The organism is Fredinandcohnia quinoae (genome assembly GCF_022427965.1).
Classification (GTDB): Bacteria; Bacillota; Bacilli; order Bacillales; family Bacillaceae_L; genus Ferdinandcohnia; species Ferdinandcohnia quinoae.
Genome location: NZ_JAKTTI010000006.1, coordinates 57,672 through 115,342, shown reverse-complemented (window position 1 = coordinate 115,342; position 57,671 = coordinate 57,672). Strand labels below are relative to the sequence as shown.

The 57,671-nt window shown below is 35.5% G+C and carries 62 protein-coding genes and 1 other annotated feature (2 of these 63 cut by a window edge); of the genes, 53 read left to right on the top strand and 9 right to left on the bottom strand.

Going from position 1 to position 57,671, the window contains the following annotated elements; genetic code table 11:
* The 5 genes from dnaJ to deoC form a co-directional block, all read left to right on the top strand.
* Positions 1 to 845, top strand: the 3' portion of a protein-coding gene (gene dnaJ / locus MJG50_RS06595) for a molecular chaperone DnaJ (RefSeq protein WP_240253861.1). The gene continues 286 nt to the left of window position 1, outside the view; only the last 845 of its 1,131 coding nucleotides appear in the window; the start codon falls outside the window, past its left edge; the stop codon is at positions 843 to 845.
* Between the two features lie 28 nt (positions 846 to 873).
* Positions 874 to 1,812 carry a 50S ribosomal protein L11 methyltransferase gene (gene prmA, locus MJG50_RS06590; protein ID WP_240253859.1) on the top strand — a complete coding sequence of 313 codons (939 nt, stop codon included), beginning with the start codon at positions 874 to 876 and terminating at the stop codon, positions 1,810 to 1,812.
* A 35-nt stretch (positions 1,813 to 1,847) separates the two neighbouring features.
* On the top strand, positions 1,848 to 2,594 hold the full coding sequence (locus MJG50_RS06585; protein WP_240253850.1) for a 16S rRNA (uracil(1498)-N(3))-methyltransferase: 747 nt from the start codon (positions 1,848 to 1,850) through the stop codon (positions 2,592 to 2,594).
* A gap of 5 nt (positions 2,595 to 2,599) precedes the next feature.
* A complete protein-coding gene (gene mtaB, locus MJG50_RS06580; RefSeq protein WP_240253849.1) occupies positions 2,600 to 3,955 on the top strand; it encodes a tRNA (N(6)-L-threonylcarbamoyladenosine(37)-C(2))-methylthiotransferase MtaB in 1,356 nt (451 codons plus the stop codon).
* A gap of 163 nt (positions 3,956 to 4,118) precedes the next feature.
* Positions 4,119 to 4,787, top strand: coding sequence for a deoxyribose-phosphate aldolase (gene deoC / locus MJG50_RS06575; protein WP_240253846.1), 669 nt, complete (start codon positions 4,119 to 4,121; stop codon positions 4,785 to 4,787).
* 37 nt (positions 4,788 to 4,824) lie between these two features.
* Here the strand turns inward: deoC and MJG50_RS06570 are convergent, their stop codons facing one another.
* Positions 4,825 to 5,751: a Na/Pi symporter gene (locus MJG50_RS06570; protein WP_240253845.1), complete on the bottom strand. Its 927-nt coding sequence runs from the start codon at positions 5,749 to 5,751 to the stop codon at positions 4,825 to 4,827.
* A gap of 228 nt (positions 5,752 to 5,979) precedes the next feature.
* Between MJG50_RS06570 and rpsU the strand changes: the two genes are divergently transcribed.
* From rpsU to MJG50_RS06440, 26 genes are all read left to right on the top strand, one after another.
* Entirely contained in the window at positions 5,980 to 6,153 is a 174-nt protein-coding gene (gene rpsU, locus MJG50_RS06565) for a 30S ribosomal protein S21 (protein ID WP_015595024.1), read from the top strand.
* Between the two features lie 16 nt (positions 6,154 to 6,169).
* Positions 6,170 to 6,616, top strand: a complete 447-nt coding sequence (locus tag MJG50_RS06560; RefSeq protein ID WP_240253844.1) for a GatB/YqeY domain-containing protein — start codon at positions 6,170 to 6,172, stop codon at positions 6,614 to 6,616.
* A 104-nt stretch (positions 6,617 to 6,720) separates the two neighbouring features.
* On the top strand, positions 6,721 to 8,055 hold the full coding sequence (locus MJG50_RS06555; protein WP_240253839.1) for an NfeD family protein: 1,335 nt from the start codon (positions 6,721 to 6,723) through the stop codon (positions 8,053 to 8,055).
* A gap of 19 nt (positions 8,056 to 8,074) precedes the next feature.
* On the top strand, positions 8,075 to 9,064 hold the full coding sequence (floA, locus tag MJG50_RS06550) for a flotillin-like protein FloA (RefSeq protein WP_240253835.1): 990 nt from the start codon (positions 8,075 to 8,077) through the stop codon (positions 9,062 to 9,064).
* A 35-nt stretch (positions 9,065 to 9,099) separates the two neighbouring features.
* The gene (locus MJG50_RS06545) at positions 9,100 to 9,567 is read left to right on the top strand and encodes a YqfB family membrane protein (RefSeq protein WP_240253830.1); all 468 of its coding nucleotides are present in this window, start codon (positions 9,100 to 9,102) and stop codon (positions 9,565 to 9,567) included.
* 93 nt (positions 9,568 to 9,660) lie between these two features.
* The gene (gene yqfC / locus MJG50_RS06540) at positions 9,661 to 9,945 is read left to right on the top strand and encodes a sporulation protein YqfC (RefSeq protein WP_240253828.1); all 285 of its coding nucleotides are present in this window, start codon (positions 9,661 to 9,663) and stop codon (positions 9,943 to 9,945) included.
* A gap of 18 nt (positions 9,946 to 9,963) precedes the next feature.
* Positions 9,964 to 11,151, top strand: a complete 1,188-nt coding sequence (gene yqfD / locus MJG50_RS06535) for a sporulation protein YqfD (protein ID WP_240253826.1) — start codon at positions 9,964 to 9,966, stop codon at positions 11,149 to 11,151.
* A 2-nt stretch (positions 11,152 to 11,153) separates the two neighbouring features.
* Positions 11,154 to 12,116, top strand: a complete 963-nt coding sequence (locus tag MJG50_RS06530) for a PhoH family protein (RefSeq protein WP_240253825.1) — start codon at positions 11,154 to 11,156, stop codon at positions 12,114 to 12,116.
* A gap of 109 nt (positions 12,117 to 12,225) precedes the next feature.
* A complete protein-coding gene (locus MJG50_RS06525) occupies positions 12,226 to 14,421 on the top strand; it encodes an HD family phosphohydrolase (protein WP_240253823.1) in 2,196 nt (731 codons plus the stop codon).
* A complete protein-coding gene (gene ybeY, locus MJG50_RS06520; RefSeq protein ID WP_240253821.1) occupies positions 14,418 to 14,888 on the top strand; it encodes an rRNA maturation RNase YbeY in 471 nt (156 codons plus the stop codon). Before MJG50_RS06525 ends, ybeY begins: the two co-directional genes overlap by 4 nt.
* Positions 14,872 to 15,255 carry a diacylglycerol kinase family protein gene (locus tag MJG50_RS06515; protein WP_240253819.1) on the top strand — a complete coding sequence of 128 codons (384 nt, stop codon included), beginning with the start codon at positions 14,872 to 14,874 and terminating at the stop codon, positions 15,253 to 15,255. The genes ybeY and MJG50_RS06515 overlap by 17 nt, the downstream gene beginning before the upstream one ends.
* A gap of 84 nt (positions 15,256 to 15,339) precedes the next feature.
* Positions 15,340 to 15,741, top strand: a complete 402-nt coding sequence (locus tag MJG50_RS06510) for a cytidine deaminase (RefSeq protein WP_240253817.1) — start codon at positions 15,340 to 15,342, stop codon at positions 15,739 to 15,741.
* Complete coding sequence (era, locus tag MJG50_RS06505; protein ID WP_240253816.1) at positions 15,731 to 16,639, top strand: GTPase Era; 909 nt, start codon at positions 15,731 to 15,733, stop codon at positions 16,637 to 16,639. Before MJG50_RS06510 ends, era begins: the two co-directional genes overlap by 11 nt.
* Positions 16,640 to 16,970: 331 nt before the next feature.
* Complete coding sequence (locus MJG50_RS06500) at positions 16,971 to 17,114, top strand: YqzL family protein (RefSeq protein ID WP_240253815.1); 144 nt, start codon at positions 16,971 to 16,973, stop codon at positions 17,112 to 17,114.
* Between the two features lie 76 nt (positions 17,115 to 17,190).
* The gene (gene recO, locus MJG50_RS06495; protein WP_240253814.1) at positions 17,191 to 17,943 is read left to right on the top strand and encodes a DNA repair protein RecO; all 753 of its coding nucleotides are present in this window, start codon (positions 17,191 to 17,193) and stop codon (positions 17,941 to 17,943) included.
* A 51-nt stretch (positions 17,944 to 17,994) separates the two neighbouring features.
* Positions 17,995 to 18,173, top strand: a binding site (T-box leader).
* A 224-nt stretch (positions 18,174 to 18,397) separates the two neighbouring features.
* Positions 18,398 to 19,288 (top strand): glycine--tRNA ligase subunit alpha, encoded by an 891-nt coding sequence (glyQ, locus tag MJG50_RS06490; protein WP_240253813.1) that lies wholly within the window; start codon positions 18,398 to 18,400, stop codon positions 19,286 to 19,288.
* On the top strand, positions 19,281 to 21,359 hold the full coding sequence (gene glyS, locus MJG50_RS06485) for a glycine--tRNA ligase subunit beta (RefSeq protein ID WP_240253812.1): 2,079 nt from the start codon (positions 19,281 to 19,283) through the stop codon (positions 21,357 to 21,359). Before glyQ ends, glyS begins: the two co-directional genes overlap by 8 nt.
* Positions 21,360 to 21,514: 155 nt before the next feature.
* A complete protein-coding gene (gene ccpN, locus MJG50_RS06480) occupies positions 21,515 to 22,153 on the top strand; it encodes a transcriptional regulator CcpN (RefSeq protein ID WP_240253919.1) in 639 nt (212 codons plus the stop codon).
* A 24-nt stretch (positions 22,154 to 22,177) separates the two neighbouring features.
* Entirely contained in the window at positions 22,178 to 22,990 is an 813-nt protein-coding gene (locus MJG50_RS06475; protein ID WP_240253811.1) for a pyruvate, water dikinase regulatory protein, read from the top strand.
* Positions 22,991 to 23,474: 484 nt separating this feature from the next.
* The gene (gene dnaG, locus MJG50_RS06470; RefSeq protein WP_240253810.1) at positions 23,475 to 25,277 is read left to right on the top strand and encodes a DNA primase; all 1,803 of its coding nucleotides are present in this window, start codon (positions 23,475 to 23,477) and stop codon (positions 25,275 to 25,277) included.
* A gap of 56 nt (positions 25,278 to 25,333) precedes the next feature.
* A complete protein-coding gene (gene rpoD / locus MJG50_RS06465) occupies positions 25,334 to 26,461 on the top strand; it encodes an RNA polymerase sigma factor RpoD (RefSeq protein WP_240253809.1) in 1,128 nt (375 codons plus the stop codon).
* A 117-nt stretch (positions 26,462 to 26,578) separates the two neighbouring features.
* Positions 26,579 to 27,109: a hypothetical protein gene (locus MJG50_RS06460; protein WP_240253807.1), complete on the top strand. Its 531-nt coding sequence runs from the start codon at positions 26,579 to 26,581 to the stop codon at positions 27,107 to 27,109.
* A gap of 80 nt (positions 27,110 to 27,189) precedes the next feature.
* Positions 27,190 to 28,329 (top strand): acyl-CoA dehydrogenase family protein, encoded by a 1,140-nt coding sequence (locus MJG50_RS06455; RefSeq protein ID WP_240253806.1) that lies wholly within the window; start codon positions 27,190 to 27,192, stop codon positions 28,327 to 28,329.
* A gap of 237 nt (positions 28,330 to 28,566) precedes the next feature.
* A complete protein-coding gene (cccA, locus tag MJG50_RS06450) occupies positions 28,567 to 28,920 on the top strand; it encodes a cytochrome c550 (protein WP_240253805.1) in 354 nt (117 codons plus the stop codon).
* Between the two features lie 129 nt (positions 28,921 to 29,049).
* Positions 29,050 to 29,745, top strand: coding sequence for a tRNA (adenine(22)-N(1))-methyltransferase (locus MJG50_RS06445; RefSeq protein ID WP_240253804.1), 696 nt, complete (start codon positions 29,050 to 29,052; stop codon positions 29,743 to 29,745).
* Positions 29,745 to 30,560: a Nif3-like dinuclear metal center hexameric protein gene (locus MJG50_RS06440; RefSeq protein WP_240253803.1), complete on the top strand. Its 816-nt coding sequence runs from the start codon at positions 29,745 to 29,747 to the stop codon at positions 30,558 to 30,560. Before MJG50_RS06445 ends, MJG50_RS06440 begins: the two co-directional genes overlap by 1 nt.
* A gap of 31 nt (positions 30,561 to 30,591) precedes the next feature.
* On the opposite strand, the gene MJG50_RS06435 is transcribed toward MJG50_RS06440, so the two are convergent.
* The gene (locus tag MJG50_RS06435; RefSeq protein ID WP_240253797.1) at positions 30,592 to 31,530 is read right to left on the bottom strand and encodes a 4-hydroxy-3-methylbut-2-enyl diphosphate reductase; all 939 of its coding nucleotides are present in this window, start codon (positions 31,528 to 31,530) and stop codon (positions 30,592 to 30,594) included.
* A gap of 100 nt (positions 31,531 to 31,630) precedes the next feature.
* On the bottom strand, positions 31,631 to 32,212 hold the full coding sequence (gene vrrA, locus MJG50_RS06430; RefSeq protein WP_240253796.1) for a VrrA/YqfQ family protein: 582 nt from the start codon (positions 32,210 to 32,212) through the stop codon (positions 31,631 to 31,633).
* 227 nt (positions 32,213 to 32,439) lie between these two features.
* Between vrrA and MJG50_RS06425 the strand changes: the two genes are divergently transcribed.
* Entirely contained in the window at positions 32,440 to 33,753 is a 1,314-nt protein-coding gene (locus MJG50_RS06425; protein ID WP_240253794.1) for a DEAD/DEAH box helicase, read from the top strand.
* A gap of 62 nt (positions 33,754 to 33,815) precedes the next feature.
* Positions 33,816 to 34,712, top strand: coding sequence for a deoxyribonuclease IV (locus MJG50_RS06420; protein WP_240253793.1), 897 nt, complete (start codon positions 33,816 to 33,818; stop codon positions 34,710 to 34,712).
* Positions 34,713 to 34,735: 23 nt separating this feature from the next.
* Here the strand turns inward: MJG50_RS06420 and MJG50_RS06415 are convergent, their stop codons facing one another.
* Entirely contained in the window at positions 34,736 to 34,993 is a 258-nt protein-coding gene (locus MJG50_RS06415; protein ID WP_240253792.1) for a DUF2624 domain-containing protein, read from the bottom strand.
* 102 nt (positions 34,994 to 35,095) lie between these two features.
* Here MJG50_RS06415 and MJG50_RS06410 point away from each other — a divergent pair, with 102 nt between their 5' ends.
* From MJG50_RS06410 to MJG50_RS06390, 5 genes are all read left to right on the top strand, one after another.
* The gene (locus MJG50_RS06410) at positions 35,096 to 35,968 is read left to right on the top strand and encodes a YitT family protein (RefSeq protein WP_240253791.1); all 873 of its coding nucleotides are present in this window, start codon (positions 35,096 to 35,098) and stop codon (positions 35,966 to 35,968) included.
* Between the two features lie 172 nt (positions 35,969 to 36,140).
* The gene (locus MJG50_RS06405) at positions 36,141 to 36,914 is read left to right on the top strand and encodes a metal ABC transporter ATP-binding protein (RefSeq protein WP_240253790.1); all 774 of its coding nucleotides are present in this window, start codon (positions 36,141 to 36,143) and stop codon (positions 36,912 to 36,914) included.
* Between the two features lie 4 nt (positions 36,915 to 36,918).
* A complete protein-coding gene (locus MJG50_RS06400) occupies positions 36,919 to 37,761 on the top strand; it encodes a metal ABC transporter permease (protein ID WP_240253787.1) in 843 nt (280 codons plus the stop codon).
* Positions 37,758 to 38,171 (top strand): zinc uptake transcriptional repressor Zur, encoded by a 414-nt coding sequence (gene zur, locus MJG50_RS06395; RefSeq protein WP_240253786.1) that lies wholly within the window; start codon positions 37,758 to 37,760, stop codon positions 38,169 to 38,171. The genes MJG50_RS06400 and zur overlap by 4 nt, the downstream gene beginning before the upstream one ends.
* A gap of 80 nt (positions 38,172 to 38,251) precedes the next feature.
* Positions 38,252 to 38,638, top strand: a complete 387-nt coding sequence (locus MJG50_RS06390; RefSeq protein ID WP_240253785.1) for a DUF4190 domain-containing protein — start codon at positions 38,252 to 38,254, stop codon at positions 38,636 to 38,638.
* Positions 38,639 to 38,827: 189 nt separating this feature from the next.
* Here MJG50_RS06390 and ispG read toward each other — a convergent pair whose 3' ends face one another.
* From ispG to MJG50_RS06375, 3 genes are all read right to left on the bottom strand, one after another.
* On the bottom strand, positions 38,828 to 39,928 hold the full coding sequence (ispG, locus tag MJG50_RS06385; RefSeq protein WP_431307262.1) for a flavodoxin-dependent (E)-4-hydroxy-3-methylbut-2-enyl-diphosphate synthase: 1,101 nt from the start codon (positions 39,926 to 39,928) through the stop codon (positions 38,828 to 38,830).
* 140 nt (positions 39,929 to 40,068) lie between these two features.
* A complete protein-coding gene (locus tag MJG50_RS06380) occupies positions 40,069 to 40,392 on the bottom strand; it encodes a hypothetical protein (protein WP_240253784.1) in 324 nt (107 codons plus the stop codon).
* 127 nt (positions 40,393 to 40,519) lie between these two features.
* Positions 40,520 to 41,293: a DUF1189 domain-containing protein gene (locus tag MJG50_RS06375; RefSeq protein ID WP_240253780.1), complete on the bottom strand. Its 774-nt coding sequence runs from the start codon at positions 41,291 to 41,293 to the stop codon at positions 40,520 to 40,522.
* A 133-nt stretch (positions 41,294 to 41,426) separates the two neighbouring features.
* Between MJG50_RS06375 and MJG50_RS06370 the strand changes: the two genes are divergently transcribed.
* The 10 genes from MJG50_RS06370 (at position 41,427) to phoU (ending at position 52,733) form a co-directional block, all read left to right on the top strand.
* Positions 41,427 to 43,058, top strand: coding sequence for a Na/Pi cotransporter family protein (locus MJG50_RS06370; RefSeq protein WP_240253778.1), 1,632 nt, complete (start codon positions 41,427 to 41,429; stop codon positions 43,056 to 43,058).
* A gap of 155 nt (positions 43,059 to 43,213) precedes the next feature.
* Entirely contained in the window at positions 43,214 to 43,822 is a 609-nt protein-coding gene (gene sodA, locus MJG50_RS06365; RefSeq protein WP_240253775.1) for a superoxide dismutase, read from the top strand.
* A gap of 130 nt (positions 43,823 to 43,952) precedes the next feature.
* Entirely contained in the window at positions 43,953 to 45,239 is a 1,287-nt protein-coding gene (locus tag MJG50_RS06360) for an MFS transporter (protein ID WP_240253774.1), read from the top strand.
* A 119-nt stretch (positions 45,240 to 45,358) separates the two neighbouring features.
* The gene (locus MJG50_RS06355; RefSeq protein ID WP_240253773.1) at positions 45,359 to 47,479 is read left to right on the top strand and encodes a peptidoglycan D,D-transpeptidase FtsI family protein; all 2,121 of its coding nucleotides are present in this window, start codon (positions 45,359 to 45,361) and stop codon (positions 47,477 to 47,479) included.
* 150 nt (positions 47,480 to 47,629) lie between these two features.
* Positions 47,630 to 48,559 (top strand): phosphate ABC transporter substrate-binding protein, encoded by a 930-nt coding sequence (locus MJG50_RS06350; protein WP_240253772.1) that lies wholly within the window; start codon positions 47,630 to 47,632, stop codon positions 48,557 to 48,559.
* A gap of 76 nt (positions 48,560 to 48,635) precedes the next feature.
* On the top strand, positions 48,636 to 49,562 hold the full coding sequence (gene pstC, locus MJG50_RS06345; RefSeq protein WP_240253771.1) for a phosphate ABC transporter permease subunit PstC: 927 nt from the start codon (positions 48,636 to 48,638) through the stop codon (positions 49,560 to 49,562).
* Entirely contained in the window at positions 49,559 to 50,446 is an 888-nt protein-coding gene (pstA, locus tag MJG50_RS06340; RefSeq protein ID WP_240253770.1) for a phosphate ABC transporter permease PstA, read from the top strand. The genes pstC and pstA overlap by 4 nt, the downstream gene beginning before the upstream one ends.
* A gap of 19 nt (positions 50,447 to 50,465) precedes the next feature.
* On the top strand, positions 50,466 to 51,272 hold the full coding sequence (gene pstB, locus MJG50_RS06335) for a phosphate ABC transporter ATP-binding protein PstB (RefSeq protein WP_240253769.1): 807 nt from the start codon (positions 50,466 to 50,468) through the stop codon (positions 51,270 to 51,272).
* Between the two features lie 48 nt (positions 51,273 to 51,320).
* A complete protein-coding gene (gene pstB / locus MJG50_RS06330) occupies positions 51,321 to 52,058 on the top strand; it encodes a phosphate ABC transporter ATP-binding protein PstB (protein ID WP_240253915.1) in 738 nt (245 codons plus the stop codon).
* A 15-nt stretch (positions 52,059 to 52,073) separates the two neighbouring features.
* Positions 52,074 to 52,733, top strand: coding sequence for a phosphate signaling complex protein PhoU (gene phoU, locus MJG50_RS06325; RefSeq protein WP_240253767.1), 660 nt, complete (start codon positions 52,074 to 52,076; stop codon positions 52,731 to 52,733).
* An 83-nt stretch (positions 52,734 to 52,816) separates the two neighbouring features.
* Here phoU and MJG50_RS06320 read toward each other — a convergent pair whose 3' ends face one another.
* Both MJG50_RS06320 and MJG50_RS06315 read right to left on the bottom strand, forming a co-directional pair.
* A complete protein-coding gene (locus tag MJG50_RS06320; RefSeq protein ID WP_240253764.1) occupies positions 52,817 to 54,577 on the bottom strand; it encodes a methyl-accepting chemotaxis protein in 1,761 nt (586 codons plus the stop codon).
* 190 nt (positions 54,578 to 54,767) lie between these two features.
* Positions 54,768 to 55,010, bottom strand: a complete 243-nt coding sequence (locus MJG50_RS06315; RefSeq protein ID WP_240253763.1) for a hypothetical protein — start codon at positions 55,008 to 55,010, stop codon at positions 54,768 to 54,770.
* Positions 55,011 to 55,190: 180 nt separating this feature from the next.
* On the opposite strand from MJG50_RS06315, the gene rpmG reads away from it, so the two are divergent.
* The 5 genes from rpmG to MJG50_RS06290 all read left to right on the top strand — a co-directional run.
* Positions 55,191 to 55,340 (top strand): 50S ribosomal protein L33, encoded by a 150-nt coding sequence (gene rpmG / locus MJG50_RS06310; protein ID WP_057998762.1) that lies wholly within the window; start codon positions 55,191 to 55,193, stop codon positions 55,338 to 55,340.
* Between the two features lie 52 nt (positions 55,341 to 55,392).
* On the top strand, positions 55,393 to 55,962 hold the full coding sequence (locus MJG50_RS06305) for a 5-formyltetrahydrofolate cyclo-ligase (RefSeq protein WP_240253761.1): 570 nt from the start codon (positions 55,393 to 55,395) through the stop codon (positions 55,960 to 55,962).
* Positions 55,955 to 56,743, top strand: a complete 789-nt coding sequence (locus MJG50_RS06300; RefSeq protein WP_240253760.1) for a DUF92 domain-containing protein — start codon at positions 55,955 to 55,957, stop codon at positions 56,741 to 56,743. Before MJG50_RS06305 ends, MJG50_RS06300 begins: the two co-directional genes overlap by 8 nt.
* A 50-nt stretch (positions 56,744 to 56,793) precedes the next feature.
* A complete protein-coding gene (locus tag MJG50_RS06295; protein WP_240253758.1) occupies positions 56,794 to 56,973 on the top strand; it encodes a hypothetical protein in 180 nt (59 codons plus the stop codon).
* Positions 56,974 to 57,125: 152 nt separating this feature from the next.
* A protein-coding gene (locus MJG50_RS06290) for a rhomboid family intramembrane serine protease (RefSeq protein ID WP_240253756.1) crosses the window boundary here: on the top strand, positions 57,126 to 57,671 show its start. Its footprint extends 1,005 nt past the window's final position; 546 of the gene's 1,551 nt are visible here — the first part of the coding sequence; the start codon lies at positions 57,126 to 57,128; its stop codon lies off the right edge, out of view.

The following is a 57,671-nucleotide window of genomic DNA, read 5'->3' as shown; positions in this document are numbered from 1 at the left end:
TCAGTTCCATTTTTGGTGGTGGTACAAGACGTAGAGATCCAAATGCACCACGTCAAGGAGCTGACTTACAATACACGATGACGCTAACCTTTGAGGAGGCAGTCTTCGGGAAAGAAACTGATATCGAAATACCACGAGAAGAAGAGTGTAATACATGTGCTGGTACTGGTGCAAAATCAGGTACTAAGCCAGAAACATGTTCTCATTGCCATGGAACAGGTCAGTTGAATGTAGAGCAAAATACTCCAATTGGTAGAATTGTTAATAGAAGGACATGTCACCACTGTAGCGGTACAGGTAAAATCATTAAAAATAAATGTTCAACCTGTGGTGGATTGGGTAAAGTTAAAAAACGTAAGAAAATTAATGTGAAAATTCCAGCCGGAATCGATGATGGTCAACAATTACGTGTAACCGGACAAGGTGAACCTGGAATAAATGGTGGCCCTCCTGGAGATTTGTATGTTGTATTCCATGTTAAATCACATGAATTCTTTGAACGTGATGGTGATGACATTTATTGTGAAATGCCTCTGACATTTGCACAAGCATCATTAGGTGATGAAATTGAAGTTCCGACACTGCACGGAAAAGTGAAATTGAAAATTCCTAGTGGTACCCAAACAGGTACTAAATTTCGTCTTCGTGGAAAAGGAGTTCCAAATGTTCGGGGATATGGTCAAGGCGACCAACATATACAAGTACGCGTAATTACACCAACAAAGTTAACGGAAAAACAGAAGCAATTACTTCGAGAGTTCTCTGAAATTAGTGGAAATGAAGCACCTGATGAGCAGCATGATAGTTTTTTTGCAAAGGTAAAAAGAGCCATAAAAGGCGAATGATTGACAATAAGGATTGGAGTTGGTAGTTATGAAATGGTCTGAAATTAGCATTCATACGACACAGGAAGCGGTGGAACCCATTTCAAATATTTTACACGAAGCTGGTGCCAGTGGAGTTGTAATCGAGGATCCGTTTGACTTAACAAAGGAACGGGAAGATGTTTTCGGTGAAATCTACCAACTTAATCCAGATGATTACCCAGAAGAAGGGGTAATTGTTAAGGCATATTTACCTGTAAATAGTTTTTTAGGTGAAGCGGTAGATGAAATTAAAGAAGCAATCAATAATCTATTACTATTTGATATTGATTTGGGGCATAACAATATCACGATAAGTGAAGTGAATGAGGAAGAATGGGCAACCGCTTGGAAGAAATATTATAATCCTGTTAAAATTTCCGAGAAGTTCACAATTGTTCCTACTTGGGAAACTTATGAGCCAGTAAGTAGTGACGAATTAATAATTGAATTAGATCCAGGAATGGCATTTGGTACAGGAACACATCCAACGACAGTAATGAGTATACAAGCATTAGAGCGTACTGTTAAGAATGGTGATCAAATTATTGATGTGGGTACAGGTTCAGGTGTCCTTAGTATTGCAGGTGCCATGCTGGGAGCCTCCAAAATAGAAGCACTTGACTTGGATACTGTTGCTGTGGAAAGTGCAAAGATAAATGTTAAATTAAATAAAGTTCAAGAGATTGTCACTGTTTCGCAAAATAATCTACTTGAAAATATCGAGGGTACTGTCGATATAGTAGTTGCGAATATTTTAGCAGAAATTATTTTACGCTTTATTAATGATGCAGCTCGAGTATTAAAGCCCAATGGTTATTTTATCGTCTCAGGTATTATTAATACTAAGAAACAGGAAGTTAAGGACGGTTTATTGAAGGCTGGCTTCTTAATTAATGAGATCATGCTTATGGAAGATTGGGTTGCAATCATTGCGAGGAAAAAGTAAAAAAAGATGATGTTAGTTTTTCAGGTGGTGGCTGAATGCAAAGATATTTTGTCGATAAATTTGAAGAATCAAGTACGATAATTACAGGTGACGATGTTCATCATATCATCCGTGTAATGAGAATGGATGTAGGCCATCAAATTATTTGCTGTGATCCTAATGGGAAGGTAGCTCGCTGCACGATTACTGAAATTTCCAATGATGTTGTTTTTGTAAATGTTGTAGAATGGATAGAGAAATCTAACGAGCTCCCAATTAAAGTTACAATAGCGAGTGGGTTGCCTAAAGGGGATAAACTTGAATATGTCATCCAAAAAGGGACCGAGCTTGGTGCAAGTGAGTTTGTCCCTTTTATTGCTGCTCGCTCAGTCGTAAAATGGGATGAGAAGAAGGGATTAAAAAAGGTGGAGCGATGGAATAAAATTGCGAAAGAAGCAGCAGAGCAATCACATCGAACTATCATACCTTCCGTTCATGAAGCTCTTTCATTAACTGACTTACTTACATATAGTCAGTCATACGATTATAAATTAATCGCATATGAAGAAGATGCAAAAAGTGGTGAAAAATCAAAGCTTGTTCGATTATTTAATGAACTAGTTGAGGGTCAATCTCTCCTTGTTGTAGTAGGACCTGAGGGTGGCCTTAGTGAAAAAGAGGTAAGTAGGCTAGAGGAAAATGGTTTTCTTACCTGTAGTTTTGGTCCAAGAATTTTACGAACTGAAACAGCACCTTTATATGTATTATCAGCTGTTTCATATTATTTTGAATTAGCGAGGTGACTAACATGTCATTAGTTGCGTTTCATACTTTAGGTTGTAAAGTAAATCATTATGAAACAGAAGCAATTTGGCAGCTTTTTAAAGAAGCAGGCTATGAACGCACAGAATTTGAGAGTACAGCAGACGTATATGTAATTAATACATGTACTGTGACGAACACTGGTGATAAGAAGAGTAGACAGGTTATTCGGAGAGCGATTAGAAAAAATCCTGATGCTGTTATTTGCGTCACAGGATGTTATGCACAAACTTCACCAGCTGAAGTCATGGCAATACCTGGAGTCGATATTGTTGTTGGAACTCAAGATCGAGTTAAAATGCTTGAATATATAGATCAATATAAACAAGAACGTCAGCCAATAAATGGTGTTGGAAATATCATGAAAGCACGTGTATTTGAAGAGCTAGATGTTCCTGCATTTACTGATCGAACACGTGCTTCATTAAAAATTCAGGAAGGCTGTAATAATTTCTGCACCTTCTGTATTATTCCATGGGCTAGGGGCTTAATGCGTTCTAGAGATCCTGAAGAAGTAGTTAAACAAGCACAATCCTTAGTCAACGCTGGTTATAAGGAAATTGTCCTAACTGGAATCCATACTGGTGGTTATGGTGAAGATATGAAGGATTATAACCTAGCAGCCTTATTAAGAGACTTAGAGCAAAAGGTAATTGGTCTTAAGAGAATTCGTATTTCTTCAATTGAAGCGAGTCAAATTACAGATGAAATTATTGAAGTTCTTGATCAATCGAAAAAAATCGTTCGTCATCTTCATGTTCCACTTCAATCAGGCTCAAATTCTGTCTTAAAAAGAATGAGACGCAAATATACAATGGAATTCTTTGCTGAACGATTGATACGCTTACGTGAAGCTTTACCAGGCTTAGCATTAACCTCTGATCTTATTGTTGGTTTTCCTGGTGAAACAGAAGATGAGTTCATGGAAACGTATAATTTCGTAAAAGAGCATCATTTTTCGGAACTTCACGTATTCCCATACTCAAAACGTACTGGAACACCAGCAGCTCGAATGGAAGAACAAGTAGATGAAGACGTAAAAAATGAACGTGTACATCGCTTAATTACTTTATCAGACCAACTTGCTAAGGAATATGCTTCCAAGTATGAAGGTGAGGTTTTAGAGGTAATTCCGGAGGAAATCGATAAAGATAATCTGAATAGTGGATTATATATTGGATATACCGATAATTACTTAAAGGTTAAATTTAATGCAACAGAAGATATGATTGGAAAGATTGTAAAGGTGAAAATCAACAAAGCTGGTTATCCTTATAATGAAGGCCAATTCGTGAAGGTTGAAGAGGATTTATCTTTACACGCAACGAAAACAACAGCATGAATATAAAAAAGATAGTCTACATTTAGTATGTGGACTATCTTTATTTTTTTTCCTACTAACACATACTATGATAGTAAAGTATTTCATTAGTAGTCATCCTGAACTAACCATGATATGATGTAAGAGGTACGTACAACCAAGCTTGGAAGGAGTTTTATACATAATGAATAATATCGCAAAATTAATTGACCACACTGCATTAAAAGCAGATACAACAAAGAATCAAATTATCACACTATGTGAAGAAGCTAAGGAGTATGGATTCGCATCCGTATGTGTGAATCCTACATGGGTAGAAATGGCTGCTGGACTACTCGCTGGTACAGAAGTCAAGGTTTGTACTGTTATCGGTTTTCCTTTAGGTGCAAATACTCCTGAAACAAAGGCATTTGAAGTATCAAACGCAATTCAAAATGGAGCAACAGAAGTTGATATGGTAATTAATATCGGGGCTCTTAAGGATAAAAATGATGAATTAGTTGAGAAGGATATTCGTGCTGTTGTTGAAGCTGCAAAAGGTAAAGCATTAACTAAGGTGATTATTGAAACAAGCCTATTATCTGAAGAAGAGAAAGTAAGAGCTTGTGAGCTTGCAGTAAAAGCTGGTGCAGATTTTGTTAAAACATCTACCGGTTTCTCAACTGGTGGTGCAACAGTTGAAGACATCAAATTAATGCGTAAAACTGTAGGACCAGATCTAGGTGTGAAAGCATCTGGTGGAGTTCGCGATGCAAAAGGCACACAAGACATGGTTGAGGCTGGTGCTACAAGAATCGGTGCCAGTGCTGGCGTCTCAATCGTTAAAGGTCTATCTGGTACATCAGATTATTAAGTTAGAAAAAGCAACCTGTTGTGAAGGGTTGCTTTTTCTATGCGCTTCTATGTATCCTTGTAATGAACGAAGCTAGTAATCCTGTAAATGGTAGTATCATTATAGAGGTCAACACATTAAAGATGAGACTCACATGAGCAATTTGTACATCGGGAAGTGCAGTTAACATGGAAGCAATTCCACCAAGACTATTTATAAATGGAAAAAATAAGACGACACCAAAAAGATTTACCCATATATGTGTATATGCTGCTAACTTTGCCTCATGTTTAGACCCAATACTTGCAATATAAGCCGTAACACATGTACCGATATTGGCACCTAAAAGGATTGCGATTCCAGCATTTAATGATAGAAGTTGTTCATTCATAAAGCCCATAATTATACCTGTTGTTGCCGTACTTGACTGAATAATCGCTGTTATTAAAGTTCCGATCCCGACACCTAATAACCCACTCTCATTCGTATGTTGAAAAAAGGAATGAATGGCTGGAAATAATGAAATTGGTTTTGCAAGCTGTTCAAACCCATTCATAGCGACAAACATACAGCCCAAACCAAATAAAAATGCTCCAGTACTAAAGATTTGCTGATTACGGATAAAAAAGCATAGGAAGCCAATCAATAGCATCGGTACAATACCTGCGTATATATCAAAGGTAATAAGTTCAGTTGTAAAGGTAGTCCCAATATTTGTGCCGAGAATAATTCCAATTGATTGTCTAAAGGTTAAATAACCAGTTGCAATTAACCCAACGACAAGAACCATCACAGCAGAACTACTATGGATAATTGCTGTAATAATTGTACCAGTTAACATTCCTTTAAAAGGATTACTCGTAAAACGTATCAGCCATTCTCTAATTTTATCTCCTGTTAAATTATAAAGCCCAGTTCTCATAACTGTCATACCAAAAATAAAGATTGCTAGGAAAACTGCGAATAACGAAACCAATTCAATCATTCTTTTTTTCACCCCTTACACCTATTGTATGGACAAGGTTTTATGAAAATGACACCAATTCCAATGATTAGTAGATGAAATAAGTTGACCTAAAATAACTCATATATTATAATTGCAAGGTACATGTTTAAATTTTTGCCATGACATTCCATTGTCAGGCATTTTGGAGATTGTTATCTAACATGTGTCCGAATTAGTTAGTGGTTGTTTTGGAGGGAGGGAATTAGAATGTCAAAAACGGTCGTTCGTAAAAACGAATCGCTTGAAGATGCTCTTCGCCGTTTCAAACGTACTGTATCAAAATCAGGTACTATACAAGAAGCAAGAAAGCGCGAATTCTATGAAAAGCCTAGCGTAAAGCGTAAGAAGAAATCTGAAGCTGCTAGAAAGCGCAAATTCTAAAAGAGGGTGTAGTTTTATGAGTCTTCTCGAGCGTTTAAATAATGATATGAAACAGGCGATGAAGAATAAAGAGAAAGATAAATTATCTGTTATTCGAATGGTGAAAGCTTCACTTCAGAATGAAGGCATTAAGCTTGGAACTAGTGATTTATCCGAAGACGCAGAATTAACTGTTCTTACTCGTGAATTAAAACAACGGAAAGATTCCCTCCATGAATTTAGTAACGCTGGTCGTGAAGATCTTGCTAATAAAATTCAAACTGAAATTGAGATATTGGAAGTGTACTTACCGAAACAATTATCCGAAGATGAACTTTCAGAGATTGTTAAGGAAACAATTGTTGAGGTTAGTGCTGCTTCAAAAGCTGATATGGGCAAAGTAATGGCGGCGATTATGCCTAAGGTCAAAGGTAAGGCTGATGGTTCACTCGTCAATAAAATTGTACTACAGCAATTATCTTAAAGGAAAAACACCTTACATTCCGTAAGGTGTTTTTTTTTACAATACTGAAACTTCTTTCCAGTTAAAACGTAATACATACTATAAGACTTGAAGGGGGGAAATCTGTGAAAAAGGTTAGAGTGCTCTTATTTTTATCTTTTATTATTCTGCCATTATTAGTAGTCTTTATTCCTAATAAAGGGTATAGTGCAGCAGATCAGGTTGTATACGTAATACCTGTTGAGGAGACGGTTGAAATAGGATTGGCTGCTTTCATTGACCGATCAATAACAGAAGCTGAAGATAAAGGTGCGGATCTGATTATTATGGAGATCGACACCTTTGGAGGGGATGTCAAGGCATCGAAAATGATTGGAAAACGAATGCATCAAACAGATATACCAATTGTGGCTTTTGTAGCAAATAATGCTGCTTCTGCCGGATCGTTTATCGCCCTTAATGCTGACAAAATTTATATGACAGATGATGCTAATATGGGGGCAACAATGGTCATTGACGGAGAAGGAAATGCAGCAGATGACAAAACAGTGTCCTATTGGAAATCAGCAATGCGTGGTGCAGCAGAAAATACAGGTCGTGATCCGATATATGCACTTGCAATGGTAGACAAAGAAATTGATTTACCTAAGTACGGTGCTAAAAAAGGAGATTTACTAACATTAACTGCAGATCAAGCATTAGAGGTTGGCTATGCGGAAGGAATTGTTAAAGACAGAGCAGCCCTTATCAATGAGCTTGGCTATGAAGACGCATATGTTGATTATGCAAAGGTGAGCGTTGCTGAAAACATTGCTCGTTTTCTAACACATCCGGTTGTCATACCAATCCTATTATCGATTGGTAGTCTTGGATTAGTTGTTGAGCTTTATTCACCTGGATTTGGAATACCGGGTATTATGGGACTATCATCTTTATTTTTATTCTTCTATGGTCATACTGTTGCTGGCTTAGCTGGTAAGGAGTCTATCATTTTATTTATAATTGGGGTCGTCTTAATCCTATTGGAATTCGTGCTCCCGGGGGGGATAATAGGTTTGATAGGTTTAGGTGCTATATTAACAAGTTTTTTCCTAGCTGGAAGCAGTATTTGGATAATCGGATTATCGTTACTTATTGCTTTAATTGTAACGATCATAGGAATTATTATATTGGTTAAGGTTTTCGGTAAAAGACTACATGTATTCAAAAAAATTATTTTATTTGATTCAACCAGTACAGATAGTGGCTATGTTTCAAATAAGAATAGAACTGAATTAATCGGTCTACAAGGTTATGCAATGACAACTTTAAGACCAGCTGGTACAGTGGTCATTAATGATGAAAGAATTGATGTAGTTACTGAAGGCGGTTATATTGAACGTGACCAAAAAATTGAAGTTATCAAAGTAGAAGGTTCACGAATTGTTGTACGTGAATTACCTACTAAACATATAAAATAGGAATTAGGAGGAAAGAGAAATGCCAGAAGGAATGTTATTAATTTTATTAGCAGTTGCGTTAGGAATCATTTTTTTAGCAATCTTTTTTACATTTGTACCTGTAGCACTATGGATTTCTGCATTAGCAGCCGGAGTAAAAGTAGGTATCTTCACCCTTATAGGAATGAGGTTACGTCGTGTTATTCCAAATCGAGTAATCATGCCATTAATTAAAGCGGTTAAAGCTGGTCTTGATCTTAGTACAAACCAGCTAGAAAGTCACTATTTAGCCGGAGGAAACGTGGATCGTGTTGTTAATGCATTAATTGCCGCGCAACGCGCAAATATTGAATTAACGTTTGAACGTGCAGCTGCGATTGACCTTGCTGGACGTGACGTATTAGAAGCAGTTCAAATGAGTGTTAACCCGAAAGTAATTGAAACACCATTTATTTCTGGGGTAGCGATGGATGGTATTGAAGTAAAAGCGAAGGCAAGAATTACAGTGCGAGCAAACATTGACCGATTAGTTGGTGGAGCGGGGGAAGAAACTGTTATCGCCCGTGTTGGTGAAGGTATTGTAAGTACAATTGGTTCTCAAGTTGATCATAAGAAAGTTCTTGAAAATCCAGATATGATTTCGCAAACAGTGCTTTCAAAAGGTCTAGACTCAGGTACTGCCTTTGAAATTCTCTCGATTGATATCGCGGATATTGACATCGGTAAAAACATTGGTGCCGGTCTTCAAACAGACCAAGCTGAGGCTGATAAAAAAATTGCACAAGCGAAAGCCGAAGAACGTCGTGCAATGGCTGTTGCAAGCGAACAAGAAATGCGTGCTCGAGTAGAAGAGATGAAAGCAAAAGTTGTTGAGGCAGAGGCAGAGGTACCACTTGCAATGGCGGAAGCTTTACGTTCAGGTAATTTAGGTGTTATGGATTATATGAACTTGAAAAACATCATGGCAGATACTGACATGAGAGATTCTATAGGGAAGAGTACTGATCAGCTTGATGATTTAGAAAAATAATTAAACCTCAAAATTTGGAAGGAGGTTTATGAAGAATGGATCAAATAATTGAATATGTAATGGGAAATAGTTGGATGATACTTATTTTAATCGGAATAATCTCCAGTGTATTTAGCCGATTTGGTAAAAAGGAATCGGAATCAACTACACCAATACCAATTCCCAAGCCTTTAAGACCATTTTTCGAAGAAGAAATTGAGAAGCCAAAGGAAGCAACTAAGCAGTTACATGAACCAAATACTACTCATGTTGAGGAAGTAACGGTTATTGAAAATACGAATAATTTATACCAGAAATATCTTGAATTGCAGGACAAAAACTCAGTTGAAAATTCCCAGGTAAGAGAAGATACTTCTCAAGTTATATCTGAGTCTCTAGTGAGTAAACGGCAAACAAATAAAAGGATTTCAAAAAATAAGGTGGCGGAAGGAATCATTTGGTCAGAGGTCTTAGGACCACCACGATCAAAAAAGCCATTTCAGAGAAGAAATAATCGAATTTAAATTGCGACATTCATTTCGCTAGTACCATAGATAATATCAGTTCTATGAACTCTTTTTCACTCATAAACATGAGATGAAAGGGGGTTCTTTTTTATGCCGAAAAATTTAAAACAGCGTATGAAGAGTTGGATTACAAATAAGATGGAACTTCCCGCTGATGTCATAATGGACTTACCGAGGATCACGATGATTGGGCAATTACATATTTACATCGAAAACCATAGAGGGCTATTAACTTTTTCCGATCAAGAGGTTCGGTTACTACTGAAACAAGGACAACTTCTAATAAAAGGTAAATCATTTGTCATTAAGACGATTCTTCCTGAGGAAATTATGCTTGAAGGAAAAATTGAACATGTTCATTATCTAGATAACTAGTCGGCTAGGAGGATATAGATGAAAAATCATTGGACCCACTTTTTTGGTGGCAGTGTAAAGGTTGCGATAACAGGGAAGGGGATAGAACGCTTCATTAATGAATGCGTTCGGCGAAATATTATTGTCTGGGAAGTAAGGAAACAAGGAAGTCATACGTTAAGTTTTTCGATGTATTTAAAGGATATTTCAAAAATACGCCCAATTGTTCGTAAAAGTGATTGTAAACTCCGCTTTATTGAAAGAAAGGGTCTCCCATTTTTAATTCGTAAAACGGTTCTTAACAGTGGATTTCTAATTGGTGCAGTTGGCTTTTTTGTTATCATTATCCTATTATCAAATATGGTGTGGGGCATAAAGGTTGATGGTGCGAAGCCTGAAACAGAACACTTAATTTTAAAAGAACTTAAAAGGATGGGAATTGAAAAAGGTAAGCTTCAGTTTTTTTTGGAAGACGTAGAGTCAATCCAGAGGCATCTCACAGATAATATTAATGATATCACGTGGATTGGTGTAGAGTTAAATGGGACGACCTATCATTTGGAAGTAGTCGAAAAGAACCAACCAGAGCCAGCAGAGCACTTAAGTCCAAGAAATATCATTGCTAAAAAGAATGCAATCATTACAAGAATGTTTGTAGAAGAAGGCAAACCATTAGTAACAGAGCATGATTATGTTAATAAGGGAGATATATTGGTATCCGGTAAAATCGGCAAGGAAGGTGAGGAGAAGCTTGTACCAGCAAGAGGAAAAATTTTTGGCGAAACATGGTACAAGTATACACTAGAGGTTCATCTTTCAACGAAATTAAATGTTTTTACTGGGGATAGTAATCATAAACATTATCTTCAATTTGGAGACTTGGCTTTACCAATCTGGGGTTTTAAAAAGAATGAATATCAGGAATTTGAAACAGAAAAGTATAAGCATAATGTTAAGTTTTTTAAATGGGAGTTGCCAATTGCATATTCCAAAAAAGTCATTAGAGAATCAGAAGAGGTGGAAAGAAAATATTCGGTTGATCAAGCTATAAAAGAAGCTGTAAAAGACGGTAGAAAAAAATTGGAGAATGAATTAGACAATGATGCTGAAATTATTGGAGAAAAAGTTTTGCGTCATTCCGTTAAGAATGGTAAAGTTAAGGTGGAAATAAAATATGATGTGATAGAGAATATTGTTAGCACGATACCATTAGTTCAAGGAGACTAAGGATGTCTGAAGAATTAGTAATGATTAAACAACAAATAGAGAATCCAAATGAAGCTATTCACTTATTTGGAAATAATGACTTACATCTTAAAAGAATTGAAGAAGAATTAAATATTTCGATTATTACACGTGGTGAAACATTACATGTCTCCGGCCAAGTGGAAAGTGTTCAGCTTGTGGAAGATATATTAGAGAAACTATTAGCCATAATCCGAAAAGGAATAACAATTAATGAAAGAGATGTAATTTACGCGATTCAAATGGCTAAATCAAGTAAGCTTGATGCGTTTGAAGAACTTTATAATGAAGAGGTTACTAAAAATGCAAAAGGTAAGTCGATTCGAGTCAAAACACATGGGCAGCGTCAATATGTTGCTGCAATAAAAAAACAAGACCTCGTTTTTGGAATTGGCCCTGCAGGAACAGGAAAAACTTATTTAGCAGTTGTTATGGCTGTAAATGCGTTAAAAAATGGTCAGGTTAAAAGAATTATTTTAACACGACCAGCTGTTGAAGCGGGTGAGAGTTTAGGATTTTTACCAGGAGATTTGAAGGAAAAGGTGGATCCTTATTTGAGGCCATTGTATGATGGCTTGCATGATGTATTAGGTGTTGAGCACACAGAGAGATTAATTGAACGAGGTACAATCGAGATTGCTCCCCTTGCATATATGAGAGGGCGTACCCTTGATGATGCATTTGTAATTCTGGATGAAGCTCAAAATACCACTCCTGCACAAATGAAGATGTTTTTGACACGACTTGGATTCGGGTCTAAAATGGTTATTACTGGCGATGTTTCACAAATTGATTTGCCAAAAGGGGTTAAATCAGGTTTGAATGCTGCAACACATATCTTGAAAGAAGTATTTGGTGCTGCTTTTATATATTTAGAACAATCAGATGTTGTACGTCATCCCCTCGTTGCAAGAATTATTGAAGCATATGAAAGGGCTGAACAATAAGGCTTCTTAGGACCCATCAATTACATGGGTCTTTTTTACCATCTGTGTACATGGAAATAACTGGTGTTGTATCCATCTGATGTAGTAAAGAAAAAGGAGGTTAGCAAACATGGGAAAAAAGAAAAAATCATTCCAATTGTTCTCAACGATAAAAGCTTTTCGTTTTCTACACATCGCCATTTATATTCTCTTGTGCGGAATTATGTTTTTCGCGATGTATAGTAATGTAAAACCTAAGGAATTAAACATAGATCCTTTCCAACCATCGAAGGAAACGATCCGTTCTCCACTTACAATTGAAGATAAAGAGAGTACAAAAAGGAAACAAGATGAGGCGGCAAAGGAAGTTGAAGATGTATACACACTAAAAAAGGAATATGCTGATAATCGGGTTGATTTAATTTCTTCTATTTTTGATTTGATTGTAGAAACGAATGATGAAGCTGAAGAAATATATAATAGTACTAAAAAAGAGTGGGAAAAGCTATCAGAGGAAGACCGAAAAAATGCTCCAGAGAAACTTACGTCCTCCGAAAAGCTTAGAATGCTGGAACCAAAGCTACCTGCTGATTTGACAGATCGAATACCAGTTTCCGTTTTTACGGCATTATTAGAGGCTACACCTGACCAGCTGTCCCGGGCTGAAGATGCGATTATTACAGCCGTTAATAATATTATGAAAACGAGAATTCCTGCTTCAGAGGTTCAAAATGCCAAAAAGAAGATTGAGGAAGAGCTGCGTTATACAAGTGTAGACACTTCATTAAAGAATCCTATTAAGGAATTAGGCCAATTTGCCGTTATTCAAAATGAGTATTATGATGTTGACCTAACAGAGGAAGAACGTCAGCAAGCAATTGATGCAGTAGAGCCTGTGAAAATTTTACAGGGGCAGATAATTGTTAAAGAAGGTCAACTAGTAAGCAGAGATATGATTAAGCAGTTGAAGCTTGTAGGCTTATTAAATAGTGATAATTCTGTCCAGCCTTTTACTGGATTAATGATCATTATACTGTTAATGATGGCTGCGATTATTTACTATTTCCAAAGTGAGGTTCCTACAGATCGAAACCGGAATTTTTACTTATTACTGTTTGCGATTATTTTCTCTATCACTATTGTATTAATGAAGATGATCAGTTTATTCCAACAAATTGATTATTCGGAAATAGGTTACATCGTTCCTGTCGCAATGGGAGCTTTATTGGTGAAATTACTCATTAATGAAAAAGTAGCGATCATATCTAGTATGATTTTTGCAATATGTGGAAGTATTATTTTTAATGAGGGTGTTACTGGAACACTAAATTTTTCAATCGGAGTTTATTTTCTATTCGGAAGCTTAGCTGGTATTTTGTTTTTAAGTAAGCATAATCGGAGAGGGAAAATATTACAAGCTGGACTATTCGTTTCTTTAATAAATATTGCTTTAATATTATCAATCATGCTATTGAAAAACGGAAATTACTCAAGTCTAGATTTTGGTTCATCAGTAATAATGGCAGTAGCATCTGGTATTATCGCATCCGTCTTAACGATTGGTCTTCTGCCATTCTTTGAAGGTGGATTTGGAATATTATCTACGATCAAACTTATTGAATTATCAAACCCTAATCATCCATTATTGCGTAAAATTCTTACTGAGGCACCTGGAACATACCACCACAGCGTTATGGTTGCGAATTTATCTGAGTCCGCAAGCGAAGCAATTGGGGAAAATGGATTATTAGCAAGGGTTGCATCTTATTATCATGATATTGGAAAAACGAAAAGACCACATTTCTTTATTGAAAATCAAATGAATATCGAAAACCCTCATGATAATATTGCACCTCAGTTAAGTAAGACAATTATTGTTTCGCACGCAACTGATGGTGCCGAGGTTTTACGAAAATATAAAATGCCAAAGGAAATCGTTGATATTGCAGAACAACATCATGGGACAACATTATTAAAGTTTTTTTACCATAAAGCAAAGCAACAAAGTGACAGAGAAATATTGGAGTCGGATTTTAGATATCCTGGTCCGAAAGCACAAACGAAGGTGGCAACAGTTATCGGTATTGCTGATAGTGTTGAAGCTGCTGTTCGCTCAATGTCAAATCCAACTCCACAAAAAATTGAAGCTCTGGTCAATAATATTATTTCAGATCGATTACAGGACGGTCAATTTGATGAATGTGACATAACGTTAAAGGAATTAGATATAATTGCAAAAGCATTATGTGAATCACTGAATGGGATCTTTCACTCAAGAATTGAATACCCAGCAGAAGCTACTAAACAGAAGGTGAAGGAAGCATGAATTTAGATATTGATTTTATTGATGAAGTAGGCGAAATTTCTGATGAGGAATGTCAGAAGATAAATGAATTGCTGCAGGTTGCGGCGAAAATGGAAGGAATCATTAGTGAAACTGAACTCTCAATCACATTTGTTGACAATGACAGAATACAGGAAATTAATCGAGATTATCGGGACAAAGATCAGCCAACAGATGTGATTTCCTTCGCATTGGAGGAAATGGGTGAGGGTGAAATGGAAATAATCGGTTTGGATATGCCGACTATTCTGGGAGATATCATTATTTCTATTCCACGAGCTCGTGAGCAGGCTGAAGAATACGGGCATTCTTTTATGAGAGAATTAGGCTTTTTAGCTGTTCATGGCTTTTTACATCTTCTTGGCTATGATCATGGTAATACAGAAGAAGAACATGAAATGTTTTCTAAACAAAAGGAAATTTTAGAGGCCTATGGACTCCACAGATAAGAGTAGACGTGAATGGAACCGGCTAATCAAGAGTTTCTCATATGCCTGTAATGGTTTTAAAAACGCTTTTGTACAAGAACGTAATTTGCAAATTCATTCTTTGATATCCTTAATCGTGATTGCTGCTGGCTTTTTCTTCGGAATATCAAAGAGTGAATGGTTGGTTATTCTCCTTTTAATAGGTGGTATGATTACCGCTGAATTACTTAATACTGCGATTGAAAGGGTTGTGGATTTAGTAACGAAGGATTATCACCCCCTAGCAAAACAGGCAAAGGATATTGCGGCTGCGGCTGTATTTGTGTATGCTTTTACTGCTATTATAATTGGGTTGGTGATATTTTTACCTTACCTAAATATTATATGAATATTCTTACATTTGTGTAACAAATCGTGAGAACACATGAAATTGAACATATTTTTTTGTAAAATAAAGAGAGGAAGACATATCTTGAAAATTGAAGAACTAATCGTAGAAGCAAAAAAGGCAAGGGAAAAAGCATATGTCCCATATTCGCAATTTAAAGTAGGTGCAGCCCTTTTAACAAAGGATGGCAAAGTGTATCATGGATGCAATATTGAAAATGCAGCCTATAGTGTTACAAACTGTGCTGAGCGAACAGCCCTATTTAAAGCGTATTCTGATGGGGTAAAGGATTTTACTGCCATCGCTGTCGTAGCAGATACTGAACGTCCAGTGCCGCCTTGTGGTGCATGCCGTCAAGTAATTGCCGAATTATGTCCAAGTGACTTAAAAGTGTATTTAACAAATTTAAAAGGTGATATTCAAGAATTAACCGTGGCAGAATTACTACCAGGTGCATTTACAGCGGAGGACTTGCATGGAAAATAATGCTTATAAATCAGGATTTGTTTCAATCATTGGTCGACCAAATGTAGGGAAGTCTACCTTTCTTAACAATGTGGTTGGGCAAAAAATAGCGATAATGAGTGATAAACCTCAAACTACCCGTAATAAAGTTCAGGGAGTCTATACAGAAAATGATTCTCAAATTATTTTTATCGATACACCGGGAATTCATAAGCCAAAGCATAAGCTTGGTGATTTTATGATGAAGGTTGCTCAGAATACGCTAAAGGAAGTTGATCTCGTTTTATTTATGATTAATGCAGAGGAAGGATATGGACGTGGCGATGAGTTCATTATTGAACGGTTAAAAACAATTCAAACGCCTGTGTTCCTTGTCGTAAATAAAATAGATCAAATACATCCTGATCATTTATTGCCGCTAATTGAGAAATATAAGGAACTATATCCTTTCAAACAGATTGTGCCAATTTCTGCACTACAAGGGAATAATATTAATACATTAGTTAACCAAATAAAAGAGTATTTACCTGAAGGACCACAATACTATCCTGCAGATCAGGTAACAGATCACCCAGAACGATTCATTGTTTCAGAATTAATTAGGGAAAAAGTTTTACATTTAACGAGAGAGGAAATTCCACATTCCATCGCTGTAGTTATGGATTCAATGGAAAGAAGAGATAATAGCGATACTGTATATGTAGCAGCTACGATTATTGTGGAACGGGACTCCCAAAAGGGTATTGTTATCGGTAAGCAAGGCAGTATGCTGAAAGAAGTTGGAAAACGTGCAAGAGTCGACATTGAAGCTCTACTCGGCTCAAAGGTATTCCTTGAACTTTGGGTAAAAGTTCAAAAGGACTGGCGTAATAAAATGTCCCAACTACGAGACTTCGGTTTCCGTGAAGACGAGTATTGATACTGGTTCACTATTTAAGAGAAGTGTTCAAAAAGGAGGACAAAAAGAGCCGAGAAGGTCTAGGCGGTGAAGCTATGAGCAGCGGAATGTATGCTTTTAATACATGAGCAGACGTTCCATCACGCAGGAAAAGCGCATTTCTTTTCCAAGGAGCGCAAGAGCGAACCAACGAAGAGATTCGACAGCTATTTTTCCCGGACTTTTTGAACTTCCTATCATTAGTAAAATTTATGTAACATTATTTCTGTAAGATTAGGTCAAGATATTCATACAACCGAATAAAATTGGAATTAGTTTTTTGCTAGTAAATAACAGAAAGGTGGGGTTACCTATGTTAGATTTTACCTGGAAAGTGTTTAGTCAAACAGGTAACGTAGATATGTATCTTCTTTTCAAAGAATTAGAACAAGATAAGGAAGAGAGACCCGATATACAAAATGATGAGCTAGCAGAAGTAGACTTTCCAATTTCTTGACCATTCCAATGAAGAATTGTATAGACGGTAAAAGGATTTTACGTAATGCCTTTAACCTATTGGATGGTGGACATTCATGTTACAAAAATGCGAAGGCATTGTAATTAGAACGAATGATTACGGTGAAACTAATAAAATTGTGACATTATTTACCCGTGAATGGGGAAAAGTTGGAGTAATGGCACGAGGGGCGAAAAAGCCAAGTAGCCGCTTGACTGCTATTACTCAACTATTTACATATGGATACTACTTAATTCAGAAATCATCTGGATTAGGAGGGTTACAACAGGGGGAAACCATTTCTTCTTTCCGAGGGATTCGTGAAGATATTTTTATGACTGCCTATGCCTCCTACATTGTCGAACTAACGGATAAATGTACAGAAGAAAAGCGAGCAAATCCATTTTTGTTTGAACTACTGTACCAAACTTTGAATTATATGAATGAAGGCTATGATCTAGATGTACTTATGTATATTTATGAACTAAAAATGCTTCCGATGTTAGGGTTATATCCAATTCTGGATGAATGTGCCGTTTGTCATAGCAAAGAAGGTGAATTTGCCTTTTCAGTAAGAGAAGGAGGTTTACTTTGTCATCGATGTTATGGTAAGGATCGATATCATTTTAAGACTTCCCAGGCAACGATTCGGCTACTTAGATTATTTTATTATTTCGATTTGAATCGACTAGGAAATATTGATTTAAAAGAAGAAACAAAAAAAGAATTAAAAACAGTAATTAATGCGTATTATGAGGAATATTCAGGACTTTACTTGAAATCAAAACGGTTTCTAGACCAAATTGAAAATCTCCGTAATACACTTTAAACTTTTAATTAGTTGACAAAGACCAAAATATCGATTATTATGCTAATAAATTATGACACGTTGAAGGAAAGAAGTACCTGTTAATCGTCTATAAAAGCGAACCTAGGATGGTGAAAGCTAGGGTATAGGCAGATAGGGAAGGCGTTCTCTGAGTGTTAAACTTTTTTAAAAGAGGCTACATGATTCATGTAGCAAATAGGGTGGAACCGCGGGTAACTCTCGTCCCTATGTCTAATACCAGACATAGGGAGGGGAGTTTTTTATATTAAAGGAAGTTCAAAAAGTCCGGTAAAATGACACATCGAATTTCTTTGTTGGCTTGCTTTTCCGTTGCTCACGTATTAATTACATACGTTCCGCTACTCAAAGTTTCGCCGCCTCGAACTTCTCGGTCCTTTTATCCTCCTTTTTGAACTCTCATCTTAAGTGAGTATTTTAATGGAGGTTTAAAATGATGAATATTCAAGATATGATATTAACACTACAAAAACATTGGTCTGATCAAGGGTGTATTCTTATGAATGCGTATGATGTTGAAAAGGGTGCTGGTACGATGAGTCCATATACATTTTTACGAGCAATTGGACCAGAGCCTTGGAGCGTAGCTTATGTAGAACCATCAAGACGTCCTGCTGATGGACGTTATGGTGATAATCCTAATCGTTTGTATCAACATCACCAATTTCAAGTGATTATCAAACCATCACCAGATAATATTCAAGAATTATATCTAGATTCATTGCGTGCACTAGGTATTGACCCACTTGAACATGATATCCGCTTTGTTGAGGATAATTGGGAAAACCCATCATTAGGCTGTGCTGGATTAGGATGGGAAGTTTGGTTAGATGGCATGGAGGTTACCCAATTCACTTACTTCCAACAGGTTGGTGGAATTGATTGTAAACCTGTATCTGTTGAAATTACGTATGGTGTGGAGCGATTGGCATCATATATTCAAGATAAAGAAAATGTGTTCGATCTAGAGTGGACAAAGGGATTTACAGTCCGTGATATTTTCCTTCAGCCCGAATATGAACATTCAAAATATACATTTGAAACATCTGATGTCGACATGTTATTCAATCTCTTTGGAATTTATGAGAAAGAGGCACATCGTCAAATGGATGAGGGACTTGTTCATCCCGCGTATGACTATGTTTTAAAATGTTCACATACATTTAATCAATTAGATGCTAGAGGGGCTATATCCGTAACTGAACGAACCGGTTATATCGGTAGGGTTAGAAATTTAGCAAGAAAAGTTGCAAGAACTTTTTATGAGGAACGGGAAAAATTAGGGTTCCCGATGCTTCAGGCAAAAGGAGACGATCACAATGAATAAACGGGATTTGCTCGTTGAAATTGGTTTAGAGGAAATGCCAGCGAGATTTGTTACAGATGCGATGAACCAATTAACAGATAAAATGACAAAATGGTTATTAGATAAAAATATTTCATACGAAACGATTAATGGCTTTTCAAGTCCAAGAAGATTAGCTGTTCTCGTTACAGATGTTTCTGAAAAACAGGATGATGTTGAAATTGAAGCAAAGGGTCCTGCTAAGAAAATTGCTCTTGATTCTGAAGGAAATTGGTCAAAAGCAGCAATCGGATTTACTAAAGGTCAAGGAGCAACGGTCACAGATATTTATTTTAAAGAAATTAATGGTGTCGAATATGCACATGTAACCAAATTTGTGAAAGGACTTGAAACGAAAGAATCCTTAAAGGAGCTTGAAGAAGTTATCACAAATCTTACATTCCCTAAAAATATGCATTGGGGGGACAATGATTTACGATTTGTTCGCCCGATCAAATGGCTGGTGACATTATTTGGGGATGATATTATTCCAATTTCCATTTCAGGTGTTGAATCAGGAAATAAGACAAGAGGTCATCGCTTCCTTGGGTCAGAAATTCTGTTGCTTAGCCCTAAGGAATATGAACGTCAATTGATGTCACAATACGTTATTGTTGATTCTTTGGAACGAAAGGAAGCTATTCGTAATCAAATCAAAACACTGGAAGAAGAAAATAATTGGGTAGTGCCAATTGATCGTGATTTACTTGAGGAAGTAACAAATTTAGTAGAGTATCCAACAGCTTTTTACGGTAAATTTGAAGAAGAATTTTTAGAGCTTCCGGAAGAAGTGTTAATTACAAGTATGAAGGAGCATCAACGATATTTTCCTGTTAAAGATAAGGAAGGGAAATTACAGCCTTTCTTCGTAGCAGTTCGAAATGGAGATCATGTACATCTTGATACTGTGGCTAGAGGGAATGAAAAAGTATTAAGAGCTCGTCTCTCCGATGCAGACTTTTTCTATAAAGAGGACCAAAAGTTAAAAATTAATGATCTAGTAAACAAGCTAGATAAAATAATTTATCAAGTTGAACTCGGCTCAATAGGAGAAAAGGTACGCAGAATTGGTGAGTTGACAAATCAATTGTCAATTTTATTAAGCGTAGATGAACAGATTGCGGAAAAAGCAAAACGTGCAGCAGATATCTGTAAATTTGATCTAGTGACTAACATGGTATATGAATTTCCAGAATTACAAGGATTAATGGGCGAGCGATATGCAAGGCTAAGTGGTGAGGACGAAGCAGTTGCGATTGCAATTAATGAACACTATATGCCTAGACATGCAGAAGATAAAAGCCCGAGCACAATGATAGGAACAATCATTAGTATTGCTGATAAACTTGATACAATTGTTGGTTGTTTTTCAATCGGTATCATTCCGACAGGTTCACAAGACCCATATGCATTAAGACGAATGGCAGCGGGAATTGTTCAGATTTTATTAGAGAAAGAATGGAATATACCTTTAGAAGATTTATTAGATACTTCACTAGAGCTTTTTGAAGAAAGTAAGCTTACAAAACGAACTAAACAAGAAATAAAAGAAGATTTAGTGTCATTCTTTAAATTACGGATTAAGCATGATCTTCAAACTCGTAATATCAGGTATGATATTATTGATGCAGTATTAGGAACTGAGATTGGAAATATTGGGCTTCTAGTAAAAAAAGCAGAAACATTGGAGAGTCGGAAAGATGATGCTGGATTTAAAGAGACGATAGAATCACTAAGTAGAGTGATTAATATTTCCAAAAAAGGTGAAGAAGCTGAGATTGATCCTGCTCTTTTTGAGTCTAAGGAAGAAAAGAATTTATATGAAAAAGTTAATCAAATTCAGTCTGAATTAATCGATGCTATTAAGGAAGTTCAAGTTGATAAGGTATTTGAATCACTAGCTTCACTTAAGCCTGAAATTGATGCATATTTTGAACATACGATGGTCATGGCTGAAGATGAAAGTATCAAAAAGAATCGATTGGCTCAAATGGTACTATTGGCAAATATGATTTATTTATTTGCAGATATGAATTCAATTATTGTAAAATAATTTTTTTCTAGGAGTATTTATGCTCCTAGTTTTTTTATTGTTTTTATTGTACCTTACCTACGATATTAGTATATAATAATTTACAATAGTATAACTTATATAACATTCAATTACATAAATGTTCAACATAAATAAATTATTGATATTATTAGGTGGTGAGTACGATAGAACTTAATAAACGCCAAGAGCTAATTTTACAAATTGTGAAAGACAATGGGCCAATTACTGGGGAAGCAATTGCGGAGCGTCTAGATTTGACTAGGGCCACTCTTCGTCCTGATCTTGCAATTTTAACAATGGCTGGTTATCTTGAGGCAAGACCACGTGTAGGTTATTTTTATACAGGGAAGACAGGGGCCCAATTACTAACAGATAAACTAATGAAAATTAAGGTAAAAGATTATCAATCAATTCCTGTTGTTGTTAATGAAAGTGTTTCTGTTTATGATGCAATATGTACAATGTTTCTTGAAGATGTAGGTACATTATTCGTAGTTGATAGGGAATCACTTTTAGTTGGGGTTCTTTCTCGAAAAGATCTATTGCGGGCTAGCCTAGGGAAACAGGAATTAACAAAGATTCCGGTTAACATTATTATGACAAGAATGCCTAATATCACAATGTGTGAAAAAGATGATTTTCTACTTGAAGTGGCTGGAAAGTTAATTGAAAAACAAATTGATGCGATTCCAATTGTAAGGCATACTGAAAAAGGAATCGAGGTTATTGGAAGAGTAACGAAGACGAATATGACAAAAGCGTTAGTTGCACTATCTGGTGATGAAATCATATAAAGTTTAAAGGAGATGGGGAATTAAATGAGTAAGCGTATGGTATATGTCGTATCTGACTCTGTAGGTGAGACCGCTGAATTAGTGGTAAAGGCCGCTGTTAGTCAATTTAATGGTTCCCACACTGATATTAAGAGAATCCCATATGTTGAAGACACTTCTACACTAACTGAGGTTATTTCATTAGCAAAATTAAATAATGCAATAATCGCTTTTACCTTAGTTATACCTGAACATCGAAATTTTCTCGTTCAAGAAGCTGAACGTGAAGGAGTAGTGGTGCATGATATTATCGGACCTCTGATTGATAAGATGGAAGCACTTTATCATATAAGTCCAAGACATGAGCCTGGTCTAGTAAGAAAGCTTGATGAAGATTATTTTAAAAAGATTGAAGCAATTGAATTTGCAGTTAAGTATGATGATGGGCGAGATCCACGAGGAATATTGCGTGCTGATATTGTCTTAGTAGGCGTCTCTAGAACATCGAAAACACCGTTATCACAATTTTTAGCCCATAAACGTTTAAAGGTAGCTAACGTACCGTTAGTTCCAGAGGTTGATCCCCCAGAAGAGTTATTTAAAGTGTCATCAAATAAATGTTTTGGATTAAAAATAAGTCCAGATAAGCTAAATCATATTAGACGAGAACGGCTAAAATCATTAGGACTAGATGACCAAGCAATATATGCAAATATTAACCGAATAAAAGAAGAATTAGATCATTTTCAAGCAACTGTTGAAAGAATTGGTTGTGATGTAATAGATGTTTCAAATAAAGCGGTTGAAGAGACTGCAAATATTATTTTACACGCTATAAATAATCAAAAAGCATTTTAAAACACATATCTGATTGAGATATGTGTCTTTTTAATTTTTTGTAAAAAAGAATAGCACTTCTAACAATTTTGTATTATAATAAAAAATTGTGATAAAATGCATATTTTTAGGTTTAGAGTTTGGGTTGATAGAATAAACTAATAATTGAAAGATGTCAAGGGAAAGTTGAGAATAAGTATTATTAATTTTCGACATTTTAATTTAAGTTATCTTACTTTTAAAACTTTTTACCGAAAAGAAGGAATCCTTGGAGTGATGTAGAATAGAGAAATATGGCGAAAAAAAGAAAATAATCTATGTTGGAGCAGATGGCTGTCCAATAATAAGAAGAAAATGTTAATTTCTTAATATACATACGGAATGGATATCGTATCTGTTGCTAGAAATGCCGGCAGTTTGACAAAAAAATTTAAAGAGAAATTGTCGAATCTTGCAGGATTTATCTTACTAACATAGAATATTTCTATTACTTGGGGTTGTTCGTATGGGGAATCGAATTCCGGAAGAAACAATCGAAAAAATTCGTTTATCAGTAGACATTGTTGATGTTATTAGTGAATATGTTCAATTGAAGAAGCAAGGTAGAAATTATTTCGGTTTATGTCCATTTCATGGAGAAAACACCCCTTCATTTTCTGTTTCGCCCGATAAACAGATTTTTCATTGTTTTGGATGTGGAGCAGGTGGTAATGTATTTTCATTTTTAATGGATATTGAAGGTTATACTTTTAGTGAAGCTGCAATAAATTTAGCGAATAAGGTTAATATTGATTTGCAAAGTTATTCAGCTCAACCAACCGAAAAACATAATGATGCTTCTACGATGATTACAGCACATGAATTACTCAAAAAATTTTATCATCATCTGTTACTTAATACGAAAGAAGGGCAGCATGCACTTGATTATTTGACAAATCGGGGGTTTACTCGTGAAATAATTGAGAAATTCGAAATTGGCTATGCACTTGATTCATGGGATTTTATAACAAAGTTTCTTCAAAAAAGAGGATTTAAGCTTGAATTAATGGAGCAAGCTGGTTTGCTAATTCGAAAGGAAAATGGGGGCACATTCTTTGATCGATTTAGAAATCGAATTATGTTTCCACTTTGGGATCATCAAGGAAAAACAATTGCATTTTCAGGTAGGGTACTTGATAAATCTCAGGAACCAAAATATTTAAATAGCCCTGAGTCCATCATTTTTAATAAAAGTAAAACACTCTACAATTTTCATCAGGCAAGACTTCATATAAGAAAAAATCAACAAGTCATCCTTTTTGAAGGTTTTGCTGATGTAATTGCATCTGATAGAGCTGGTTTACAACATACCATTGCCACGATGGGAACTTCACTTACTGAAGAACAAGTAAAAATTATTAGAAGAAATGTTGAGTCTGTTATCGTTTGTTATGACTCTGATCAGGCGGGGGTAGACGCTGCATTACGTGCTTCTAGCATGCTTACTGAGGCTGGTTGTTATGTAAAGGTTGCCCAAATGCCAGATGGTCTTGACCCTGATGACTACATCAAAAAATTTGGCTCTGAAAAGTTTAAAAATGATGTAATAGGGGCAAGTCTTACATTGATGGCGTTTAAGATGCAGTATTTCCGAAGAGGAAAAAATCTTCAGGATGAAGGAGAACGTATCCGTTATATAGAAGATGTAGTAAAAGAAATTTCTTCACTTGATAAAGCTGTGGAAAAAGACCATTACTTGCGTCAGTTATCAAATGAGTTTTCTATTTCGTTAGATGCACTTAAGCAACAACAGCATCAATATAACAGAGAAGAACGGAAGAAAAAGGATAATCACACCTGGAATAGAAATAATAGCAAAGCAAAAACTATTGTATCTACTAAATTATTACCAGCATTTCATAATGCTGAACGTCTTCTTATTGCTCATATGTTACGGAATCAAGATACTACCAGTAAAGTTCAAGATTCGTTACAAGCTAATTTTAATATTGAAGAGCACCGAGCGATTGTAACTTATTTGTATGCCTTCTATGAGGATGGAAATGAGCCAGATATAAGTGCATTCTTATCTCGCATTCATGATCCCAACCTAAAAAGGGTAGTGACGGATATTGCGATGCTTTCAATTAGTGAAGAGATCTTGGATGCTGAATTAGCGGATTATATCAAACAGGTGTTGAAACAACAAAATTTGTCAATGATAAAAGAAAAAGAAATCGAAAAACATGAAGCAGAGAGAAATAAGGATTATTTGAAGGCTGCTTCGATTGCAATGGAAATTATTCAAATGCAAAAAAATCTAAAATAACATATCCACTAGAGCAATATCCTCGGAGGCTTACTAGTTTGGAAGGAGGGGAACAAATGGCTGAAAAGTCGGCGCGTTCAAAAGAAGTTGATACAGATTTAACAATTGATCAAGTAAAAGAACAATTAGTAGAACTAGGTAAAAAACGTGGAGTTTTAACATACGAAGAAATTGCAGAACGCATGTCTAGTTTTGAAGTAGAGTCAGATCAGCTAGATGAATATTATGAGTTCCTTGGAGAGCAAGGTGTCGAATTAGTTGCTGAGGGGGATGAAGATGAAGACGATCCCAACGTACAGCAATTAGCCAAGGAAGAAGAATTTGATTTAAATGATTTGAGTGTTCCACCTGGAGTAAAAATAAATGACCCTGTAAGGATGTATTTAAAAGAAATTGGTAGAGTAGATCTTTTATCTGCTGATGATGAAATTCAACTTGCCGAGCGTATTGAAGAAGGAGACGAAGAAGCAAAACGTCGCCTTGCAGAGGCAAACTTAAGACTTGTTGTAAGTATCGCAAAACGTTATGTAGGCCGTGGTATGCTTTTTCTAGATTTAATTCAAGAAGGTAATATGGGTCTTATTAAGGCTGTTGAAAAGTTTGATTACCGCAAAGGATTTAAATTTAGTACGTATGCAACGTGGTGGATTCGCCAAGCAATAACCCGAGCGATTGCAGACCAAGCTAGAACGATACGAATTCCGGTGCATATGGTCGAAACTATTAATAAGTTAATAAGAGTCCAACGTCAGTTACTACAGGATTTAGGTCGTGAGCCGTCACCTGAAGAAATTGCTGAGGATATGGACTTAACGCCTGAAAAGGTTCGTGAAATATTAAAAATTGCACAAGAGCCAGTTTCACTTGAAACACCTATTGGTGAAGAGGATGACTCTCATTTAGGTGACTTTATTGAAGACCAGGATGCAACATCTCCTTCAGAGCATGCAGCATATGAGCTTTTAAAAGAACAGCTAGAAGATGTTCTTGATACTTTAACAGATCGTGAAGAAAATGTCCTCCGACTCCGTTTTGGATTAGACGATGGACGGACTCGTACTTTAGAAGAGGTCGGTAAGGTTTTCGGTGTAACCCGTGAGCGAATCCGTCAAATTGAAGCGAAAGCACTTCGCAAATTACGTCACCCTAGTCGTAGCAAACGACTTAAAGATTTCTTAGAATAATCGACAAAGTGATAAAATTCTATTTACATTCTTTAGTTTACTTCTTACAATTGGAGTAAACTATTTTTTTTTTTTTTTGATCTAATTGTTTTTCAAAAACTTGAGGTGAACGTTTTCATGAATCCAGACCGTAAAAAAATCATTTTAAAGGAGATTGTGTACTGGAAGGAAAATAAACTTCTTCCTGAATCGTACTGTAACTTTCTTCTTACCCTGTATACAGAAGGGGAAGAAAATCAAATTCCAACTAAAACTTCGAATTCTGAAAAAAAACCATTGTTAATGATACTGATAATTGGAATGGTATTACCAATATTATTTCTTGTCACTTATTTTACTGAAATATCTCCCCATTTGCAAATGGTTATAAATTTTATTTTTCTAATTATCTGTCTTTTGGCTGCTGTACTTAGCAAAAACAATAAATTACTTTTACATGTCAGCTTTATTGCTGCGGCACTTTTTATGTTTTTATTAACAGTAAAAGCTGTAGAAATATTTCTACATGGTAAATCCACTTTTGTAGTAATTGCTGTTTTAATAAATTGCATATGCTGGGGTTTGATTGGGATAAAAACAGATAAAAAATATTTTCTAGTAGCGGGTATACTAGGATCAATTTTAGTAATAATATCATTATTCATATAAATCGTCTTTTTAAAATGTTGTGAAAATTCTTACCTTCCCTATATAATGGTAATGTAAACGCATTCAACAGGAGGGATTATATGAATTTTGATTTAACTACTGAGCAAAAGCTAATCCAAAAAACAATTAAGGAATTCGCAGATGCTGAAGTTGCACCGGGTGCAGAGAAGCGAGATAAAGAGAAACAATTTCCAATAAATATTTTTACTAAACTTAGTGACTTAGGAATGATGGGGTTACCGTTTCCGGAAGATTACGGTGGAGCTGGAGCGGATACGATTAGTTTTGCCATTGTTGTTGAGGAGCTCAGTCGTGCCTGTGGATCAACAGGAATTACATATTCAGCACATATTTCATTAGGTGGAGCACCATTGCATTTATTTGGTTCTAAGGAACAAAAAGAAAAATATTTAACACCAATTTGTACAGGTGAGTCACTTGGAGCATTTGGTCTAACAGAACCAAATGCTGGTTCAGACGCTGGCGGAACACAAACTGAGGCAATTTTAGATCAGAATGAGTTTGTGATTAACGGGAGTAAATGTTTTATTACTAATGCGAGCTATGCTAAGCACTTAGCTTTAACAGCAATAACAGGTAGAGAAGGTTCTTCAAAAGAGATTAGTGCAATTATCGTCCCTACTGATGCCACAGGCTTTAAAATTATTGATAATTACGAGAAGATGGGTTTACATGCTTCAAATACAACAGAATTGGTTCTAGAAGATGTGAGAGTGCCTGAAGAGAATCTTCTTGGAAGAAGAGGTGAGGGTTTTAGGCAGTTCTTAATCACTTTAGACGGTGGGAGAATTGGAATTGGTGCAATGGCTGTAGGAATTGCTCAAGCAGCATTTGACAAGGCGCTATCCTATGCGAAAGAACGTCAGCAATTTGGTAGGACAATTTCAACTTTTCAAGCAACACAATTTAAATTAGCTGATATGGCAATGAAAATTGAATTGGCGCGCAATATGGTTTATAAGGCTGCTTGGTTAAAAGACCGAGGTAGAACATTCTCGAAAGAGGCATCAATGGCTAAATTATATGCATCTGAAGTATGTATGGAAATAACGAATCAGGCTGTCCAAATTCACGGTGGCTACGGATATATGAGGGAATATCATGTTGAAAGATTCATGCGCGATGCTAAGTTGTTAGAAATAGGTGAAGGAACTTCTGAGGTTCAAAGGATGGTTATTGCAAGGTCTATTGGTTGTTAACAAGTAGAGAATGGTAAATACTAAGATCCCACATGTGAGTGGGATCTTTCAATTACTAAAAATATGACAAAAGTGTGACATTTTTTTGGTGATATTTTCAGAATTATATTTATATTGAGTTCTTGTACAATTAGGACTTTCACTTCTTGAATTTTTAAAGTAAAATAGAGAGTGTTTGTATAGACTATAATCATATCAGCTTACAAGTATTTACATAAGGGTAAGGGAGGTCAGAAAATGAATAAAAATCCATTAATACCATTTGCGTTAATTGCCGTCTTCGGAATTGGACTTATGTTTCTTCTTGGTTTTGTTGGATTAGGAAACATGGATGAAATGGCGAATCCTGAAAAGAAGGAAGAAGTTACCGCTAATGCTTCCCCAGAGGAATTGTTCAAAGGAAAGTGCTCTGCATGTCATGGTGTGGACTTAAGTGGAGGTGCTGGACCAGCTCTTAATGATGTTGGTAGTAGACTTTCAGTTGATGAAATTAAAGACACAATTAAGAATGGTAAAGGCATCATGCAGCCAAACATTATTACTGGCGAGGACATGGAAAAAGTAGCTACATGGCTATCAGAACATAAATAAAATAAATACATATAAAAACCCTTCGTTTACAAAACGGGGGGTTTTTATTCGTGAACTGCTCATTGGTTTCACATTATTTTTACGTTCTTGTATAATGAGGATATTAAATAAAAAAGTTGTGGTGTAAAAATGAATGAAGTTAATTTATCGGAACGCTTAAAAACAGTAGCAAAATACATAAAAAAAGAGGCTATTTTAGCTGATATTGGTTCAGACCATGCATACCTACCCTGTTATGCATTATTACATGGTCTCATTTCAAAGGGAATTGCTGGTGAAATAACAGAAGGACCACTACAGTCTGCAATGCAGCAAGTAGCAAAAAATAATCTTCAAGATCTAATTGATGTTAGAAAAGGTGATGGTCTTGAGGTGATTGGAACTGGTGAAGTAACCTGTATTACGATTGCTGGAATGGGTGGTTCCTTAATTACATCGATATTGGAGTCAGGAAAGGAAAAGCTAGAAGGAGTAGAAAGACTAATCCTGCAGCCAAACATTGGTGCATATTCTATTCGTGAATGGCTTCTTCAAAATGGTTGGGAATTAATTGCAGAAGAAATCATCGAAGAAGATCGAAAAATATATGAAATATTGGTTGCAGAAAAAGGAAAACCAAATAAACCCTATAAAATGCCCGAGTTACTATTAGGCCCGTTCTTATTAAAAGAAAAAAATACTGTTTTTCAAAAAAAATGGACACATGAGTTATTACATTGGGAAAAAATTCTTAATCAATTAGAACAAGCTGAAAAGAATGATCAAAATACGGTACGGAAAAATGAGCTGCTTCAAAAAATTAAAATTGTAAAGGGGGTATTATAATGAGTAAAATTCCGAATGGATTTGAAGTAATACAATTATTTGAACAATTTTCTCCGAAGCATCTCGCTCTTGAAGGAGATAAAATCGGACTTCAAATCGGTACTTTACTTAAACCAGTTAAGAATATAATGATTGCGTTAGATATTTTAGAAGATGTTATTGAAGAAGCAATAACGAAAAATGTAGATCTAATCATTGCTCACCACCCGCCAATCTTTCGACCGTTAAAAGCAATTCAAACTGATACACCAGCTGGACGAATCATTGAAAAATGCATTAAGCATGATATTGCTATTTATGCTGCACATACGAATCTAGATGTGGCTGTCGGCGGTGTTAATGATCTGTTGGCTGATGCACTTGAATTAAAAGATGTCGAACTCCTTAGTCCTTCATATGAGGATTCTCAAGGGAATACTCTTGGTCTCGGCCGGATCGGTTACATAGCCGAAGAAATGTCGTTAGAACAATTTGCAGATCATGTGAAAAAGAAACTAGAGGTAGCAAATCTTCGTATTGTTGGAAATCTTACTGACAAAGTGAAAAAAGTAGCGGTATTAGGGGGGGATGGTAATAAATATATATCCCAAGCTAAGTTCAAAGGCGCAGATGTTTTTGTAACAGGGGATATGTATTATCATGTTGCCCAAGATGCAATGATGATGGGGCTTAATATCGTTGATCCAGGTCATAATGTCGAAAAGGTAATGAAAAAGGGAGTTACAAAGGTTTTAGAAAAAATGTTCGCAGAAAAGAAATTTGAAGTCTTTGTGTTTCCATCAGAACCAGAAACTGACCCTTTTACATTTAAATAAACAAAAAAAGCATTTCCGTTTTGGAAATGCTTTAATGCTTGACCTTTGGCAAAATTTTATTTAATGGAACATTTCGTTTTCTTTCCCATGTTTCTTGATTTTGGGGGTCAAATTGATCTAAAAATGTAATGACTTCTTTTGTAATTGGTGTTGGAGTAGATGCGCCTGCTGTAACAGCAACTTTTTTTATGTCCAGTAACCATTCAATCTGTATTTCACTTACATCCGCGACTCTGTATGCTTTTGTCCCGGCGATTTCTTCGGAAACCTGTGCCAATCGGTTTGAGTTATTACTCTTCGGATCCCCAACAACGATTGTTAGGTCAACTTCTTTTGCTTGTTCAGCTACTGCTTCTTGGCGAACTTGGGTGGCCATACAAATTTCGTTGTGTATTTCTGTTTGAGGATACTTTTCCTTCACTTTTTTCATTACATCAAGTACGTCCCATTGGCTCATTGTTGTTTGATTAGTTACAATAATTTTTTCACTAGTAATCGTTAGATTTTCAACGTCTTCAACTGTCTCTACAAGATGAACAATGTCGGGCGCAACACCGACAGCACCTTCAGGCTCTGGATGCCCCTTTTTACCGATATAGATAATTTGGAAGCCTTGGGCTTGCTTTTCTTTAATCAGGTCATGAGTACGTGTTACATCAGGGCATGTTGCATCCAATGTTACTAATCCTTTATCACGTGCCAGCTGTTTCACTTCAGGTGATACTCCGTGAGCGGTGAAAATGACTGTACCTCGATCAACTTTTTCTAATATTTCATGTCTATTATTTCCGTCTAGGGTAATGATTCCTTCTTCTTCAAAAGCATCTGTAACGTGTTTATTATGAACAATCATCCCTAATATATAAATAGGCCTTGGTAAAGTTTTATCTAAAGCGGCATTCTTAGCAATAACCATAGCGTCGACAACACCATAGCAATATCCGCGTGGAGCAATTTTGATTACTTCCATGTCTATTCCTCCTCAAATATATTCGAAAGAATCTGTATCGTTGATACTCTCGTAATCTCGTATTTATTATATATGAGGGAGATGAATAATACAAAAGAAATCAAATATAGAGCTTAGGTACGGACTTGCCAGATTTAGTCTTTACCTCGGAATGATCTGAATCATTGTTTGAATTTGCTTCATTTGTTTCATTTGAAATTTCTAATTGCGAATGATCTGATACCTCCTCTGTATCACTAATGTTAGAACTTTTTAATTCGTTATAGATTTTCCACATTGCAGGTAGATTTTTCACTAATGGTCCATACTGTTGAACCATCGGTACGACTGTTTCTGCCATTTTTAAGGTTTTTTGGACATTTCCCATAATTGAGCTAAGATTTGCCGGATTTGCTAGGGACCTTAATGTTGACGAAGTTATCCCTTGAAATGTCGAGGGATTTGCTAGCCCCTGTAAGCCCTGCGATCCTTGGAATCCATTAAACCCTTGCAGCCCAGGGAATCCCTGAAATCCTTGCATTCCTTGCATTGGGTTCGTACGCCCAGCTCCAGGGAGTAACCGTTTTATTAATCCTCCCAGTCCACGACGTGGTTGCATGACCTGCTGCGGATAACCACCAAATGGATGTGAGAACATGGAGGGATGGTTCATAGGTGGCATTGGTCTTCTTGGTAAAAACATACATATCCTCCTTTCAATATTTACAAGAAATAATGCAAAATATAAGTATGATGCCCTTATTCACTAAATTATGCGAAGTAGAAGTTAAATGTTTTATTAATTAGAAGATTGGGCTATAAATAAGAAGTGATTGGTGTTTTTATTGAAAATCATATATAATTATTTGTTAGGTTAAATAAAATGAAGGTTTTTGGAGTTAACTCTGAAAAATAAATGAGGGATTTTTTATGGAAAAACAACAACAATTTGAACGATTTACTTTTCAACCATTTATAAATGAAGCGATTGGGGAACTTGGATTTAGAAAGCCGACTGAAATTCAAGAAAGGCTAATCCCAAGTATCGGGAGAGGCGAGAGTGTGATTGGACAGTCGCAAACTGGAACTGGTAAGACACATGCGTATTTATTGCCTTTACTAGATAAAATAGAATTTACTAGTCAAGAGGTTCAAGCTGTTATAACAGCTCCAACGAGAGAATTGGCTAATCAAATTTATCAAGAGGTACTAAAGATAACAAAATTCTGTTCGGATGAACAACAAATCACGACTAAGTTATTTGTTGGGGGTACTGATAAGAATCGAGCAATTGAGAAATTAAAAACTCAACCACATATTGTAGTCGGAACACCTGGAAGAATTCATGATTTGATAAAGGAGCAGGCATTAAAAGTATATACAGCAAATACGCTTATTGTTGATGAAGCGGATTTAATGCTAGATATGGGCTTTTTACAGGATGTAGATCAAATTGCTAGTAAAATGACAGAAAAGCTACAAATACTCGTTTTTTCAGCAACTATACCAGAAAAATTAAAGCCATTCTTAAAAAAATATTTAGAAAATCCTAAGTATTCTCATGTGGCACCGAAGCAAGTAACCGCTGCAAAAGTAGAACATGTACTAGTTCCGCTAAGGCATCGAAACAAAGTGCAATTACTTCATGATATGCTCATCGCATATAACCCTTATTTAGCGATTATTTTTACAAATACGAAAAAAATGGCGGATCAAGTTGCAGATGGTCTACTTGAAAAGGGTATTAAGGTAGGGAGAATTCATGGTGACTTGAGCCCTCGAGACCGTAAAAAAATGATGAAACAGATAACGGACTTGGAGTACCAATATGTTGTAGCAACAGATTTGGCAGCAAGAGGTATTGATATTACAGGGGTAAGTCATGTTATTAATTACGAGATTCCAAGTGATTTGGACTTTTATGTCCACCGTGTAGGAAGAACTGCTCGTGCAGAATTATCGGGGATTGCTGCAACAATTTATGACCATGCGGATGAGGATGCACTTATTCGATTAGAAAAGATGGGTATTACCTTTACCAATATGGATCTTGTCCACAGTGAGCTAGTAAAGATTGGAGAAAGAAATAAACGTAAGCAACGTCAAAAACAAGCAGATGAAATTGATAAGCGTGCCGAAAGTTTAGTTAGAAAACCAAAAAAGGTAAAACCTGGTTATAAGAAAAAGAAGAATAGACAAATAGAAGAAATTAAAAAGCGTCAGAGGCGTCTGAAAAGAAAATAAATAATGATTATGATAAAATAAAAGAAACGAACTTTTGTAATTGGGAGAATAGGAGTGTTACGATGCTGAAATTAGGTTCGCATGTGTCAATGAGCGGTAAACATATGTTACTAGCTGCAAGTGAGGAAGCAGTTTCCTATGGTGCTAATACATTTATGATTTATACGGGTGCACCTCAAAATACAAGACGTAAGAAAATAGAAGATTTGAATATTGAGGCTGGACAAGCCCATATGAAAGAGCACGGTATCGATGAAATTATTGTTCATGCACCATATATTATAAATATTGGTAATACAATAAATCCTGCCACATTCGAACTTGGTGTCAATTTTTTACGATCTGAAATTGAACGTACAGAAAGCATTGGAGCTAGGCAAATTGTGCTTCATCCAGGAGCACATGTCGGGGCAGGTGCTGATCTAGGGATTAAAAAGATTATCGAAGGTCTTAATGAAGTATTAACGCCTGAACATAATGTCCAAATTGCCCTTGAAACGATGGCTGGAAAAGGATCGGAGTGTGGAAGGTCATTTGAAGAATTAGCTAAAATAATCGATGGTGTAACACATAACGATAAGCTTTCTGTTTGTTTCGATACTTGTCATACTCATGATGCTGGCTATGACATTGTTAATGACTTTGATGGTGTGTTGAATGAGTTTGATAAATTAGTTGGTATAGACCGAATCAAGGTTTTGCATATCAATGATAGTAAAAATGAAAAAGGTGCGAGCAAGGATCGACATGAAAATATTGGATTCGGACATATTAAATTTGATGCTCTTAGTTATATTGTCCATCATCCAAACCTTAAAGATATTCCCAAAATCCTTGAAACTCCATTTGTTGGTGAAGATAAAAATAGTAAAAAACCACCTTATAAATATGAAATTGAAATGCTTCGCTCAAAAGCTTTTGATCCAAATTTATTAGAGAAAATCGTCATGCAGAAGTAAAAAGCTGTCATACAGACAGCTTTTTACTTCGTAAATTTAATGAATAAACTATTCAATTGTCTTGCAACATCTGGACTTGTTACCCTTGCTATCTCCCTTAAGAGCTGCTTTCTTTCTTCTTGACTAAAGATATTTATACTTTTTTGGTTTTTCATTAAAATAATTACTTTCCTTGCCTGTTCTTTAGTTACTTGAATATTGTATTGATTTGCATAAGTAAGAAGTTCTTCAGGTGTAATCGTTTTTAATTTTTGATTAATGATTTGCTGATAGATATTCATTTCTTGCGTTCACCGTCCTCTCGTTATTTTATTGAGATGCATGGAACGATGTGCATAAATTTAAGACAAATTTCATTTATAGAAATAAAAAGGGGGAATATGATGACACCACGAAAACATAAAAAAGCAAAAATGCGTAATGTGATTTTTCGAATAATCATGATAATTATTGGGGCAGCATTTGCTGCAACCGCAATCGAACTCTTTTTACTTCCAAATAAAATAATTGATGGTGGAATTATTGGTATTTCAATGATTGTTGATTATTTAACACCGAGTTATATTACCTTCGCTTTACTTGTTGTTGTTTTTAATATTCCGTTTATGTTTTCTGGATATAAACAAATAGGAAAAACATTTATGTGGTCAACAATATTAGGTATTGTAAGTTTGGCGGTAATAGAGACATTATTACACCACATTGAACCATTTGATATTGAACCAATTCTTGCTGCAGTGTTTGGTGGACTATTACTAGGTGCCGGAGTAGGTCTTGTTATCCGTAATGGTGGCTCGATGGATGGTACTGAAATATTAGGAATCATTATGACGAAGAAATTACCATTCTCAGTTGGGGAATTTGTAATGTTTATCAATATTTTTATTTTTGGTGTAGCAGCTTTTGTGTTCGGTATTGAGGAAGCGATGTATTCAGTTCTTGCATACTTTATTGCGTTTAAAACAATTGACACTGTTATCGAGGGGCTTGATGAGACAAAGGCAGCATTTATTGTTTCCGACCTGTCAGATGAAGTATCCGAAGCGATCTTACATCGATTAGGAAGAGGAACCACTAAACTTAAAGCTAGAGGTGGATTCACAGATGACGAAAAGGAAGTTATCTATGCTGTTGTAACAAGACTAGAGGTAACAAAATTAAAAGCAATTATTCAAGAGATTGATGAGAATGCATTTGTTACAATCATGGATACACACGAAGTACGTGGCGCTAAATTTAAATCAGCCATCCATTAAGTAGAGGTAGATTAAACTTTTTCTAAAAGATTCTGTTACTTAAACAGGATTTTCTAAAAAAAGAATTAATCTACTTTCTTTACTTTCATGTAGTATTCATTTATACTTCTTAATAGTTAAATCGGAACCATTCTTATTATTTAGGACAAATTTATCAAAATAAGGTGATTATTTGAAAGACAATATTCCTGCTTTACGTATAGAAAACTTAACATTTCGGTATGAAGATCAAAATGTTCTCGAAGATATAAATCTAATTGTAACTAAAGGGGCTTTTTTAGGACTTGTTGGTCCAAACGGTTCTGGGAAAACAACACTTCTGAAAAGTATTCTTGGTTTATTAAAGGTTCAGAAAGGAACAATTGAATTATTTGGAGTACCAATTCAAAAATTTAAAGAATGGCAAAAAATTGGCTTTGTTTCTCAAAAAGCTAATAGCTTTAATTCTGGATTTCCAGCAACTGTTTTTGAGGTTGTTTCAAGTGGGCTTACTTCAAAAATTGGTTTATTTAAGTTTTTAAATCGCTCTTATAAAAATAAGGTAGAAGAAGCTGTCGCATCCGTTGGAATGGGAGATTTTTTAAATAGAAATATTGGCGAGCTTTCCGGGGGGCAGCAGCAAAGAGTGTTTATTGCACGTGCACTCGTTAGTGAACCAGAAATAATGATATTAGATGAACCAACAGTTGGAGTAGATACGCAAACTGTTCAAACCTTTTATAATATGCTCGAAGATATTAATAAGCGATTAGGGATCACATTAATACTTGTCACTCACGATGTTGGGACGATAACCGAAAAAGTTTCACATGTTGCGTGTTTGAATAAACAATTGCATTTTCATGGTAGTGCAACAGAATTTGATCATGTTAAGGACAATGGGTTATCACAGTTTTACGGTCATGACCTACAATTAATCACACATGACCATAGTAATGGAAGGTGAATAGATGTTAAAGGATATTTTTCAATATGAATTTTTACAAAATGCATTTTTTAGTGGGATTTTGATCGGTTTGATCGCTCCCATTTTGGGTGTTTTCATTGTTGTTAGAAGGCTCTCCTTGATTGCTGATGCATTAAGCCATGTAACTTTGGCGGGTATAGCGGCAAGCTTACTTCTTGAAAAGAAACTTGGTCTAACTGGGGGAATTAATCCCCTTTATATGGGAATGACATTTTCTGTAGCTGGCTCTCTTTTTATTGAAAAATTAAGAGGCGTTTATAAACATTACCAAGAATTAGCGATTCCAATTATCTTATCAGGTGGTATTGGGCTAGGTGTTATCTTTATTTCGTTAGCTGAAGGCTTTAATACAGATTTATTTAACTATTTATTTGGTAGTGTTAGTGCGATAAGTCGAAATGATTTATGGACAGTTGTTGTAATCTCTATTTTTGTGTTATTGGTCGTTGTGTTGCTATACAAGGAATTATTCTTACTATCCTTTGATGAAGAACATGCAGCAGTTTCAGGTATAAATGCAAAATGGATTCATTTTATTTTTATTGTAACTGTAGCCCTTGTAATTGCAGCATCAATGAGAGTTGTCGGTATCTTGTTAGTATCTGCATTAATGACTTTGCCAGTCGCAGCAAGTATCCGAATTGCGAAAGGCTTCAAGCAAACAATTATATTTTCTGTTATTTTTGGCGAATTTTCTGTTATTATAGGTTTAATGCTATCTTATTATCTAAATTTGGCACCTGGCGGGACAATAGTAATGCTTGCCATTTTGGTTTTATTAGCTGCAATTGGCTTGAAAAAGTGGTGGAGAGGAAGAGCGATATGAATGTAACAGAAGCATTGCATTTAATGAAAGAGAGAGGCTATAAACACACTGGTAAGAGAGAAGAAATGCTTGAGTTATTTTCCAATTCGAATAAATATTTAACTGCAAGGGATGTATTAGATGAATTAAAAGATAATTATCCAGGGCTAAGTTTCGATACCATCTATCGAAATCTTTCATTATTTGTTGATCTTGGAATATTGGAGATGACCGAACTAACAGGGGAAAAGCATTTTCGTTTTACTTGCGGTATTGATAGCCACCATCATCACTTTATTTGTTTGGAATGTGGAAAAACAAAAGAAATCGACCTTTGTCCAATGGATAAACTGATCGACAATTTGAATGGATATGATGTTACAGGTCATAAATTCGAAATATACGGTGCTTGTCCTGACTGTCACGCATGAAAAGATTAACAATTATAATTCCCTCTAATTCCACTCATACTATTAATGCTCCTTAACCTAAGGAAAGCGAGGGGATAAGCATGGCAGACGATGTGAATAAGCGAGATCTTCAAGATTATGATGGAAACCATTATGTTGATCCGAATTTGGGCGCAAATACTGACTCGGATTATAAGGAAGAGACAGCAGCAGAGGTAGCGGCTCCAATTAATTACGGATCTACACGAAATTTTGAACGAGCTGATATTGACACTGAATCTAGAGCAACCGGTGGTACCGGTATGGGCTGGCTTGCTCTTGCTTTATCAATCATTTCGCTTTTTGTTATGCCTGTAATAATGGGAGCTGCAGGGATAATTATTGGCTTTATTGCACGTAGACGTGGTGCAACGGGACTAGGAGCGTGGGCAATTGGGATAGGTGCCATATCAATAATTGTTGGTATCTTTATCCTCCCATTCTTTTAAATGGATAAATTTGAAATAAAAAAACAAGCTCGACACTATTCGTGTATGAGCTTGTTTTTTTATCGTTCAGCTCCAGCACCTAGGCCCTCGAGGTCAAATAACCTGATGCAAGAAAAGTCAAAGAGCGACTTTTTTGCATCAGAACATTTGCTTGTCGGGCCTGGACAAGGCGCTTGCGCTTTTGTTCTTTTAGGCTTGCTCTTGCTTTTGTTTTTCATGATATTCTTCAGCAAGCTTATCAATTTCTTTTTTCAATTCGTCAACTAACTGGTCTTCAGGTACTTTACGAACAATTTTACCATGACGGAAAAGTAAGCCTTCACCTCTAGCGCCTGCAATACCTATATCAGCTTCACGTGCTTCACCAGGACCGTTAACCGCACATCCTAATACGGCAACCTTGATTGGTGCTTTTATTTTTGAAATATATTCTTCAACCTCATTTGCGATTGAAATTAAATCAATCTCAATCCGACCACATGTAGGACAAGAAATAAGTGTAGCCGCATTTGATGCTAATCCAAATGATTTAAGAAGTTCACGTGCAACTTTAACCTCTTCAACAGGGTCAGCACTTAGTGAAATTCGAAGAGTATTTCCAATTCCTTTACTCAAAATTGCCCCTAAACCAGCGGCACTCTTGACTGTTCCAGCAAATAATGTGCCAGATTCTGTTATACCTAAATGTAACGGATAGTCAAACGCTTTGGACGCTTTTTCATAGGCTTCAATTGCCAATTGAACATCAGAAGCTTTCATTGAGACGATAATATCATGGAAATCTAGATCTTCTAAAATTTTAATATGATGTAATGCACTTTCAACCATTCCGTCAGCAGTTGGATAGCCGTATTTATCAAGGATCCGTTTCTCCAAAGATCCTGCGTTGACGCCAATACGAATCGGAATCCCTTTCGCTTTTGCAGCATTGACTACAGCTTCGACTTTTTCTCGTCGGCCAATATTTCCCGGATTAATTCGAATTTTATCAGCTCCACCTTCAATTGCTTTAAGGGCTAATTTATAGTCAAAATGAATATCGACAACAAGTGGAATATTAATTCTTTTTTTGATTTCAGGAATTGCATTAGCAGCGCGTTCATCAGGACATGCTACACGAACAATTTGACATCCGGCTTCTTCAAGTCGTTTTATTTCAGCAACTGTTGCTTCTACATCATGTGTTTTGGTAGTAGTCATACTTTGGATGAATAATTCATTACTGCCACCAATTGTTAAATTCCCAACTTTTACGGGACGTGTTTTACTACGATGGATGATTTCACTCACGAATATCGCTCCTCCAGTTTAAAGAGTCTATCTCTATCTTAAGAGTAATGCTTTCAAAATAAAATTGCTAGCATAAAAAACTAGCTACTTGCAATATTGTACAGTTGAATATAGATTTTTACAAGAATTGTGTTTGTGGTTTAATTGGTATAAAGCGGGAAGTAATAGGTTTTCCCAATTTGAAGGAGATCTGCTTTCACATTAGGGTTCAAAGCTTCAAAATCATTAATAAGTGTATCTATAGAAGAAATCCGATAATTTGGATTGATTGTTTCAATAATTGAAAGTACTGTATCACCAGGTTGGATCTTAATTAATTTGGATGGAGTACTAGCTGTTTGGGTTATTACATCCTCCTGCGTTTTTGCTGCACTTTCTGCGATAGGTAGTGTTCCAACCTTCAAATCAAAATAAATAATATATAGTATAAAAAAAGGTGATAATAGAGCAACAAGCTTTTTCATATAGGTTCCCTCCGAAATAAATGGTTTACTATACAATATGCTTGTCCAGCTTTGGATATGAAAAAAGACGTACAAAAGAAAGTACGTCTCTAAATCTAATGCGCTTTGGCATATTAGTGCTCAGAAATTATCTAGTTTGTTTTGGTCTTGGGATTTCCTTAAGAGCTAGATAAAGAACTATTGTTGATACAAACCAATTCAATGGACCGCCATAAGGAACCTGGATGTCAAGTGCAGCCATAATTGTAAAAAAGATAGTAGGAATCGTCATACTATATGCGGCAAGTATCCATGTATGACGATATTTTAAACGTAATCCTAATACATTCTTTAAAATTAAACCTAAAATTGCTAATATGGCAACCTGTAAAAAGCTAATAAAACTTATAACTAAATACATGATAATCATCATTACAGTCAGCATTATTGGCATTAGTGATTCAAAGGTATGAATTAACTGAACGACATCTTCTTCATTCATCAAGACTCCTTCAAACATCTGATAATCAATTGTTTGTGATTGATTATTTGTTCTAATAATAACTTCATCTTGAATAAGTGCAAGTGCATTTTCATACTCTTGTAGATTTTTCACAGTTGTATAGCCACTGCTATCAATAATAAATACAAATTGATCGTTTTCCCTAATAAATGGTTCTTTCAAAGCGGAAGAAAGAGTGCCATTTTCAATCGTAAATGAAGGAATTTCATCCTCAAAGATTGTTTGAAGAGAATTAATGCCATTAACTAGACCTGTTGACATATATAACCCTGACGGTATAGCCGAGATAAGAGAAAGTAAGAAGACAAATAGTATTGTTTTCCCAATTCCCTGAAATCGAAATTTCGCCATATCCTTTGTAGAATATAAGCTTTTTATTAATTGTTTAAATATAGACATATGGTGACACATCCTTTACTCATTCAATCTCATTTTAAGTTTAATAATTATGCTTTACAATAAAAAAATACTACGGTACTATTTTAATGGGTTTGCTTACAAAAGTCGAAATAAATGGTTAGGGGTTGAATAAGTGGAGCTAGATGTACAAAAAATGATATTTGAGTTTATTGGAGGCCTTGGGATCTTTTTATTTGGGATTAAATATATGGGTGATGGTCTCCAAAAGTCCGCGGGAGATAAACTTAGAGATATTCTAGATAAATTTACAACAAATCCATTTATGGGTGTTTTGGCAGGAATACTAGTAACCTGTTTGATTCAGAGTAGCTCAGGTACAACGGTTATTGTTGTTGGACTTGTTAGCGCTGGATTTATGAATTTACGCCAGGCAATTGGTGTCATCATGGGTGCTAATATAGGAACAACAATTACAGCTTTTATCATTGGTATTAAAATCTCAGATTATGCACTACCTATTATAGCGGTGGGTGCAGTATTACTTTTCTTCTTCAAAAATAAAAAATTACATAATGTTGGTGAAATCGTATTTGGATTTGGTTCCTTGTTTCTTGGTTTAGAATTAATGGGAAATGGGATGAGTCCTCTTGAAGGATTACCAACTTTCCATGAACTTACGATAAGTATGAGTGATAGACCGATACTTGGTGTTATTATCGGTACTATTTTTACGGTTATCGTTCAAAGCTCAAGTGCAACAATTGGAATTTTACAGGGTTTATTTGGAGAAGGTTTAATAGATTTGGAAGCGGCATTACCCGTCTTGTTTGGTGACAATATAGGAACAACGATTACAGCTGTTTTAGCTTCGATTGGGGCTTCAATTGCCGCAAGAAGAGCTGCATTGACACATGTAATCTTTAATGTAATTGGTACGATTATTTTCTTACTTGCCTTACCTATATATACTAAAATTATTGCTTATTTGCAGGATGCAATGCACTTAAACCCAGAAATGACAATTGCATTTGCACACGGAACCTTTAATGTTACAAACACAATTATTCAATTTCCTTTTATTGCCGGACTAGCCTTTATTGTAACAAAGCTAATCCCAGGTGAGGATTCTGTAATTGAATATAAAGCGAAGCATTTGGATCCGGTATTTATTGAACAATCTCCAACAATCGCCTTAGGACAAGCAAAAGAAGAAGTAGTTAGAATGGGAGAATTTGCTGTTAAAGGTTTAGAAGAGACGAATAATTATTTTGTAGAAAAGTTACAAAAGCATGCAGATACTGCTGCTCAAATCGAGGATGCAATTAATAATTTGGATCGTAAAATTACTGATTATTTAATATTACTCTCATCAAGTTCATTAACTGCACAAGAATCAACAGAACACTCAGTATTAATCAACACGGTACGAGATATTGAGCGAATAGGTGACCATTTTGAAAATATCATTGAGCTTGTTGATTATCAAATATCTAATAAGGTTAAATTAACAAAAGATGCAATGGCCGACATTGAAGAGATGTTTAATTTAACAATTTTTACTGTTCAGGAGGCAATTCAATCATTAGAACGAGATGATAAGACGTATGCAGCTGATGTTGTGAAACAAGAGGAAAAAATAGATACAATGGAAAGAACACTTCGCAAAAAACATATTCTTCGATTAAATGAAGGGAAGTGTACAGGACAGGCTGGTATCGTCTTTGTAGATATTATAAGTAATCTTGAAAGAATTGGAGACCATGCAGTAAATATAGCTGAGGCAGTATTAGGACAAAGACATTAAAAGAATACAGACACTTAAAATTGGGTACTGTATAGATGTTTGACATGAAGCATTTCGTTTGAATAATTATGCTAATTTTGGTAATCTTGTTTTGTGGAGATGTGAGAAACCTCACAGTCCAACATATTTACATATTTTAAAGGAGGAAAAAACAAATGGCATATGAATTACCACAATTACCTTACGCATACGATGCGCTAGAACCACACATTGATAAGGAAACAATGAACATTCATCACACGAAACATCACAACACATATATCACTAATGTAAATAATGCTTTAGCAGGAAATGAAGAGCTTGCAAGTAAATCAGTTGAAGATCTTGTTTCAAATCTTGATGCAGTTCCTGAAAGCATCCGTACAGCAGTACGTAACAATGGTGGTGGACATGCAAACCACAGCTTATTCTGGACAATTCTTTCGCCAAATGGTGGTGGTGAACCAACTGGAGAATTAGCTGATGCAATTAATAATAAATTTGGTAGCTTTGAAGCATTCAAAGATGAATTTGCAAAAGCAGCTACAACTCGTTTTGGTTCAGGTTGGGCTTGGCTAGCAGTAAATAATGGGGAATTAGAAGTTACTAGCACTCCTAACCAAGACTCTCCATTAATGGAAGGTAAAACTCCTGTTCTTGGTTTGGATGTTTGGGAGCATGCTTACTACCTAAATTATCAAAACCGTCGCCCAGATTACATTTCAGCATTCTTTAATGTAGTTAATTGGGAAGAAGTAGCAAAGCTTTATAGTGCTGCAAAATAATTTTTAAGTTCTTAGAAAGCCCGATAGACTAAAGTCTATCGGCTTTTTTATTTATAGATACTTGCAAAATTCGTATATCTCATTCCTTTTTCGACACACTACTTAGTAGATAAAAAAGGGGAGTCAGCTAATGTTTCGAATTAAAAAGGTATTAGGAGATGTACCAATTCAAAAGGATCTAATTTTATTGCTCATAATAGGAGGGTTGTATTCACTTAGTATTGCTTTATCAAATACTTTTGTAAATGTATATTTGTGGAAACAATCTGGTGAATTTAAAGATTTAGGGTTCTATAATTTAGCTGTTGTCATCATGCAACCGATTACCTTCATTTTAGCTGGTAGATGGGCGAAAAAAATTGATCGAGTAATTGTATTAAGACTTGGTGTTTCATTCTTAGCGATTTTCTTTATTACTGTACTGTTATTTGGTGATCAGGCTTCAAAATATTTATTAATATTGGGTGGATTATTAGGGATAGGCTATGGTTTTTATTGGTTAGCATTTAATGTGCTTACATTTGAAATAACTGAGCCAGAGACACGTGACTTTTTTAATGGATTTCTAGGTCTTCTTGGGTCTTTTGCAGGAATGATCGGCCCAATTGTAGCAGGTTATATTATTTCCTCAATGAAAAGTTTCACAGGCTATACAGTTATTTTTGGGATCTCTCTAGCCCTTTTTTCAGGTGCAGTAATATTAAGCTTTTTTTTGAAAAGAAGAGGAGCAGAAGGAAATTTTATGTTCTTACGGATTCTTAACGAGCGGAAACATAATGAAAATTGGAGATATATAACGAATGCTCATTTTGTTCAAGGAATTCGTGAAGGAACATTTGTCTTTGTCATATCTGTGTTTGTCTTTGTGGCTACAGGAAGCGAATTAGCACTAGGTAAATTCGGACTCTTAAATTCGGCCGTTTCGTTTTTATTTTATTTTTTAGCCACAAGATTAATTAAAAAGAGGATGCGCAAAAAGACGATTCTGTTTGGTGGTTTACTTTTGTATGCATCCATTTTTACGATTCTTTTTAATATTACTTATACTAAGTTACTTATATATGGGGTATTAATTGGGGTTGCGTATCCAATTTTATTGGTTCCCTACAATTCATTAACATATGATGTGATCGGAAAAGGCTGGAAAGCTGGAGAAATGAGGATAGAATACATAGTTGTAAGGGAATTGTTTTTAAATGCTGGTAGGGTTGTTTCAATTCTGTTATTTTTATTAGCCATTACATTTTTTGATGAGCAAAAGAGCATTCCGATTTTGCTTGCTGTTATCGGTGCTGGACATACATTTATTTATTTCTTTATTCGTAAAATACAAATTCCGGACGCGGCCGGACCCGTCCATTCAAAATCAGGTTCAAATCGGAAATTAATAGAAGGAGAAGGAGGATCAACAGCTTAACGTAATTTTCCTTCATTTATATATGGAAAAAGGTTTATATTTAATTTACAATAAGAATATATGGGCACCTGATGTGACAGGTGCTTTTTTCTACGAATAAGAAAGTTGTTGATATAAATATGAAGAAAAAGAAAAAATCCCATGTGCCATTTCGTTTGAACATCTTGTTCTTTCTTGTGTTTTTACTTTTCTCTGCGCTCGTACTTAGATTGGGCGTTGTTCAAATCGTTCATGGTGAGAAATTTCAAAAAGAAGTAGACAAAACAGAGAATAAGGTTGTAAACTTACCTGTCCCACGTGGAAAAATATATGATGCAAACGGTCGCGTTATTGTTGATAATAAGGCCCAAAATGCGATTACATATACCCGTGCACAAGGTACGAAACAAGAAGATGTATTAGAAGTCGCTAAAAAACTTGCACAATTCATTCAAATGGATACCGATAAAATACGAGAACGTGATTTAAAGGATTTTTGGCTATTGAATAATCCGGAGGAAGCAAAGGAAAAGGTAGATAAGGAATTAAAGGATGAGGAAAAATACAACAACTCAGATATTTACAAATTGCAACTTGAAAGAATTACGGAGGAAGAACTAAGTGAGATCACGGAGGATGAGCTTGAAGTTGCAGCAATTTTCCGAGAAATGAATAAGGGTTATGCATTAGTGCCTCAGATTATAAAAAATGTAAATGTAACAGACAAAGAATACGCGGTCGTTAGTGAAAATCTTGAAAATTTACCTGGGATTAACACAACAACTGATTGGGAACGTTATAACAAATTCGGCACTACTTTGAATTCAATTTTAGGTAAAACAACTACGACAGATGAAGGTCTTCCAAGTGAAAAGCTCGATTATTATTTGGCAAGAGGGTATAACCGAAATGATCGTGTCGGGAAAAGCTATTTGGAGGAAGAATATGAATCTGTATTGCACGGTAAGAAGGCAAAGGTTGAAAATGTGATTAAAGGAAATTCTGTGATGGATACAATTGTTAAATCAGCAGGTCAAAGGGGAAGTGACTTAGTTTTAACGATTGATATGGATCTTCAAATCGCAGTAGAACAAATCATTGAGGAGCAAATAAAAGCCTTCAAACCGATTACAGATTCACCTTTTCTTGATCGGGCATTTGTTGTGATGATGAATCCGAAAACCGGTGAAATCCTAAGTATGGCTGGGAAGACTTATGAGAAGGATTCAGAAACTGGTAAATATGTATTTAAGGATTATGCACTAGGTGCGATGAATTCTGCTTATGAAATGGGTTCATCCATTAAAGGTGCAACGGTTCTAACAGGGTTTCAAACTGGTGCTATTCATCCAGGAGAAAGAATGATGGATGAGCCGATGTATATTAATGATTTACGAAAAGCATCAATTACTAATATGGGACGTATTGATGATCTCAAGGCAATTGAGCGTTCATCAAACGTATACATGTGGAAAACAGTCATAAAACTTGCAAAAGGAAATTATATTCCACATAAGCCACTACCAATTGATCCAGAAGCATTTAAAACGGTTAGAAATTATTATAGTCAGTTTGGATTAGGTGTAAAAACGGGAATAGATCTTCCGGGAGAAGCAGCTGGCTTTATTGGTACTGGTGTGAAACCTGGTAACTTAATGGACTTAGCGATTGGTCAATATGATACGTATACACCTCTACAGCTGGCGCAATATGTTTCAACAATTGCGAATGATGGATATCGAATGCAGCCTAAGATTGTCAAAGAAATTCATCAACCAACTCTTGAGGAAGGTCAATTAGGACCAATCCAACGCGCATTTGAGCCAACTGTACTGAATCGGATAGACGTTGATTCTGAATATATTGAGCGTGTTCAGGAAGGTTTTTATCGGGTAATGCATGGTTCTCAAGGCTCTGCCCGAGGACTATTTAAAGATAAATCATATGATCCTGCCGGTAAAACAGGTTCAGCTGAATCCTTTTATTATGAAAATGAAACTGGAAAGCTTTATGAAACAGTTAATAGCACACTAGTAGGGTATGCTCCTTTCGATAATCCTGAAGTTGCTTTTGCTGTTGTGATTCCTTATGCATACAAGAGTAAGTCACATGTGATGAATCAAAAAATTGGCGAAGCTATTTTAGATAAGTATTTTGAACTAAAGGCAAAAGATAGAACTGTGACAGATCAAGAACAAACAACAACTACAGAAAATATTAATGATACAGAACAAGGAACAAATGATTCCGAAATTGAATAATTGGGAAAAAGAGCAACTTAACGATTCATGTTAAGTTGCTTTTTTTATATGAAAATTTACATTGTTTTTACATTCACTTAAAACGAGATTAATAGAAAGAGTTTAATCTAAGTTTGTAGGACATTAAAAACTCTTTAGGGGGAAATACGAATGAAGAATTTCAAAAATCTATTTTTGTTTTTTGTAGTTGCTATGTTAGCTGTCGTAACTGCAGCGTGTTCAAATGCTGACAAGACGGAAAACAAAGATGCTGAAAAACAAAAGACAGGCTCAGAAACTGCAAAAGGAGAAGAGATTTCAGGATCAATTGTAATATCGGGTTCAAGTGCTATGCAACCATTAGTATTAGCAGCTGCAGAAATGTTCATGGATGAAAATCCAGATGCTGATATTCAAGTAAATGCTGGAGGATCTGGTACTGGATTAAGCCAAGTTTCTGAAGGGTCTGTTGAAATTGGAAATTCTGATGTGTTTGCAGAGGAAAAAGAAGGTATTCCTGCTGAGGAATTAGTAGACCATAAAGTTGCTGTTGTTGGTATGACTGCTGCAGTCCATCCAGAAGCGGGTATAGATAATATTACAAAAGAAGATTTAATTAAAGTATTCACAGGTGAAATTACAAATTGGAAAGAACTTGGCGGCGTTGATCAAAAGATCACACTCGTTAATCGCCCAGATTCTTCTGGAACACGTGCAACTTTTGTTACCTTTGCATTAGATGGAAAAACACCTGCAGAAGGTATTACGGAAGATTCATCTAACACTGTTAAAAAAATAATCTCTGAAACTCCTGGTGCAATTGGCTATCTAGCATTCTCATATTTTACTGATGATTCAGTTACAGCTTTGTCAATTGATGGTGTAGAAGCTACTGATGAGAATGTTCAAAATGGCGAATTCCCAATATGGGCGTATCAACACTCTTATACAAAAGGTGACCCTACTGGTCTAGCAAAAGTATTCCTTGAGTATTTAATGAGTGATGAGGTTCAAACAAATCTACTTCCTGAGCAAGGATATATTGCAGCAACTAAGATGAAGGTTGAACGTGATGCTGAAGGAAAACAAACAGATAAGTAGGTTCTAAATTATAGGGTATGTGTTCATAAGTATGAACATTTACCCTCTTAAGAATTTCTTAGGGGTGTATAGAGAAATGGAACAAATAAAAGTTTCTGCAAGAGATAGATTGATAAAATCCAAGAAAAATCAATCGAATGGTGAATTACGCGGAAGGGTCTTAGTGACGCTTTGTGCAATCATAATGATTTCTGCAACCATTTCAATTACGATTTTTCTAGGGACAAAAGGATTACAAGCATTTTTAGTGAATGGTGTAAGTCCAATTGAGTTTTTAACCAGCGCGGAATGGAACCCGATAGATAAAGATAATCCAAAATTTGGAGCGCTTCCGTTTATTTTTGGGTCTTTTGCTGTTACATTGCTATCAGCACTTATCGCAGCACCTCTTGGGATTGGTGGAGCTATTTTTATGACTGAAATTGCACCATCTTGGGGGAAAAGGATATTACAGCCAGTAATCGAACTTCTTGTTGGAATACCATCAGTTGTTTATGGATTCATAGGACTTACAGTATTAGTTCCTTTTATTAGGGATCACGTGGGTGGAATAGGTTTCGGCTTATTGTCTGGAACAATTGTACTTTCAATTATGATACTCCCAACAATCACAACCATTGCTACCGATGCAATGAGTTCACTACCGAATAACCTAAGAGAAGGCTCATACGCAATTGGAGCAACAAGATGGCAGACGATATGGAAAGTGTTAATTCCTGCTGCATTACCTACCCTTTTAACTGCTATTGTCTTAGGGATGGCTCGAGCATTTGGTGAGGCATTGGCTGTACAAATGGTAATTGGTAACGTAAGGGATTTACCAGGAAGTATTTTAGATCCTTCTGCTACACTAACAACGATTATCACCCTTAATATGGGGCATACAACCTTTGGTAGTATTGAAAATAATACATTATGGTCGATGGGTCTAGTACTCTTAATCATGTCATTCGCGTTCATAATGTTAATAAGGTTTCTTTCAACTAGGAGGAAAATTTCATGAATAGTAAGATAGCTGATCGGATAGCTACAGGGATATTTATCACTATTGCACTTATTATTGTCTCTCTTTTAGTCGGACTATTCTCATATATCGTAATAAATGGATTTCAAAAATTAACATTCGATTTTTTAACCTCTCCTTCTAGTGCAATTCGAGCAGGTGGTGGGATTAGAGACCAGTTATTCAATTCTTTTTATATATTAGTGATTACGATGCTAATTACTGTTCCATTAGGAGTCGGTGGCGGTATTTACATGGCTGAATATGCGAAGCCAGGAAGACTGACGAATTTAATCCGTTCCTGTATCGAGGTATTAGCCTCGTTACCTTCAATCGTAATAGGTATGTTCGGTTTATTAATGTTCGTTAATATGACTGGTTGGGGCTTCACGATTATCGGTGGTTCACTCGCACTGACAGTTTTTAATTTGCCGGTATTAGTGAGGGTTAGCGAAGATGCTATTTCATCTGTACCGAGGGATCAAAAAGAAGCTAGTTTGGCACTAGGTATTACACACTGGCATACAATTAAGACAGTTTTGATTCCAACTGCTTTTCCTTCTATTTTAACAGGTGCGATTTTAGCGTCGGGAAGAGTTTTCGGTGAAGCAGCCGCATTATTATTTACTGCAGGTTTGTCCACACCTAGATTAGACTATGCAAACTGGAATCCATTCTCGGAAGATTCACCTCTTAACATCTTTCGACCTGCAGAAACACTGGCAGTACACATATGGTCAGTAAACACGCAAGGCTTAATACCAGATGTAGAGGATATTGCAAACGGTGCATCAGCAGTGTTAGTTCTTTCAGTACTTCTTTTCAATCTTACAGCACGACTAATAGGTACTGCGATTCATAAAAAGTTGACGGCAAGTAAATAGGCAAAGGAGGAGATCATAGATGAGTGCTTTAAGCTTAGTTGATCGATCGGTCATAGAAGTGAAAGTTAATCAAGAAAACATTCTGAATGTAAAGAACTTAAGTATTTACTATGGAAGCAATCAAGCCGTTAAAAATATCTCTTTTGAAATAGCTAAGAATGATGTTACTGCATTAATTGGTCCGTCCGGTTGTGGAAAATCAACATTTTTGCGTAGTGTTAATCGAATGAATGATCTTATTCCGATTTCAAGAAGTGAAGGGGAAATCCTCTATGAGGATATAAATATTTTAGATTCAAATATCAATGTGGTAGCACTTCGAAAAGAAATTGGTATGGTTTTCCAAAAACCAAACCCATTCCCAAAATCAATTTATAACAATATAACACATGCCATTCGTTTCTCTGGTATAAGGAATAAAAGTGTTCTTGACGAAATTGTAGAAAGTAGTTTACGAAAAGCAGCCTTATGGGATGAAGTAAAAGATCGGTTGCATAAATCTGCTCTATCTTTATCAGGTGGACAGCAGCAGAGGCTTTGCATTGCGCGCACCTTAGCAATGAAGCCAAGTGTTTTATTACTTGATGAACCATGTTCCGCACTCGATCCTATTTCAAATGCAAAAATTGAAGAATTGATATTAGATTTGAAGCATGAGTATTCAATCGTTATCGTTACACATAACATGCATCAAGCTTCACGAATTTCCGATAGGACAGCATTTTTTCTCAATGGTGACCTAGTTGAGTACGATATAACAGAAAAAATCTTCACAAACCCAAATGAAAAGAAAACAGAGGAATATATTTCGGGGAGATTTGGATAAGGGGGATTACTTGTGACTGTTTCAATTTCAACAGAAATAGTTTTTGATATGAAGGATTTTAATTTATGGTATGGAGAACATCGCGCACTAAAAAGTATCGATTTTCAGATTAATAATCATGAAGTAACGGCAATAATTGGTCCATCAGGATGCGGAAAGTCAACATTTATTAAAACCTTAAACTTAATGATTAAAATGGTACCTGATGTAAAAATGTCTGGAGAAATTAATTATAATGGTGTAAATATTCTTAATTCAAAAGTGGACTTAGTCGAGCTTCGGAAAAAAATTGGGATGGTATTTCAAAAAGGGAACCCATTTCCACAGTCAATCTATGATAACGTTGCTTATGGACCAAGAATTCATGGAATACGCAAGAAAGCTGATTTAGAAGAAATAGTTGAAAAGACGTTAAAAGATGTAGCACTTTGGGATGAAGTGAAGGACCGTCTTAATGGACCTGCTCTAGGACTTTCGGGTGGACAGCAACAACGTCTTTGTATTGCACGTGCATTGGCAACTAAGCCAGATGTACTTTTGATGGATGAACCAACATCAGCATTAGATCCCATTTCCACATTAAAAATCGAGGAGCTAATATTGGAGTTGAAAAAACAATATACAATTGTAGTAGTAACTCACAATATGCAACAAGCTGCAAGGGTATCAGATAAAACTGCATTCTTCTTAATGGGAGAATTAGTGGAAATAGATTCGACAGCAAAAATATTTTCGACTCCTTTTGATAAACGCACTGAGGATTACATTACTGGTAGATTCGGATAATTGAGGGGGATTCTCATGAATACTAGAAAAGAGTTTGATAATGATTTAGACCATTTAAAAACAATGCTGTTGGACATGGTAGAGGCATCAAAGCAAGCTATAACTGAAGCAATCGCTTCATTAAAAGATCAAAATATTGAGAGAGCAAATCAGATTATAAAAAATGACGGTGTTTTAAACAAAATGGAAAGTGAAATTAATGAAAAGGCAATATTAATGATAGCAAAACAAGCACCTGTTGCGACAGATTTGCGAAAAATTATTGTTGCCTTAAAAATCTCTTCAGATGTGGAACGCATTGGCGACCTAGCTGTAAATATTGCAAAATCAACCATCCATATTGGAGCAGAGAACCTAGTTAAGCCTATTGAAGAAATACCGAAAATGGCTGATGTTGTTCAGGATATGCTATCGAAGTCAATAGATGCCTTTTATAATAAAGATGTAGCACTTGCAAAAAAAGTAGCAGACACAGATGATGTGGTTGATGAAATGTATGGCAAGTTAATATCTGAGCTTATGGAACTGATGACAAGAAAACCGGAATCCATTCAGCAAATCACACAGCTTGCTTTCATATGTAGATATGTAGAACGTATTGGTGATCATATTACCAATATAACGGAAAACATTATTTATCAAGTTACCGGAAAACGTTATGATTTAAACCAATAACCAATCTTTAGATTGGTTATTTACTTTTACTTAAATAAGAAACGGTTCTATGATTTACTTTATGATCACAGAACCGTTTCTTTTTATATTACGAAATGCTTAATTAAATTTGATAATTCAGTAGTATTGTCTACCATTCTATCAACATTATTTGAGACCTTTTCAAGTTCTGCGTGTTGCTCTTGTACACTAGAAACCGATTGAAGAGCCCCAAATGTAAATGTTTGTGTGGTTCCAGATATATCATTAATTGATTCGTTAATTTGGGTTCCATTTGCATTAATTGTGTTGATAATAATAGAAATATTTTCTATTGTATTCGTAATCAGCTCTATTTCATGTTTTATAACAGCGAAGTTTTTTCCGGTGCCTTCTACTTTCTTTGTACCGATTGCTACTTGTTTGTATCCTTCTCTTAAGTTTTGTGAGACTTCCTTTGCTTCCTGTTGAATCCCGACAACAATATTTGTTATTTCTTTTATAGATGCTTCAGATTCATTAGCAAGCTTTCGAACCTCATCGGCTACGACAGAGAATCCTTTTCCAGATTCACCAGCCCTTGCTGCTTCAATCGCAGCATTTAAGGCTAGTAAATTTGTTTGAGTAGCGATAGCCTTGATAACTTCAATTAACTTTGTAATATCCTTTGATTTTGACTCAAGTTCTTTTACTCTTTCAAATGCCTTTTTAATCTTAATGTATATTTCTTCCATTTCATTAATCGATTCACTCATAGATGAATATCCTTTGTTTGTAACTTCTAATACATATTGAGATGATTTATGTAACTCATCTCCTTTTTTGGCTGCTTGAGCAATTTTCTCAGTGAATTCATCAAGAGTTTGGCATATATCATTTGATACTTCAGCTTGTTCTTCAGCTCCTGAAGAAAGCTGATCCATCATTGATGTAATTTGCTCACTTCCTTGCTCTAGTTCTTTAATAGAATATCGAACAAGCTCACTTTGTTGGGAGACATTTTCCGAAACGTTATGGACGCTTGTAACAATATGATAAAGACTGTTACGCATATGATTCATTATTTTTGTTAATTGACCAATTTCATCTACTCCACTATATGTAAGTTCATTTGAAATTAGATTTCCTTCAGCTATCGATGTTGCAAGATTTACAACATCGTTTAAATTTCGGTTAATCGAACGAGTTACGAAATATAAAATAAATCCACTTATAATTGATGAAAGAAGGATTCCCAATACAAGAATTACGATTAAGCTAATCATTTTTTCTTGTGCAGTATTAACTGCTATGTAACTTTCTTTATTCACATCATTTCTTATTTGATCTAATATTGTCACGTTTTTTTCTCTTAGTTCAGAAATTTCCTTTCGTGCATCTGTATAGATTTGTTCATCCATACGTACAACTGCTGGAGTAATAGTACCAATAAATATATCATCAATTTTATCATTATTTTGTTTGAGCTTGGTGATTCTTTGTATTAATTCCTTTGATGTCATTTCTTGCTCAATTTTGTCAATTGATAAATTTAATTTATTTCGAATTTTTCTGTATTCCTTCACATCTTTATCTTGTAAAAAGGTGATGTAATCAGCGATTCTAATATCCTTAGCCTGTATAAGTGATCCAATTTCGGTCGTCTGAACCGCTTGATCCCCCCTCGTTTTAACAGTTTCAATATCAGTAAGAACAAGGTATGAGTAGATGGCAACTATACCTGTAGAAAGAATAAAACAGCCTATTGTAATTGAAAAAGTAATAAATAATTTCTTAACCAGGGGAATGTCTTCCCATTTTGAAAATCGGAATCTCTTTCGGTTTAGATTTGTGTCTTTCATATTTCCTACACGATTTCTAAACATGCTACTCCTCCTACATTTATCATGATGGTAAGTATTTCCTCACCATTATCTATTTAAATGTAGTCATTTTCTATAGATATTCGACATTCTTAACAAATCTTTTACACCACATTTACAATTGATTTTTCTTATACAAAAAGAGTGTAAACCATAAAGATTTTACACTCTTAGTAAGTAGTAGTCGGTCACTTCAATCACTATTCGATTTTGTTATGTTAGAAGTGGTAGGAGTAATTTCAAAGCTCGTATCATTCATTAGAAGTTCTTCTTCGAGAACCTTTAGCTTTTTCTTAAGAACGTATGATTCTTGCATTACAGTTAAGGTTAATTGATCTACTTGTTCTTCTAAAACCTTCACCTTATCCCGACCAAAAAAAGAAATGATTAACAATATAATTGCTATAGAAAGTAAACCAATAATTGCATATTCCATACTATATTCACCTCATTATTCTTCCTCACTATTAAATAGTATCGTACAATTATATAAGAAACAATGCGAACTTTGTATGAGAAAGTCAATTTTGTCTAAAAATAGTACTAGAAATTCCTTTTTTAAAATGGTATGATAGGTAAGTCTGATTAAAGCTTTAATGTTTGGAGGGAAATCAACATGCGTGTTAAAATCACTTTAGCTTGTACTGAAACTGGTGATCGTAACTATATTACAACTAAAAATAAGCGTAATAACCCTGACCGTCTTGAAGTTAAAAAATATAGCCCAAGACTTAAAAAGGTAACATTACATCGCGAAACAAAGTAACAGTAGGGAAGCAATTTCCTGCTGTTTTTTTTATAAAAAAGGGGGAAGTGATTTGGAAACCAAGAAAGTATTACGAAAAGAAATGAAAGAACATTTGCAGTTAATCGATGATTCCTTTTTAAAAATCTGGTCAAAAAGTATAACTGAAAAGATTATTACTTTACCTGAATGGAATCATGCTAAGACAATTGGTATCACTATTTCTGGAAAGCATGAAGTAAATACGGAAGAATTAATTAAAATGGCGTGGAAAGCAAATCGTAGAGTTGTTGTCCCCAAATGCATACCTTCGACAAAAAAGCTTGTTTTTCGCGAAATAACATCTTTTTCTCAATTGGAGGTGGTCTTCTATGGATTAAAAGAACCGATTGAAGATCAAACAAAAGAAGTTGACCAGGGAGATATTGATTTACTAATTGTTCCAGGACTTCGTTTTACAAAGGAAGGATACCGTCTGGGCCATGGCGGTGGATATTATGATCGCTTTTTAACAACCTATGAAGGGAATACCATTTCCCTAGCCTTTGATATTCAAATAATTGATTCCTTACCAATTGAAACTTTTGATTTGCCTGTTCAAAAAATAATTACAAATGAGCAAATGATTAATTGCAATGAATAACATACTTACTCTAATCATCGTAAATATTATAGTTGCTATTGCAGGTTGGAAACAAAAATCGCTTACTATTTCAGGTAGTATCGCAACTATGATTGTCGGTACCCTTGTATCAATTGGATTTGGCTACAAAGGACTTATCATATTAGGTGTATTCTTTGTAAGTTCGAGTATGTGGAGTAAATATAAGAAAAAACAAAAGCAAGCGGTAGAAAATAAGGTCGCAAAAGGGGACCAACGGGATTTTATTCAAGTCTTTGCAAATGGTGGAGTTGCAGCTATTGCAGGGATATTATATACAGTTACGCAATCAAATGTATGGATATACGTTTTTATTGGGTCTATCGCAGCTGCTTGTGCTGATACGTGGGCTTCTGAGATTGGAACCCTAAGTAAACGAAAGCCAATTTTGGTGTCAAAGCTAAAAAGGGTAGAAGCTGGTACATCTGGAGCTATTTCTATTTTAGGGACAATTGCGGGTTTTGCAGGAGCTGTTGTTATTGCATCGTTCTCCTATTTTTTATGGGATGGGATTCATTTTTATTCATTGGTAATTTTATCATTGATTGGATTTATTGGAAATATAATTGATACGGTGCTTGGTGGATATGTACAAGTATTATATAAATGTACAAACTGTGGAATTGAAACAGAAAAAATTTCACATTGTGGGAAGAAAACAACTTATCTAAAAGGAATTTCTTTTTTTAATAATGATGTTGTTAATTTTTTATCAATTTTCCTCGCTTCACTATTAGCTTTTGTCCTTTTTAATTCTATATAGTGGGATAAAAATAAATAAAAAATCAAACAGTATATGTAGGAGGGATTTAAATGTTAAGTGTATTAACTCGTATTACTCTTCTCGTTGCTGGAATTTATGCGTTATATCGTTATCGATACCGAATTTTTAATCGAGTATTTGGAAATGCAATGATTCGCAAGCTATTCATAACAACTTCAATGAAAGTCCCGTATATTAGAAATCGAATGATACACCAAGCTTTTCGTTAAACTATTTTGTGGCCTGTTGAATTGTTCAACAGGTTTCTCTTTTGCTCTTTCAGAAATTTTCAAGTAGCATTACCAAAACAATGAAGTTTATAATACAATAATATAAAGAAGTGTTTGAAGTTAGATGACTCTCTATTTGAGGGGGAGAAAAATTGTTTAAGCAAGATTTTACATATTGGAAGATGATCCATAGTTTATTAGTAAATGGTGATTACCGAATCCTACAAATATCCCAGAGCAATAATGAAATATGGTTGGAATCTACACAAAAGAATAAACCGAGAATTATCCGACTTCTCCGTTATGATCTGGATTGGAGTAACTGGATGCAAAGGGATATGGAAATTACTGCCGCAAAAGTTGAAAAATTAAGGCAAAAACTTTTTCTTCGGAAAATTGAAGCGTTAAATATTTATATCTCAACATATTCACCAGTAGATGACTGGCATTTTCGAGTTGAAAACCCACTTCAAACGGGGAAAAAGCAGCAAACATCACTACAATCAATTGTAATAACTTCAGAGGATGAAGAGCAAGGACTAGCTTTGTTTGCAGAAAAGGTTCAGATCTTGCTAGAAATTGAAGATGATGGATCACTTATTGACGAAGCAAAAATTGAAATATTAAAACGAGAAACGATAACAATCGCAAATCAACGGGCAAAAGCCGACCAAAAACTTTTTCAGAATGGAAAACCT

Coding starts and splice junctions, on each gene's coding strand:
- prmA (WP_240253859.1), top strand. CDS start 874: ATGAAATGGTCTGAAATTAGCATTCATACGACACAGGAAGCGGTGGAA.
- MJG50_RS06585 (WP_240253850.1), top strand. CDS start 1,848: ATGCAAAGATATTTTGTCGATAAATTTGAAGAATCAAGTACGATAATT.
- mtaB (WP_240253849.1), top strand. CDS start 2,600: ATGTCATTAGTTGCGTTTCATACTTTAGGTTGTAAAGTAAATCATTAT.
- deoC (WP_240253846.1), top strand. CDS start 4,119: ATGAATAATATCGCAAAATTAATTGACCACACTGCATTAAAAGCAGAT.
- MJG50_RS06570 (WP_240253845.1), bottom strand. CDS start 5,751: ATGATTGAATTGGTTTCGTTATTCGCAGTTTTCCTAGCAATCTTTATT.
- rpsU (WP_015595024.1), top strand. CDS start 5,980: ATGTCAAAAACGGTCGTTCGTAAAAACGAATCGCTTGAAGATGCTCTT.
- MJG50_RS06560 (WP_240253844.1), top strand. CDS start 6,170: ATGAGTCTTCTCGAGCGTTTAAATAATGATATGAAACAGGCGATGAAG.
- floA (WP_240253835.1), top strand. CDS start 8,075: ATGCCAGAAGGAATGTTATTAATTTTATTAGCAGTTGCGTTAGGAATC.
- MJG50_RS06545 (WP_240253830.1), top strand. CDS start 9,100: ATGGATCAAATAATTGAATATGTAATGGGAAATAGTTGGATGATACTT.
- yqfC (WP_240253828.1), top strand. CDS start 9,661: ATGCCGAAAAATTTAAAACAGCGTATGAAGAGTTGGATTACAAATAAG.
- yqfD (WP_240253826.1), top strand. CDS start 9,964: ATGAAAAATCATTGGACCCACTTTTTTGGTGGCAGTGTAAAGGTTGCG.
- MJG50_RS06530 (WP_240253825.1), top strand. CDS start 11,154: ATGTCTGAAGAATTAGTAATGATTAAACAACAAATAGAGAATCCAAAT.
- MJG50_RS06525 (WP_240253823.1), top strand. CDS start 12,226: ATGGGAAAAAAGAAAAAATCATTCCAATTGTTCTCAACGATAAAAGCT.
- ybeY (WP_240253821.1), top strand. CDS start 14,418: ATGAATTTAGATATTGATTTTATTGATGAAGTAGGCGAAATTTCTGAT.
- MJG50_RS06515 (WP_240253819.1), top strand. CDS start 14,872: ATGGACTCCACAGATAAGAGTAGACGTGAATGGAACCGGCTAATCAAG.
- era (WP_240253816.1), top strand. CDS start 15,731: ATGGAAAATAATGCTTATAAATCAGGATTTGTTTCAATCATTGGTCGA.
- MJG50_RS06500 (WP_240253815.1), top strand. CDS start 16,971: ATGTTAGATTTTACCTGGAAAGTGTTTAGTCAAACAGGTAACGTAGAT.
- recO (WP_240253814.1), top strand. CDS start 17,191: ATGTTACAAAAATGCGAAGGCATTGTAATTAGAACGAATGATTACGGT.
- glyQ (WP_240253813.1), top strand. CDS start 18,398: ATGAATATTCAAGATATGATATTAACACTACAAAAACATTGGTCTGAT.
- glyS (WP_240253812.1), top strand. CDS start 19,281: ATGAATAAACGGGATTTGCTCGTTGAAATTGGTTTAGAGGAAATGCCA.
- MJG50_RS06475 (WP_240253811.1), top strand. CDS start 22,178: ATGAGTAAGCGTATGGTATATGTCGTATCTGACTCTGTAGGTGAGACC.
- dnaG (WP_240253810.1), top strand. CDS start 23,475: ATGGGGAATCGAATTCCGGAAGAAACAATCGAAAAAATTCGTTTATCA.
- rpoD (WP_240253809.1), top strand. CDS start 25,334: ATGGCTGAAAAGTCGGCGCGTTCAAAAGAAGTTGATACAGATTTAACA.
- MJG50_RS06460 (WP_240253807.1), top strand. CDS start 26,579: ATGAATCCAGACCGTAAAAAAATCATTTTAAAGGAGATTGTGTACTGG.
- MJG50_RS06455 (WP_240253806.1), top strand. CDS start 27,190: ATGAATTTTGATTTAACTACTGAGCAAAAGCTAATCCAAAAAACAATT.
- cccA (WP_240253805.1), top strand. CDS start 28,567: ATGAATAAAAATCCATTAATACCATTTGCGTTAATTGCCGTCTTCGGA.
- MJG50_RS06445 (WP_240253804.1), top strand. CDS start 29,050: ATGAATGAAGTTAATTTATCGGAACGCTTAAAAACAGTAGCAAAATAC.
- MJG50_RS06440 (WP_240253803.1), top strand. CDS start 29,745: ATGAGTAAAATTCCGAATGGATTTGAAGTAATACAATTATTTGAACAA.
- MJG50_RS06435 (WP_240253797.1), bottom strand. CDS start 31,530: ATGGAAGTAATCAAAATTGCTCCACGCGGATATTGCTATGGTGTTGTC.
- vrrA (WP_240253796.1), bottom strand. CDS start 32,212: ATGTTTTTACCAAGAAGACCAATGCCACCTATGAACCATCCCTCCATG.
- MJG50_RS06425 (WP_240253794.1), top strand. CDS start 32,440: ATGGAAAAACAACAACAATTTGAACGATTTACTTTTCAACCATTTATA.
- MJG50_RS06420 (WP_240253793.1), top strand. CDS start 33,816: ATGCTGAAATTAGGTTCGCATGTGTCAATGAGCGGTAAACATATGTTA.
- MJG50_RS06415 (WP_240253792.1), bottom strand. CDS start 34,993: ATGAATATCTATCAGCAAATCATTAATCAAAAATTAAAAACGATTACA.
- MJG50_RS06410 (WP_240253791.1), top strand. CDS start 35,096: ATGACACCACGAAAACATAAAAAAGCAAAAATGCGTAATGTGATTTTT.
- MJG50_RS06400 (WP_240253787.1), top strand. CDS start 36,919: ATGTTAAAGGATATTTTTCAATATGAATTTTTACAAAATGCATTTTTT.
- zur (WP_240253786.1), top strand. CDS start 37,758: ATGAATGTAACAGAAGCATTGCATTTAATGAAAGAGAGAGGCTATAAA.
- MJG50_RS06390 (WP_240253785.1), top strand. CDS start 38,252: ATGGCAGACGATGTGAATAAGCGAGATCTTCAAGATTATGATGGAAAC.
- MJG50_RS06380 (WP_240253784.1), bottom strand. CDS start 40,392: ATGAAAAAGCTTGTTGCTCTATTATCACCTTTTTTTATACTATATATT.
- MJG50_RS06375 (WP_240253780.1), bottom strand. CDS start 41,293: ATGTCTATATTTAAACAATTAATAAAAAGCTTATATTCTACAAAGGAT.
- sodA (WP_240253775.1), top strand. CDS start 43,214: ATGGCATATGAATTACCACAATTACCTTACGCATACGATGCGCTAGAA.
- MJG50_RS06360 (WP_240253774.1), top strand. CDS start 43,953: ATGTTTCGAATTAAAAAGGTATTAGGAGATGTACCAATTCAAAAGGAT.
- MJG50_RS06355 (WP_240253773.1), top strand. CDS start 45,359: ATGAAGAAAAAGAAAAAATCCCATGTGCCATTTCGTTTGAACATCTTG.
- MJG50_RS06350 (WP_240253772.1), top strand. CDS start 47,630: ATGAAGAATTTCAAAAATCTATTTTTGTTTTTTGTAGTTGCTATGTTA.
- pstC (WP_240253771.1), top strand. CDS start 48,636: ATGGAACAAATAAAAGTTTCTGCAAGAGATAGATTGATAAAATCCAAG.
- pstA (WP_240253770.1), top strand. CDS start 49,559: ATGAATAGTAAGATAGCTGATCGGATAGCTACAGGGATATTTATCACT.
- pstB (WP_240253769.1), top strand. CDS start 50,466: ATGAGTGCTTTAAGCTTAGTTGATCGATCGGTCATAGAAGTGAAAGTT.
- pstB (WP_240253915.1), top strand. CDS start 51,321: ATGAAGGATTTTAATTTATGGTATGGAGAACATCGCGCACTAAAAAGT.
- phoU (WP_240253767.1), top strand. CDS start 52,074: ATGAATACTAGAAAAGAGTTTGATAATGATTTAGACCATTTAAAAACA.
- MJG50_RS06320 (WP_240253764.1), bottom strand. CDS start 54,577: ATGTTTAGAAATCGTGTAGGAAATATGAAAGACACAAATCTAAACCGA.
- MJG50_RS06315 (WP_240253763.1), bottom strand. CDS start 55,010: ATGGAATATGCAATTATTGGTTTACTTTCTATAGCAATTATATTGTTA.
- rpmG (WP_057998762.1), top strand. CDS start 55,191: ATGCGTGTTAAAATCACTTTAGCTTGTACTGAAACTGGTGATCGTAAC.
- MJG50_RS06300 (WP_240253760.1), top strand. CDS start 55,955: ATGAATAACATACTTACTCTAATCATCGTAAATATTATAGTTGCTATT.
- MJG50_RS06295 (WP_240253758.1), top strand. CDS start 56,794: ATGTTAAGTGTATTAACTCGTATTACTCTTCTCGTTGCTGGAATTTAT.